Annotated in this window: 63 protein-coding genes, 1 tRNA gene, 2 pseudogenes and 1 riboswitch; of the genes and pseudogenes, 19 read left to right on the top strand and 47 right to left on the bottom strand. The window is 53.9% G+C overall.

All coding sequences use genetic code 11. The features are described 5' to 3' along the window. Positions 1-494 (bottom strand): annotated as a pseudogene (locus V6575_RS21375) (transposase); the annotation flags it as partial. Between the two features lie 91 nt (positions 495-585). On the opposite strand from V6575_RS21375, the gene V6575_RS21370 reads away from it, so the two are divergent. From V6575_RS21370 to V6575_RS21360, 3 genes are read left to right on the top strand one after another with little or no spacing between them, the layout of a single operon-like run. Then, positions 586-777 carry a hypothetical protein gene (locus V6575_RS21370; RefSeq protein WP_340277321.1) on the top strand — a complete coding sequence of 64 codons (192 nt, stop codon included), beginning with the start codon at positions 586-588 and terminating at the stop codon, positions 775-777. Continuing rightward, complete coding sequence (locus V6575_RS21365) at positions 774-2,189, top strand: type IV secretory system conjugative DNA transfer family protein (protein ID WP_340277319.1); 1,416 nt, start codon at positions 774-776, stop codon at positions 2,187-2,189. Before V6575_RS21370 ends, V6575_RS21365 begins: the two co-directional genes overlap by 4 nt. Continuing rightward, entirely contained in the window at positions 2,186-2,434 is a 249-nt protein-coding gene (locus V6575_RS21360) for a hypothetical protein (protein ID WP_340277318.1), read from the top strand. The genes V6575_RS21365 and V6575_RS21360 overlap by 4 nt, the downstream gene beginning before the upstream one ends. Here the strand turns inward: V6575_RS21360 and V6575_RS21355 are convergent. Next, positions 2,431-2,700: a hypothetical protein gene (locus V6575_RS21355; RefSeq protein WP_340277317.1), complete on the bottom strand. Its 270-nt coding sequence runs from the start codon at positions 2,698-2,700 to the stop codon at positions 2,431-2,433. The two genes, V6575_RS21360 and V6575_RS21355, sit on opposite strands and share 4 nt — an antisense overlap. Before the next feature lie 52 nt (positions 2,701-2,752). On the opposite strand from V6575_RS21355, the gene V6575_RS21350 reads away from it, so the two are divergent. The 5 genes and pseudogenes from V6575_RS21350 to V6575_RS23370 all read left to right on the top strand — a co-directional run. Then, positions 2,753-3,217, top strand: coding sequence for a hypothetical protein (locus V6575_RS21350; protein WP_340277315.1), 465 nt, complete (start codon positions 2,753-2,755; stop codon positions 3,215-3,217). A 12-nt stretch (positions 3,218-3,229) separates the two neighbouring features. Beyond that, positions 3,230-3,853: a hypothetical protein gene (locus tag V6575_RS21345; protein WP_340277313.1), complete on the top strand. Its 624-nt coding sequence runs from the start codon at positions 3,230-3,232 to the stop codon at positions 3,851-3,853. Positions 3,854-3,990: 137 nt separating this feature from the next. Next, entirely contained in the window at positions 3,991-4,302 is a 312-nt protein-coding gene (locus V6575_RS21340) for a hypothetical protein (protein ID WP_340277311.1), read from the top strand. Continuing rightward, the gene (locus tag V6575_RS21335) at positions 4,299-4,880 is read left to right on the top strand and encodes a recombinase family protein (RefSeq protein ID WP_340277310.1); all 582 of its coding nucleotides are present in this window, start codon (positions 4,299-4,301) and stop codon (positions 4,878-4,880) included. Before V6575_RS21340 ends, V6575_RS21335 begins: the two co-directional genes overlap by 4 nt. Continuing rightward, positions 4,840-5,328, top strand: a pseudogene (locus V6575_RS23370) (recombinase family protein); the annotation flags it as partial. The gene V6575_RS21335 and the pseudogene V6575_RS23370, both read left to right, overlap by 41 nt. A 500-nt stretch (positions 5,329-5,828) precedes the next feature. Here V6575_RS23370 and V6575_RS21330 read toward each other — a convergent pair. Together V6575_RS21330 and V6575_RS21325 are read right to left on the bottom strand one after the other, a co-directional pair. Then, positions 5,829-5,915, bottom strand: a tRNA-Leu gene (locus tag V6575_RS21330). 152 nt (positions 5,916-6,067) lie between these two features. Then, the gene (locus V6575_RS21325) at positions 6,068-6,346 is read right to left on the bottom strand and encodes a FliM/FliN family flagellar motor switch protein (protein WP_340277309.1); all 279 of its coding nucleotides are present in this window, start codon (positions 6,344-6,346) and stop codon (positions 6,068-6,070) included. Between the two features lie 98 nt (positions 6,347-6,444). On the opposite strand from V6575_RS21325, the gene lipB reads away from it, so the two are divergent. After that, positions 6,445-7,146: a lipoyl(octanoyl) transferase LipB gene (gene lipB / locus V6575_RS21320; RefSeq protein ID WP_340277308.1), complete on the top strand. Its 702-nt coding sequence runs from the start codon at positions 6,445-6,447 to the stop codon at positions 7,144-7,146. Between the two features lie 54 nt (positions 7,147-7,200). Here lipB and V6575_RS21315 read toward each other — a convergent pair whose 3' ends face one another. From V6575_RS21315 to V6575_RS21300, 4 genes are all read right to left on the bottom strand, one after another. Further along, the gene (locus V6575_RS21315; RefSeq protein ID WP_340277306.1) at positions 7,201-7,491 is read right to left on the bottom strand and encodes an acylphosphatase; all 291 of its coding nucleotides are present in this window, start codon (positions 7,489-7,491) and stop codon (positions 7,201-7,203) included. Then, positions 7,488-8,399: a DMT family transporter gene (locus tag V6575_RS21310; protein ID WP_340277304.1), complete on the bottom strand. Its 912-nt coding sequence runs from the start codon at positions 8,397-8,399 to the stop codon at positions 7,488-7,490. The genes V6575_RS21315 and V6575_RS21310 overlap by 4 nt, the downstream gene beginning before the upstream one ends. 77 nt (positions 8,400-8,476) lie before the next feature. Beyond that, a riboswitch (FMN riboswitch) is annotated at positions 8,477-8,625 on the bottom strand. A gap of 102 nt (positions 8,626-8,727) precedes the next feature. After that, positions 8,728-9,378 carry an HAD family hydrolase gene (locus V6575_RS21305; RefSeq protein ID WP_340277302.1) on the bottom strand — a complete coding sequence of 217 codons (651 nt, stop codon included), beginning with the start codon at positions 9,376-9,378 and terminating at the stop codon, positions 8,728-8,730. A 4-nt stretch (positions 9,379-9,382) separates the two neighbouring features. Next, complete coding sequence (locus tag V6575_RS21300; protein WP_340277300.1) at positions 9,383-11,395, bottom strand: acetyl-CoA carboxylase biotin carboxylase subunit; 2,013 nt, start codon at positions 11,393-11,395, stop codon at positions 9,383-9,385. A gap of 227 nt (positions 11,396-11,622) precedes the next feature. Between V6575_RS21300 and V6575_RS21295 the strand changes: the two genes are divergently transcribed. The 3 genes from V6575_RS21295 to V6575_RS21285 all read left to right on the top strand — a co-directional run bounded on the left by V6575_RS21295 (position 11,623) and on the right by V6575_RS21285 (position 13,006). Further along, positions 11,623-12,084, top strand: coding sequence for a hypothetical protein (locus tag V6575_RS21295; protein ID WP_340277298.1), 462 nt, complete (start codon positions 11,623-11,625; stop codon positions 12,082-12,084). Positions 12,085-12,208: 124 nt separating this feature from the next. Beyond that, positions 12,209-12,574, top strand: coding sequence for a dihydroneopterin aldolase (folB, locus tag V6575_RS21290; protein ID WP_340277297.1), 366 nt, complete (start codon positions 12,209-12,211; stop codon positions 12,572-12,574). Positions 12,575-12,691: 117 nt separating this feature from the next. Next, positions 12,692-13,006 carry a hypothetical protein gene (locus V6575_RS21285; protein WP_340277295.1) on the top strand — a complete coding sequence of 105 codons (315 nt, stop codon included), beginning with the start codon at positions 12,692-12,694 and terminating at the stop codon, positions 13,004-13,006. Between the two features lie 90 nt (positions 13,007-13,096). Here the strand turns inward: V6575_RS21285 and V6575_RS21280 are convergent, their stop codons facing one another. Next, positions 13,097-14,629, bottom strand: coding sequence for an acyl-CoA carboxylase subunit beta (locus tag V6575_RS21280; RefSeq protein ID WP_340277293.1), 1,533 nt, complete (start codon positions 14,627-14,629; stop codon positions 13,097-13,099). A gap of 228 nt (positions 14,630-14,857) precedes the next feature. Here V6575_RS21280 and V6575_RS21275 point away from each other — a divergent pair, with 228 nt between their 5' ends. The 5 genes from V6575_RS21275 to mgtE all read left to right on the top strand — a co-directional run bounded on the left by V6575_RS21275 (position 14,858) and on the right by mgtE (position 20,462). Beyond that, positions 14,858-16,282, top strand: a complete 1,425-nt coding sequence (locus tag V6575_RS21275) for a circularly permuted type 2 ATP-grasp protein (protein WP_422785616.1) — start codon at positions 14,858-14,860, stop codon at positions 16,280-16,282. Between the two features lie 2 nt (positions 16,283-16,284). Then, the gene (locus V6575_RS21270; RefSeq protein ID WP_340277291.1) at positions 16,285-17,235 is read left to right on the top strand and encodes an alpha-E domain-containing protein; all 951 of its coding nucleotides are present in this window, start codon (positions 16,285-16,287) and stop codon (positions 17,233-17,235) included. 62 nt (positions 17,236-17,297) lie between these two features. Beyond that, positions 17,298-18,113 (top strand): transglutaminase family protein, encoded by an 816-nt coding sequence (locus V6575_RS21265; RefSeq protein ID WP_340277289.1) that lies wholly within the window; start codon positions 17,298-17,300, stop codon positions 18,111-18,113. Between the two features lie 93 nt (positions 18,114-18,206). After that, positions 18,207-18,938, top strand: coding sequence for a proteasome-type protease (locus V6575_RS21260; protein WP_340277286.1), 732 nt, complete (start codon positions 18,207-18,209; stop codon positions 18,936-18,938). A gap of 108 nt (positions 18,939-19,046) precedes the next feature. Next, a complete protein-coding gene (gene mgtE / locus V6575_RS21255) occupies positions 19,047-20,462 on the top strand; it encodes a magnesium transporter (protein ID WP_340277284.1) in 1,416 nt (471 codons plus the stop codon). A gap of 7 nt (positions 20,463-20,469) precedes the next feature. On the opposite strand, the gene V6575_RS21250 is transcribed toward mgtE, so the two are convergent. After that, the gene (locus V6575_RS21250; protein WP_340277282.1) at positions 20,470-21,258 is read right to left on the bottom strand and encodes an ATP12 family chaperone protein; all 789 of its coding nucleotides are present in this window, start codon (positions 21,256-21,258) and stop codon (positions 20,470-20,472) included. Further along, positions 21,258-21,938, bottom strand: coding sequence for an HAD-IA family hydrolase (locus V6575_RS21245; RefSeq protein WP_340277280.1), 681 nt, complete (start codon positions 21,936-21,938; stop codon positions 21,258-21,260). The genes V6575_RS21250 and V6575_RS21245 overlap by 1 nt, the downstream gene beginning before the upstream one ends. Positions 21,939-22,162: 224 nt before the next feature. Between V6575_RS21245 and V6575_RS21240 the strand changes: the two genes are divergently transcribed. Both V6575_RS21240 and pncA read left to right on the top strand, forming a co-directional pair. After that, a complete protein-coding gene (locus tag V6575_RS21240) occupies positions 22,163-22,327 on the top strand; it encodes a hypothetical protein (protein WP_340277279.1) in 165 nt (54 codons plus the stop codon). Between the two features lie 138 nt (positions 22,328-22,465). Then, positions 22,466-23,188 (top strand): bifunctional nicotinamidase/pyrazinamidase, encoded by a 723-nt coding sequence (pncA, locus tag V6575_RS21235; protein ID WP_340277276.1) that lies wholly within the window; start codon positions 22,466-22,468, stop codon positions 23,186-23,188. Positions 23,189-23,314: 126 nt separating this feature from the next. Here the strand turns inward: pncA and V6575_RS21230 are convergent, their stop codons facing one another. The 36 genes from V6575_RS21230 to V6575_RS21055 all read right to left on the bottom strand — a co-directional run. Further along, positions 23,315-24,346, bottom strand: coding sequence for an RluA family pseudouridine synthase (locus tag V6575_RS21230; RefSeq protein WP_340277274.1), 1,032 nt, complete (start codon positions 24,344-24,346; stop codon positions 23,315-23,317). Positions 24,347-24,469: 123 nt separating this feature from the next. Beyond that, entirely contained in the window at positions 24,470-24,853 is a 384-nt protein-coding gene (gene crcB, locus V6575_RS21225; RefSeq protein WP_340277272.1) for a fluoride efflux transporter CrcB, read from the bottom strand. 36 nt (positions 24,854-24,889) lie between these two features. Further along, positions 24,890-25,678, bottom strand: coding sequence for a sterol desaturase family protein (locus V6575_RS21220; RefSeq protein ID WP_340277271.1), 789 nt, complete (start codon positions 25,676-25,678; stop codon positions 24,890-24,892). Between the two features lie 69 nt (positions 25,679-25,747). Further along, positions 25,748-26,530, bottom strand: a complete 783-nt coding sequence (locus tag V6575_RS21215; protein WP_340277268.1) for a sterol desaturase family protein — start codon at positions 26,528-26,530, stop codon at positions 25,748-25,750. Positions 26,531-26,535: 5 nt separating this feature from the next. After that, entirely contained in the window at positions 26,536-27,378 is an 843-nt protein-coding gene (locus V6575_RS21210) for a sterol desaturase family protein (RefSeq protein WP_340277266.1), read from the bottom strand. Between the two features lie 170 nt (positions 27,379-27,548). Next, positions 27,549-28,853, bottom strand: coding sequence for a replication-associated recombination protein A (locus V6575_RS21205; protein ID WP_340277264.1), 1,305 nt, complete (start codon positions 28,851-28,853; stop codon positions 27,549-27,551). Between the two features lie 17 nt (positions 28,854-28,870). Then, positions 28,871-30,325, bottom strand: coding sequence for a Do family serine endopeptidase (locus V6575_RS21200; protein ID WP_340277262.1), 1,455 nt, complete (start codon positions 30,323-30,325; stop codon positions 28,871-28,873). A 155-nt stretch (positions 30,326-30,480) separates the two neighbouring features. Next, positions 30,481-32,589 carry a methyl-accepting chemotaxis protein gene (locus V6575_RS21195; RefSeq protein WP_340277260.1) on the bottom strand — a complete coding sequence of 703 codons (2,109 nt, stop codon included), beginning with the start codon at positions 32,587-32,589 and terminating at the stop codon, positions 30,481-30,483. Between the two features lie 265 nt (positions 32,590-32,854). Continuing rightward, the gene (gene rplQ / locus V6575_RS21190; protein ID WP_340277258.1) at positions 32,855-33,280 is read right to left on the bottom strand and encodes a 50S ribosomal protein L17; all 426 of its coding nucleotides are present in this window, start codon (positions 33,278-33,280) and stop codon (positions 32,855-32,857) included. A 78-nt stretch (positions 33,281-33,358) separates the two neighbouring features. Then, entirely contained in the window at positions 33,359-34,381 is a 1,023-nt protein-coding gene (locus V6575_RS21185; RefSeq protein WP_340277257.1) for a DNA-directed RNA polymerase subunit alpha, read from the bottom strand. 91 nt (positions 34,382-34,472) lie between these two features. Then, positions 34,473-34,862 (bottom strand): 30S ribosomal protein S11, encoded by a 390-nt coding sequence (gene rpsK / locus V6575_RS21180; protein WP_340277255.1) that lies wholly within the window; start codon positions 34,860-34,862, stop codon positions 34,473-34,475. A gap of 68 nt (positions 34,863-34,930) precedes the next feature. Next, the gene (gene rpsM, locus V6575_RS21175) at positions 34,931-35,299 is read right to left on the bottom strand and encodes a 30S ribosomal protein S13 (RefSeq protein ID WP_340277254.1); all 369 of its coding nucleotides are present in this window, start codon (positions 35,297-35,299) and stop codon (positions 34,931-34,933) included. A 198-nt stretch (positions 35,300-35,497) separates the two neighbouring features. After that, the gene (locus tag V6575_RS21170; protein ID WP_340277253.1) at positions 35,498-36,094 is read right to left on the bottom strand and encodes an adenylate kinase; all 597 of its coding nucleotides are present in this window, start codon (positions 36,092-36,094) and stop codon (positions 35,498-35,500) included. Beyond that, positions 36,091-37,422 (bottom strand): preprotein translocase subunit SecY, encoded by a 1,332-nt coding sequence (gene secY / locus V6575_RS21165; protein WP_340277252.1) that lies wholly within the window; start codon positions 37,420-37,422, stop codon positions 36,091-36,093. Before secY ends, V6575_RS21170 begins: the two co-directional genes overlap by 4 nt. A 47-nt stretch (positions 37,423-37,469) precedes the next feature. Continuing rightward, positions 37,470-37,940, bottom strand: coding sequence for a 50S ribosomal protein L15 (rplO, locus tag V6575_RS21160; RefSeq protein ID WP_340277251.1), 471 nt, complete (start codon positions 37,938-37,940; stop codon positions 37,470-37,472). A 22-nt stretch (positions 37,941-37,962) separates the two neighbouring features. After that, positions 37,963-38,157, bottom strand: a complete 195-nt coding sequence (gene rpmD / locus V6575_RS21155; protein WP_340277250.1) for a 50S ribosomal protein L30 — start codon at positions 38,155-38,157, stop codon at positions 37,963-37,965. A gap of 42 nt (positions 38,158-38,199) precedes the next feature. After that, positions 38,200-38,763 carry a 30S ribosomal protein S5 gene (rpsE, locus tag V6575_RS21150; protein ID WP_340277249.1) on the bottom strand — a complete coding sequence of 188 codons (564 nt, stop codon included), beginning with the start codon at positions 38,761-38,763 and terminating at the stop codon, positions 38,200-38,202. Between the two features lie 41 nt (positions 38,764-38,804). Then, positions 38,805-39,167 (bottom strand): 50S ribosomal protein L18, encoded by a 363-nt coding sequence (rplR, locus tag V6575_RS21145; RefSeq protein ID WP_340277248.1) that lies wholly within the window; start codon positions 39,165-39,167, stop codon positions 38,805-38,807. A 12-nt stretch (positions 39,168-39,179) separates the two neighbouring features. Then, on the bottom strand, positions 39,180-39,713 hold the full coding sequence (gene rplF / locus V6575_RS21140) for a 50S ribosomal protein L6 (protein WP_340277246.1): 534 nt from the start codon (positions 39,711-39,713) through the stop codon (positions 39,180-39,182). A 44-nt stretch (positions 39,714-39,757) separates the two neighbouring features. Continuing rightward, positions 39,758-40,156, bottom strand: coding sequence for a 30S ribosomal protein S8 (gene rpsH / locus V6575_RS21135; RefSeq protein WP_340277245.1), 399 nt, complete (start codon positions 40,154-40,156; stop codon positions 39,758-39,760). Between the two features lie 12 nt (positions 40,157-40,168). Next, positions 40,169-40,474, bottom strand: a complete 306-nt coding sequence (rpsN, locus tag V6575_RS21130; RefSeq protein ID WP_340277244.1) for a 30S ribosomal protein S14 — start codon at positions 40,472-40,474, stop codon at positions 40,169-40,171. A gap of 32 nt (positions 40,475-40,506) precedes the next feature. Then, positions 40,507-41,064 (bottom strand): 50S ribosomal protein L5, encoded by a 558-nt coding sequence (gene rplE, locus V6575_RS21125; protein WP_340277243.1) that lies wholly within the window; start codon positions 41,062-41,064, stop codon positions 40,507-40,509. Beyond that, positions 41,057-41,374, bottom strand: a complete 318-nt coding sequence (rplX, locus tag V6575_RS21120; RefSeq protein WP_340277242.1) for a 50S ribosomal protein L24 — start codon at positions 41,372-41,374, stop codon at positions 41,057-41,059. Before rplX ends, rplE begins: the two co-directional genes overlap by 8 nt. Beyond that, on the bottom strand, positions 41,374-41,742 hold the full coding sequence (gene rplN, locus V6575_RS21115; protein ID WP_340277241.1) for a 50S ribosomal protein L14: 369 nt from the start codon (positions 41,740-41,742) through the stop codon (positions 41,374-41,376). The genes rplX and rplN overlap by 1 nt, the downstream gene beginning before the upstream one ends. Before the next feature lie 67 nt (positions 41,743-41,809). Further along, the gene (rpsQ, locus tag V6575_RS21110) at positions 41,810-42,037 is read right to left on the bottom strand and encodes a 30S ribosomal protein S17 (RefSeq protein WP_340277240.1); all 228 of its coding nucleotides are present in this window, start codon (positions 42,035-42,037) and stop codon (positions 41,810-41,812) included. Positions 42,038-42,047: 10 nt separating this feature from the next. Next, positions 42,048-42,248, bottom strand: a complete 201-nt coding sequence (rpmC, locus tag V6575_RS21105; RefSeq protein WP_340277239.1) for a 50S ribosomal protein L29 — start codon at positions 42,246-42,248, stop codon at positions 42,048-42,050. Positions 42,249-42,269: 21 nt separating this feature from the next. After that, complete coding sequence (gene rplP / locus V6575_RS21100; RefSeq protein WP_340277237.1) at positions 42,270-42,683, bottom strand: 50S ribosomal protein L16; 414 nt, start codon at positions 42,681-42,683, stop codon at positions 42,270-42,272. 44 nt (positions 42,684-42,727) lie between these two features. After that, on the bottom strand, positions 42,728-43,456 hold the full coding sequence (gene rpsC, locus V6575_RS21095; protein WP_340277235.1) for a 30S ribosomal protein S3: 729 nt from the start codon (positions 43,454-43,456) through the stop codon (positions 42,728-42,730). Further along, a complete protein-coding gene (rplV, locus tag V6575_RS21090; protein ID WP_340277234.1) occupies positions 43,456-43,836 on the bottom strand; it encodes a 50S ribosomal protein L22 in 381 nt (126 codons plus the stop codon). The genes rpsC and rplV overlap by 1 nt, the downstream gene beginning before the upstream one ends. A gap of 2 nt (positions 43,837-43,838) precedes the next feature. Further along, positions 43,839-44,117: a 30S ribosomal protein S19 gene (gene rpsS / locus V6575_RS21085; RefSeq protein WP_153768582.1), complete on the bottom strand. Its 279-nt coding sequence runs from the start codon at positions 44,115-44,117 to the stop codon at positions 43,839-43,841. Between the two features lie 12 nt (positions 44,118-44,129). After that, positions 44,130-44,963, bottom strand: a complete 834-nt coding sequence (rplB, locus tag V6575_RS21080; RefSeq protein ID WP_340277232.1) for a 50S ribosomal protein L2 — start codon at positions 44,961-44,963, stop codon at positions 44,130-44,132. A gap of 17 nt (positions 44,964-44,980) precedes the next feature. After that, the gene (locus tag V6575_RS21075; RefSeq protein ID WP_340277231.1) at positions 44,981-45,274 is read right to left on the bottom strand and encodes a 50S ribosomal protein L23; all 294 of its coding nucleotides are present in this window, start codon (positions 45,272-45,274) and stop codon (positions 44,981-44,983) included. After that, positions 45,271-45,891, bottom strand: coding sequence for a 50S ribosomal protein L4 (gene rplD, locus V6575_RS21070; RefSeq protein ID WP_340277230.1), 621 nt, complete (start codon positions 45,889-45,891; stop codon positions 45,271-45,273). Before rplD ends, V6575_RS21075 begins: the two co-directional genes overlap by 4 nt. Continuing rightward, on the bottom strand, positions 45,891-46,601 hold the full coding sequence (gene rplC, locus V6575_RS21065; protein WP_340277229.1) for a 50S ribosomal protein L3: 711 nt from the start codon (positions 46,599-46,601) through the stop codon (positions 45,891-45,893). The genes rplD and rplC overlap by 1 nt, the downstream gene beginning before the upstream one ends. Positions 46,602-46,624: 23 nt before the next feature. Then, positions 46,625-46,933, bottom strand: coding sequence for a 30S ribosomal protein S10 (rpsJ, locus tag V6575_RS21060; protein ID WP_006936455.1), 309 nt, complete (start codon positions 46,931-46,933; stop codon positions 46,625-46,627). Between the two features lie 67 nt (positions 46,934-47,000). After that, positions 47,001-47,123 (bottom strand): EF-Tu C-terminal domain-related protein (locus V6575_RS21055; RefSeq protein ID WP_479692206.1); only part of this gene is annotated, 123 nt, incomplete at its 5' end.

The raw sequence follows: 47,123 nt of genomic DNA, 5'->3' as shown, positions 1-47,123 counted from the left end.
ATCTCTCAGCAGCGCAGCGATCCGACGATAGCCGTATCGGCCATATTGCCGGGTCAGCTCGATCATGTCGGCCACCAACCGCTCTTCGTCTGGACGACCAACTGGTACCTTACGTTGTGTGGATCGGTGTTGTCTCAAAACGCGGCAAGCCCGGCGTTCTGAGACATTCAATTCACCGCGAACACGATCAATGCAAGCACGACGGCGAGCGGGGCTTAGAAGTTTCCCTTAGCGGCCTCCGCCAAAATTAACTTGTCCAAGGTCAAATCAGAAACGGCCCTGCGCAATCGCTCGTTTTCTTGCTGAAGGCGTTTCAGTTCCTTCAATTGATCTGTGCCCATTCCACCGTACTTCTTCTTCCAGCGGTAGAACGTTTGTTCAGTCACCCCGATCTGACGGATAGCATCCAGACGCGGCATCCCTTGCCCCGTCAGAACCTCAACCTGCCGTAACTTCGTAACAATCTCCTCCGGCTTTGGTCGCTTGTTGGTCATGTGTTTCCTCCGTTTTCCTAAACATAGCGGAGGACCACTTCAAAGGGGGAGGATCAGGGGGTTCTGGCGGATCGGACAAAATCCAGATTTTGTGTTCTTCCTCTTGCATGCCGGTATTTGTTTTGCAGCCGGAATTCTCGGCACGTTCAAAGCCCTGGTCGAGCTTGCCAGATATATGTCTGGGCGCCGCAAGTGGCGGATGTTCCGGTCCAAGGGCGCCATGCCCAAAGCCAATGACATGACCAACGTCGCGCAGTTACGGCGGAAGGGATTGATCAAATGAGCTTCCCCTTCCGGCGTTTACGAAACCAAAAGGTCATCGATCCAGAAGGCCGACGGCTTGTCGGTCTTACAATAGAGAGCGGAGAGCCGATCTTCGCTCCGGGCGGGCACAGCATGCTGATGTCCGCCAATGGCGGCGGCAAAACCACACGCGGCTGCATGCCTTGGCTGTTTTCCCTGATCTCCGGCGCTCGCAACAAAGCCACGCTCGTGCTCGATGGCAAGGACGGGGAAATGGCCGCGCAAATGGTCCCGATGCTGGCTGAGCTGGGCGTCAAGGTTGCCGTCATTGACGACATGGGTGTCCGGCCTGAACTGGAAGCGTGGCGAGTCACGCTCAACCCATTTGGTGCGCTGGTCTCAACTTATCAGCGCGATGCGAGGGACACGATATTCGCGGAGGAGAACATCACCCATGCGATCATTGAAGAACCAAACAATGACTCAAAAAACAAATACTTCCGGGCTTGGCCACGCAAACTGATTTCCTTTGCCAACAGCACCATGTTGAGCCGCGCCCCGGAAAATACCACGCCAGGTTCAATTTCCGTCATTCTGAATGATCCGGACATGCTGGAAAGCTTTGCCGGGATTGAAGCGGAAGAAGGCGAAGGCCAGGCAAAAGCGCAGGCCAAGGCCATTTTGGGCATGCGCCCACACGAACACTGGCCACAGCATCTGGAAGAAGCACAGCGTGCTATTGAGCTGTTTTCTGAGGGAACAAGACTGCATGAAGCCGGGCGCGGTGCGTCCGAGACACATGAGAGCCTTATTCGCGACAAGACGATGATTTTCCTTGTCGGGCCACAGGCCTACATGCCGCGCCTTGGCACCTATTACGCGCTGCACATCCTTGCCTTTACAGATGCTCTCTACCATGGCGCTGGCGGGCTTGAGGTTGTCGCAGATGAAATCACCAACTGCCCTGTCAAACCACTCATCTCCCAAATCACTACCCTCCGTGCGTTTGGGGGGGCCATTCACTCCGTAGCCCAGAGCCGCTCGGAATTTATCCGAAAGTTCGGCGAGCAGGAAACCCGCACTCTGGAAGAAAACGCCATAGTCAAACAGTGGTTCGGATTTTCGTCATTCGAAGAAGCCGAGCGTATCTCCAAGGCCATTGGAGAGCAGCATATGGTGTCTGAAGGCCTCAGTGGTTTTGAATCTGACCTGAATTCCCAAACCAGCCTCAATCTTGGAAAGCAACCCAACGTGTCTCCAGCAGAACTGATGGCGATGCCGCCGGAACACCAGCTGGTGCACATCAAAGGCGTCGGGTTCTTTTTGGCGCGGACGATTGGTCAAAACCAGATCGCTCCTTACTGCGACCTTGTCGCTGACAACCCGCTGGAGGGCGGACGCCTTGTGTCCAATAAAATCCTCACCCTTGCTCAGCCGACGGTGTCCCCATGATGAAACATGCTGTGCTTTTTATCTGGCTGATACCAGTCCTTGGAGGCTGGGCCACCGTCGCCTTCTTCGGCACTCCCCATCTGGTGGTGAGCTATCGCTTTCATGATAACGGCGACAGGCACAATCCGCTGGCCGCGCGTCACTACATCGACTGCACGTATCTCGGTTGGACGGGGCTGCAAAAAGTACCGGCGCGCAATGGACATTGTACGTGCTTCCGCTGGTTCAAGGCGGAGACACGCTAATGAAGACGCGTAAGGTAAGCCCGATCTTGAGGTTCATGGAGACGGCGCTTGAGATCAAGGCGCTCAGTCAGAAGAATGCGAACTTCTGCCTTCAGGCAGGTGAGCATGGTGTCCATGTCCGTCGCATTCCGCGCAAGCACATCATCAAAATGCGCCCGGTCATCGACAGCAAACACCGACCAAGGCTCGACGGCTTGCCAAAACGCTTCATAGCCAAGCGGTTCAAGCCAATCCTCAACATCCTGAATGTCTTCAAAAGCAATCACGGTAACACGTTACCACAAACTCGACTTACGTCGCAAATTCGGGAGTGAATTGATGAGTTTATCGACGACGGAAGCTGTTCGAGAAGTCTTTGTTGAGGCCACCCGCCAGTCGCTTGCCCGGTCTTTAAAGCAAGCGGAAGACTGGGATCGTTTCAACGCGATCATCGATGAGACGAACAAGCGGGTAAAGGCTGAAGAGAGCGACTACGCCCGAAATTATGCCGCGCGCCTGACGGATGCAAAAGAAGTCATTTTGCGCGAGGAGCACAGCGTTCGCCTTGATCAACCCTTGCCCCCCGGCGCGCACAAGACATCCGACAGGCAAGCTTTGCACCGCAAGGCCGATGCGCGTGTTCAGCGCGATCACAAGCTGAGGCTGGACACGATCCAGCGCGATGAACTCGATCAATACAAAGCGCTGAAGGAAGAGATCCGCATGCGAGACAGTCCAACCCACCAAGCACGGCAATCCTTCACACAGACCCACCACCGCAACGGTCCATCACGTGACAGATAAGGAGACAAACCCATGCCATCCGATGACAGACAACCCAGCACTCAATCCGCCCGCATTCAGGCTGCCCGTGAGACGTATTCCGGGCAAGGCCTTACCGAAAACCAGTTCCGCGAAGCCTGGGCGATCACAGGGGTCATTCACAATGAGATCCACAAAAGCGGCTCTTTCCGGGAAAAACTGACCGACTATTCCCATGCCTTTGCACGTGCGGAGAGATTCGACGCTTTGAAAGGCGAAAGCATCCTGCGCGATATTTATCAGGGCCGCTACAGCCAAAGCATGAACCAAACCTGCGAAGGACTGTTAGAGGTAGAGCAAACTTTGCCCGCTGACTCTGAAACGCGTGCCCTCCAGAAGGCTGACACCATCGGTGAGCGGATCAAGGACGGCCCGACACAGCCGTTCTACAAGGCTTACGACAATACATCATTGGAATTGGCCAAAGACCTCGGCGTAACGCAGTCGTATGCGAAATCGATGATGAAAGACGCCTTCCAGACCAAACACGGCAAAAGCCTCTATGAGGACGGCAAGGTCTTTGAGGAAGCCTATCACCGCCCGGTCAAAGAGGCGGAGATCGCAAGCCGCAAGGCTGAGAAGCTGCAAGAGCGCAGCCAGTCCTACAGTCGAAACTGAGCAAGCCGTCCAATAAGTAGCAAAACACGGATAGGACTAAAATCCTTGACATTTACTTGCCTTAGATAGTATGTTCTTCTTTTGTTCTTATCGACAAAAGTAAACAGAAGGAGACACGAAAGCAAAGGAAACGTAAAATGAACCGAAACACCTCCCCGCCAACAGAAGCCCAGAATGACGGCCAGTCAGAGCAAATGGCGATCCACTTCAACTGGGAAGACTGGCTTCCCTATCTGGAAACTGACGAGATCAGTGAAGCTGACAAACGCCAATGCATAGAAGCACTCTGGGCGATCATTCACACCTTCATCGACCTTAGAATTTCCATAACTTCAGGCTCTGCCAAGTCTGAAAAAGATATTGATTTAACTGCACTTTTTCGCGGAGATTTGGTACAATCAAGTGAAGTCCCCGACAAAGAAAACGAACACAAAAAGGAGGAGGCATGACAAACGCACCACCCATACAACTTCCATCCAAAGCCATTATTTATTGCCGTGTCTCTTCAAAGGGACAGGCCGATGACGGCCATGGCCTTGAGGGTCAGGAAACCCGTTGCCGTCAGTATGCACAAAGCAAAGGCTATGAGATTGTTGCCGTCTTTCCCGACACAATCTCGGGCGGCGGGAACTTCATGCAGCGCCCCGGCATGGTGGCCTTGCTCAGCTTTCTGGATGCCCAGCCCGGTGAAGCCTTCACCGTCATCTTCGATGACCTGAAACGCTTTGCACGCGACACCCGTTTCCATCTTGATCTGCGCGAAGCCTTCCGCAAACGCGGTGCCCGGATCGAATGCCTGAACTTCAAGTTCGATGACACGCCGGAAGGCGAGTTCATAGAAACCATCATCGCCGCACAAGGGGCTTTGGAGCGTAAGCAGAACAGCCGCCAAGTAGCGCAGAAGATGAAAGCCCGCATGCAAAGCGGCTATTGGATCCATCTTGCCCCGGTCGGCTATCAGCAAGACCGTGAAGGGACGCGGCAAGATGCTGTTCCCGCAAGAGCCCTTTGCTTCCATCATTCGTGAAGGCTTTGAAGGATATGCAACGGGGCGTTTTAGAACTCCAGCAGAGATCGGACGCTTCTTTGAGAGCTTTCCTGACTTCCCGCGCAACAAGAAGGGCATCATCACCCAGCAGCGAATTGCCGACATTCTCAGCAGCCCGATTTACACCGGATATATCTGCTCCGAGACTTACGGCATTCAATGGTTGAAGGGCCATCATGAGGGGCTGTTCTCGCTGGATACCTTCGACAAGGTACAAACACTGCGCAAGGGAAAGGCGCATGCACCTGCCCGCAAGAATATCGGCGATGAGTTCGCCTTGCGTGGGTTTGTGACCTGTGGCTGCTGCGGCGTGCCGCTGCGCTCATCCATCACCAGGGGCAATGGCGGTCACTATCCATACTACCTGTGCCAGACAAAAGGCTGTGAGGCTTACGGGAAGTCCACACCGCGCGACAAGGTCGAAGCGGAAGTCGGTGCGTTGATCAAACAGCTTCAGCCAACCACGGGCCTCATGACGCTTGCAACGGCCATGTTCCGCTACGCGTGGAACGCGAGGCGTGAGCAAGCAAAAGAAATTCTGCGGTCAGGACAGGAGCAACTGTCGGCGATTGAAAAGCAAGTTGAAGGTCTTTTGGAAAGAATCATTGGCGCCAGCAACGCGGCCGTGATCTCTGCCTATGAAAACAAGATTGCAGACCTTGAGCATCAAAAGCTCATTTTAAGCGAAAAACTGGCCAATCGGGCCGGACCAGATACGTCCTTCGAGGAAAAACTAGAACCAGTCCTGCTATTCCTCGCAAACCCTTGGAAACTCTGGGAAAGTGGCCATACCACCTTACGCCGGCCCATACTCAAACTGGCCTTTGCAGACCGGATCGAGTATGTGAGAAATGAAGTACCTAGAACCCCCAAATTATCCATGCCGTTCAAGGCGTTAGGGGGTATTTCTGACCATGAAGTCAGTTATGGTGCGGTCGAGAAGACTCGAACTTCCACCCGTGTTACCGGACAGCGACCTCAACGCTGCGCGTCTACCAATTCCGCCACGACCGCTTGGTAGTATGTCTCACTGTCTCTCAACAGCGAGGAGCCCCATGTAGCAAAAGGGATTCTGCTGTGCAAGGGCGCTTTTCAGTTTATTTCACAAGGCCGTGGAAAAGCCCCGCCATGACATCAAAGGTTCAAGCCGCACCGGCACCAATGGCTCAGGAAGCCCGATCCAAAGGCCCGTCTGTACGCATCGGCCGGTCCTCGGGGCCACGCAACAGAACTTCCGTGATCGATATGCCGATCCGTTCTCCCAGCAAGACAACCTGCCCCATCGCCACGAGGGTCTTGTTTGCATAGACTTTCACATCATCATCTTCCGTCACATCCAGATCAAAGACAGCGCCACGCCCCATGCGCAACAACTGGTGGATCGGCATTTCTGAAGATCCCAGAACGACGGAAATATCGACATTGATTTCATCGAAGGTGGCCATCAGAAAGTTCCGCCTGTATGTGGAGATGTGCTACGCACGACATGGTATAGTCATACCACGCCTTTCCATTCGAAAAAATCAGCAAAAGCCTCAAGCCAATGCCAACTCCACAAAGAGACAGCCTCAGCCCTGATTTTCACCCAATCAAGGACGCTCCACCAGTAGAATGGGTCATCTCTGAAGCTCCGGTGGACTATGAAACCGCTCTTTTGGAGATGGAAGGGCATGTGGCGCGAATCGCATCTGGAGAGGCAAATGAGCGGGTCTGGCTGCTGGAGCACCCTCCCCTCTATACGGCAGGCACCAGCGCCGACGATTCGGACCTCATCTCACCGGACCGTTTCCCCGTCCACAAGACAGGCCGTGGTGGCCAACACACTTATCACGGCCCTGGTCAGCGCGTGGCCTATGTCATGCTTGACCTGACACGCAGGCGGCAGGACATCAGAGCGTTTGTTGCTGCGCTGGAAGCCTGGATCATTGGCAGCTTGTGGCACTATCACATTCGCGGCGAGCGACGCGAAGACCGGGTTGGCGTCTGGGTGCAACGTCCTGACCGCGGGCTCAACGTAGAAGACAAAATCGCTGCCATAGGCATTCGCGTACGCAAATGGGTGACCTTCCACGGCATCAGCTTCAACGTGGAACCGGACCTAGAGCATTTCTCCGGCATCATTCCCTGCGGCATTCAACAGCACGGCGTCACCAGCCTGGTGGATCTTGGCATTCCGGTTACCATGCCGGAAAATGACAGCGTCCTGCGGGCAGAATTTGAAAAGATCTTCGGCCCAACAATCTGATTGGGGCGTCGGGAGCTCCGTTTAGCCTATAAAACCCAATTCGCACGTCACATTTCAGTAAGTAGAGCGCCTCAAAAAACCAGCACTTTCAGGCGGATCGCACGGGCTTGCCAGAATATCAGTTACCTTTGCCAACACCGGGCCTTTCTCGCTCAGGGCGACCATTTCATCAACCCTGCCAGCAAGGCCGTGATAAACCGCCTCAACGCAGCCATCATGGCGATTACGGATCCAGCCATGCAATCCCAGCCGCTCGGCTTTGCTTGCACACCACGAGCGATATCCCACACCCTGAACACGCCCTAGGACTGTCACATAGACACTCTTGAAGCCCGTATGGGTCACGCTTCCCCCTTGATGCTGGACCCAAGCCGGTCTGTTCTGCCGCGCTCGTCATGCATGACATAAAGTGACGCCCCGACGATAATCAGTGCACCAATCCAGAAAGGGCCGCTTGGAGCATAGTGAAAGGCCAGCCAGCCAAACAGAACATTCAACGGCAACTTCAGATGATCGAATGGCTGAATATAGGCTGCATCAACTCGCGAATAGGCCAGCGTCAAACAATAATTGGCTAGCACCGTGAAAAAGCCTGCAGCCGCGATGGCCAGGATTCCAAGGCCCTGAGGCAGGACAAATCCATCAGCAACCGCAAGCCCCAGATTCACCGGTGTGAGAAGCAAGAGCAGATAAACCGTTACCGTCTCTGCCGGTTCAGACGCCGTCAGTTTTTTCGTCAACAAGGAAGCACCTGCCCAAAAGGCAGCAGCGCACAACGGCAAAAGAGTCGCCATCTGAAAACCATCAGACCACGGTTCCAGAATAACCATAGCTCCGGCAAAGCCGAAAACCGTTGCCGCCCAGCGCGCGAACCCGACCTCTTCGCGGAGCAGAATACGCGCGCCAACGACAACAAAAAAGGGCGATGTCATGACAAGGGCAATGGCCTGCCAGATCGGCACGGACGCAAGCCCTGCCCCCCAAAGCTGAACCCCCACAACGGCAAAGACAATCCGCATAGCATGGAGCCCGGGACGGGACGTCGCCAATCCGCCAAGCCCGCGACGAACAAGCCAGGGAAGCGCGCAGGCAAGCGCTGCCAAATATTGCCAGAACACAACAGAAGGCGATGGCATTCCGAGCTTCATGGTCGCTGTCTGGATCGCCACATTAACCGCTGCAAAGGAACCACCTGCCAACACCATTAAACCGGCGGCGATCAGTGGAACATGCAATCCACTCTTTCCCGTCATCCTGTCATCCTCTTTTGGAAAACGCACACAGGACGACGACCAATGCCTGCCCTGGCTAAACAGCCGGGCACCGCATCATTCGTTCTCTCACATCCGGACTATAACCGTCGGCTTCGGCCTCTCACCGAAATCTGCTGACCCTTTGACACACAGCCAAAGGCGCTCGCGGGCTCCGGGTTTCCCCGATACCGCCGGTGGGGAATTACACCCCGCCCCGAGAACATTTCACTCTCACTGAAAGATCATTTAGCGCTTTGCTGCTGCTGGCGCAAGACAGGCCACAACAGCTCCCCCGACATAGCAACCAGTCTGACCTCCCAGCTTTGCCTTAAAGACCCAACGCAACTCCGAGCGCGGCAGGCGTATCAACCACGGCCACAGGCTTTTCGCCTTCAAGCTCTTCCTGGCTGCCATAGCCCCATAATACACCGAAGCAATCAACGCCATTTTCTTTGGCACCAATCAGATCGTGCTTCCGATCGCCGATCATGGCGCAATTAGCGGCAAGCAAGCCTTCTTCCGCAAGAATATGAGCGATCAGCTCGGCTTTGGCAGACCGAGTTCCATCCAGTTCCGAGCCATAAACCTTTCCAAAGTGTTGCATCAGACCGAAATGCTCGACGATTTTTCCCGCATAGGCATGAGGCTTGGAAGTGGCAACGAACAATTTGCAACCACTTGCCACCAGATCGACAAGCAACCTGTCGATCCCGTCAATCAGGGTGTTTTCATAAAGCCCTGTGACGGTGAACCGCTCTCGATAAAAGGCCACGGCCTGATCCTGAATCGCCCGATCCTGTGTCTTTAAAAGTACTTCGAAACTGTCCCACAAAGGCGGTCCGATACACCAGCGTAGGTCCTCAGAGACCGGCACGTCCGCCCCCATACGCTCCAAAGCATACTGAATGGATCGGGTAATCCCCTCAAAGGGATCCGTCAGGGTTCCATCCAGATCAAAGAGAACAGTCTGATACGCCATGATGTCAGGAAAATTCCATGATGACGGCATCGACCGCAAGGCTGTCGCCCGCAACCGCCTTGACGGCATTGACCGTGCAATCGCGTTCCGCACGCAGAACATTTTCCATCTTCATGGCCTCAACGACCGCAAGTTGCTCGCCTGCCTTCACTTCCTGACCTTCCTCCACCGCAATGGAAACAACCAGACCCGGCATCGGGCAAAGCAGCAAGTTTGAAGTATCAGGCGGCAACTTCTCAGGCATCAAGGCATCAAGTTCGGCAATTCGTGGGGTCATGACCTTGGCGATGACCGAAAAGCCCTGCCAGTCGAGACGGTAGCCGCCCAAGACCGAACGAACCTGAACAGTCATCTTGCGGCGTCCAACAGTGCCGGTCCACAAAGTGTCACCCGGCGCCCAATCTGAGACAACCGAAACAATGGCCCCGCCGTCCACGGCAACATCAATCTCAATAGGAGTTGCCGGATAGCCGGCTGCCAGACGAACCGGCACATAGGCCTTGTCCAGCTTAACAACCCAGTCTTCCCTGATCTCCCCGGAATGCGCCCGCAACCGCCCGGGCAAGCGATCAAGGCGCCCACGGTTGAGCGCCCCCATGGAAAGGGCAACAGCGCTCAAGAGGCACAAGCTATCGCTATCAGGCTCGGCAGGTTCAAAACCATCTGGATATTCATCGGCAATAAAGCTGGTGGACAGCTCTCCTGAACGCCAGCGCGGGTGCTTCATCAAGGCGGTCAGAAACGGCACATTGTGCTGAATGCCATCGACATAGAACGCATCCAACGCTGAGCTCATGGCCTCAATGGCTTGTGCTCTGGTCGGCGCATGTGTGATCAGTTTGGCAATCATCGGATCATAGAACATCGAGATCTCTGAGCCTTCGACCACACCCGTGTCATTACGGATCGTGATCCCGTTTTCACAGCCTTCCTCAGGCGGTGTATAGCGCACCAGACGGCCAATCGACGGCAGGAAATTACGGTAAGGATCTTCTGCATAGATCCGGCTTTCCACAGACCAGCCATTCAGCTTTACAGCGTCCTGTGTCAGCTCAAGCTTTTCGCCTGCAGCAACCCGGATCATCTGCTCAACCAGATCAACGCCGGTGATCAGCTCGGTCACAGGGTGCTCAACCTGAAGGCGCGTGTTCATCTCCAGAAAGAAGAAGCTCTTGTCCTGTCCGGCAACAAACTCAACCGTACCAGCGCTATCGTAATCAACCGCCTTGGCCAGCGCGACCGCCTGCTCACCCATTTTGCGGCGCGTTTCTTCATCCAGAAGCGGAGACGGTGCTTCTTCAATGACTTTCTGATTACGGCGCTGAATTGAACATTCACGTTCCCCCAGATAGATCGCATTGCCGTGCTTATCGCCAATTACCTGAATTTCAATATGACGGGGATTCTCGATGAATTTCTCGATGAAAACCCGATCGTCCCCGAACGAAGAAGCAGCCTCGGATTTTGACCGCACGTAGCCGTCCCGAATTTCTTCCGCATTCCAGGCAATCCGCATGCCCTTTCCGCCGCCGCCAGCAGATGCCTTGATCATTACCGGATAACCGACTTCACCGGCAATCTCGACCGCATGATCGGCAGACTGAATCACACCGACATAGCCCGGCACAGTGCTTACATTGGCAGCATTAGCGAACTTCTTGGATTCAATTTTATCGCCCATGGCCTCAATGGCCCGCTTGTTCGGACCGATGAAGACAATGCCCTCATTCTCAAGCATTTCAGGGAAGCTGGCCCGCTCGGAGAGAAAGCCATAGCCGGGGTGGACTGCTTCTGCACCCGTCTGCTTACAGGCAGCAATAATCTTTTCCGGGATCAGGTAAGACTCTGAAGCTGTTGCCGGTCCAATGTGAACTGCTTCATCAGCCATTTCCACATGCAAGGCATCGCGATCAGCATCGGAAAAGACCGCGACCGTCTTGATGCCCATGCGCTGTGCGGTCTTGATGACCCGACAAGCAATTTCGCCCCGGTTGGCAATCAGAATTTTCGAGAACATGCAATCTCCACCCAGCTGTTTTTATGGGTGTGTTGTAGGCGTCGAATTAGCGCGGCGCAATATGCCCAAAGGATGACGCTTCCAGATCAATTTTAAAAAAAGCCCCACAAACAGGACCAAGGAAACAACCTCTAGAAATGACAAGCCAGGTAAGCGCGACATAGTTGAGTATAGTTATTTTTAACAATTTTATGAATAGATGAAAAACAACAATCTGGGGGAACTCAATGATAAAAACACTATCACTAACCATTCTATCAACTTTGATATGGGTTGCACCGGCTGCCGCCATAAAGCACGGCAAATGGAACAATGAGAAAATCCAAGGCTTTGAAAAATATTGGACTGACGCTGCAGATGGTTCCCGCTTTACCATCTGGTGTCATAAAAAGAGAAAATACTCAGGAACAGTGGTCGACATAGATATCGACGGCAAAAACGCGCCTCCCAGCAAAGAAATAAGCATTGTCATCGACCGTAAGCTGCTAAATATGACTGCGGATGAGGGCGGCTATGTTCAGACAGATTGTGCAACCTGCGCCGACGGCTATAAGGTTCTATGGAATCGGCTTCGATCTGGAAGCAGTCTGGCTGTCAAGTTCAAGGACAATCGCTACGCAGCCTTCTCCTTAAAGGGAGCACGGGAAATCCTGTCAAAAGATACCTGCCCAGCGGATTTCTATAAATAAGAAACTGCTCTTGAAAAAATCTCAAACCGAAAACTCTATCTGGCTTTTACAACGGACAGCCCCTAAACCGGCTGCTCTGCTCTTGAATACAATGCGCCCAGCGCCCTTTAAGGACCCACACCAGATGGATGCCATTCACCTCGAAGACCTGTCTTTCTTCGCCTATCATGGCCTTTATGATGAAGAGGCGCGCCTTGGGCAACGCTTTCATGTTGACCTGACCTGCTGGCTCGACCTTTCTGCTGCGGGTGAGAGCGACGAATACGAGCAGACAGTCTGCTACGCGACATTGGTAAAGGCCGTTGAAGACACTGTAACCAACACCCGCTTCAAATTGATCGAACGCTTGGCAACAGCCGTCTGTACTGCCGTCTTTGAAACTGATCCACGCATTCAGAAAACCAAAGTGCGCATCCACAAGCCTGGAGCGCCGCTCCCGATCCCGACCGGAAAAGTCAGCGTCGAAATGACTCGCGAGCGTCCGGAATAAACCACTCGTTTCTATGATTTTAGCGTTCAGCCCCAGCGCAATATGTAAGCGCCTGTCACCATGCTGCCGCAATGGTGTATTTAACTTGATAAAATCAAAGTTTTAGGGAAGAAACGCATGGGCACTTTGGCACGAAAGAACGGCATGTTGGTCGCCATTACATTAGGACTTCTTGGAACAATTGGTTCAGCAGAAGCACGACCAGACCTGCGCAAGATAAGCTGTGCGAAAGCACAGGACATGGTGAAACGTAATGGCGACGTAGTTTTCACGACCGGCACCCACACCTATTCCCTGTTTGTGTCGAATTCCAGCTACTGCGACGCTGGCCAGATGCTCTTCACCCAATACGGGCCGACCAAGGACAACAAAAAATGTCCGGTCGCTTATGAATGCCGTGAGCCCTTGTTCGGACGTAGCAGCTTTCGCTAGCGAACAGCGAACGAAAACAATTCACCGATAACAAAACGGCCCCGTTTAGGGGCCGTTTTTCGTTTTGATCAGCCAACCACAGGCTAGCTGCTAAAGCGGGATGTTGTCGTGCTTCTTCCAAGGGTTTTCCTGCACCTTGGACCGCAGCATGGCCAGAGCACGTGACACACGGCGACGTGTCGAATGAGGCCGGATCACCTCATCAATATAGCCACGTTCTGCCGCGACAAATGGATTGGCGAACCTGTCCTCATAGTCCTTTGTCCGCTCGGCAATCTTGTCCTTGTCACCCAGTTCTGAACGATACAGAATTTCGACAGCCCCCTTGGCCCCCATGACTGCGATTTCGGCAGTTGGCCATGCATAGTTGATGTCTCCTCGAATGTGCTTTGAACTCATCACATCATAAGCCCCGCCATAGGCCTTACGTGTAATCACTGTGATTTTCGGCACTGTGGCTTCCGCGTAGGCAAATAGCAGCTTTGCGCCATGCTTGATCAATCCGCCATATTCCTGCGCAGTGCCGGGCAAGAACCCTGGCACGTCAACAAACGTAACCAACGGAATGTTGAAGCAATCACAGAACCTGACAAACCGCGCAGCCTTCCGGCTTGCATCGCTGTCCAGAACCCCGGCAAGCACCATTGGCTGATTGGCAACGACCCCGACAGTCCGGCCTTCGATACGGCCAAGGCCCGTAACGATATTGCCCGCAAAGGATGCCTGAATCTCGAAGAAATCGCCCTCATCGACCGTTTTAAGGATCAGCTCCTTGATATCATAAGGCTTGTTCGGATTTTCCGGGATCAACGTATCAAGGCTTGTGTCGCTCTGGTCTGCATCGTCATAGAAATCGATCTCAGGCAGCTCAGCCGTGTTGTTCATCGGCAAGAAATCAATCAAGCGACGCATCTGATCAAGCGCCTGCACATCGTTTTCAAAAGCACCGTCAGCGATTGAGGACTTGGTCGTGTGCACCGATGCACCGCCCAGCTCCTCTGCTGTGACCGTCTCATTGGTCACTGTCTTCACAACATCAGGACCAGTCACGAACATGTAAGACGTGTCGCGAACCATGAAAATGAAATCGGTCATCGCAGGCGAATAAACGTCGCCCCCGGCGCAAGGCCCCATGATCAGTGAAATCTGCGGGATAACTCCCGATGCCAGAACGTTGCGCTGGAACACTTCTCCATAGCCGCCCAGCGCCGCAACGCCTTCCTGAATACGCGCGCCACCAGCGTCAAACAGACCGATAATCGGAGCACGGTTCTGAAGAGCCATGTCTTGAATTTTGATAATCTTCTGCGCATGGGTTTCAGACAGGGAACCACCGAAGACAGTAAAGTCTTTTGAAAAGACATAAACTGTACGGCCATTGACTGTGCCCCAGCCCGTCACGACTCCATCGCCAGGAATATGCTGTTCATCCATCCCGAATTCCGTGCAGCGATGTTGCTTGAACATGTCGAACTCCTCAAAGGAGCCTTCGTCCAAAAGCAGATCAATCCGCTCACGAGCTGTCAATTTGCCCTTTTTATGCTGAGCTTCAATACGACGCTCGCCGCCACCAAGACGCGCAGTTTCCCGGCGGCCTTCTAATTCGGCAAGGATTTCATTCATAGTATTCTCCGAAACGCAGTGAACCTGACACGGTCGTAACACGTGGCTTGATGCTCGCAAAGTCAGCAGATGGGACAAGATCATCCCCCATAGGCTTTTCCGTTGCGCAGCTCAGTCTTTTCACCTTTGCCTATTTCACAGGCAGTATCGCCCTGAGATTGTGCTTGGAGATAGAGAGCTAATCTGCAAACCTTGCCCAACAAGGCAGCAGCGATGAATGGGGAGGCAATGACAAAAGAGCGGTCGTTTTACAACGAGATGCAGGACGAAGCCGGCGTACCAAGAGCTGCTTATGCAGAGCTGGCAAAGTGGCTGGAAGACAAACCGCCAAACTTCCTGAAGCAAAAGAGCCGGGAAGCAGAAACCATCTTTCGTCGGCTCGGCATTACCTTCGCCGTTTATGGCGCACAGGAATCCACAGAGCGACTGATCCCCTTTGATCCAATCCCGCGGATCCTGTCGGCCAGTGAATGGCGTCGTTTGTCATCAGGTATAGATCAGCGGGTCCGCGCCCTGAACGCCTTTCTACATGACATATACCACCGCCAGGAAATCATTCGCGCAGGCCGCATTCCAGCTGACCTTATTTTACAGAACGAAGCCTTCTTGCCGGAAATGGTCGGTTTCACGCCTGCCCGCAAAGTTTATGCTCACATCATCGGCACAGATCTTGTCCGGGTCGCTGAGAATGAATTCTACGTATTGGAAGACAACACGCGCACCCCGTCCGGTGTCTCCTATATGCTGGAAAATCGCGAAACCATGATGCGGATGCTTCCGGATCTGTTTCAAAGCCACCGCGTTGCCCCGGTCGAGCAATATCCTGAAATGCTCCGCCAAACCCTTGAGAGCGTTAGCCCGGATCCGTCAAAGTCCAACCAGACAATCGTTGTCCTGACACCAGGCATCTACAATTCGGCCTATTTCGAGCATGCCTTTCTTGCTGATTCCATGGGCGTTGAACTGGTCGAAGGCCGCGATCTGTTCGTAGATGAAGGTAAAGTCTTCATGCGAACAACCCGCCAGCCAAAGCAGGTGGATGTCATATACCGCCGAATTGATGATGCATTTCTGGACCCCCTGACCTTCAATCCAGACACAATGCTGGGCGTCCCAGGCCTCTTTGACGCCTATCGCGCAGGTAATGTCACCATCTGCAATGCGCCCGGAACAGGAATTGCTGACGACAAGGCGATTTATGCCTATGTCCCTGAAATCATAGAATTCTACACAGGCCAAAAGCCGATCTTGAACAATGTGCCTACCTGGAATTGCTCTCGCGAAGACGATCTGGCCTATGTCCTGGACAATCTGGAAGAAATCGTCGTCAAGGAAGTCCACGGCTCTGGAGGCTATGGAATGTTGATTGGACCGACAGCATCCAAAAGGCAGATCTCCGATTTCCGAAAAGTCCTGAAGTCCAATCCGACCAATTACATAGCCCAACCGACACTGGCTCTCTCGGCCTGCCCAACGCATGTTGCCTCAGGTGTTGCACCCCGACACGTCGATCTAAGACCCTACGTCTTGATCGGAGACCGAGTACGCATCACTCCTGGTGGATTAACCCGCGTTGCGTTGAAAAACGGCTCTCTGGTCGTCAATTCAAGCCAGGGCGGAGGCACCAAGGACACTTGGGTGCTGGAGGACTGAACATGCTAGGAAGAACTGCCTCCTCCCTGTTTTGGATGTCGCGCTACCTTGAGCGTGCCCAGAACACGGCCAAACTTCTGGAAGTCGCCAATCGCGCCGCCATGGTGCCCAACACAGGCCACAGCGGCCTTGACGAATGGCGTATTGCATTGCTGACGTCAGGGACGGAATTAGGCTATCGGGCCAAAATGGATGAAATCACCGCACGCGGTGTGATCAACTATATGGTTTTCGACAAGCAGAACACGTCAAGCGTCAGGACGTGCCTGGAAACGGCGCGCAACAATGCCCGTGCAGTCAGAACCGGTATCACGTCTGAACTCTGGGAAGCGCTCAACACCACTTGGATCGAATTCGCGGAGGTCAATCCGCAATCGATCACTCAGGACAAGTTGCCCGAATTCCTGTCCTGGATAAGCCAGCGTTCTCATTTGTTCCGCGGTGCCCTGCTGAACACGATCCTGCGCGACGATGGCTATTTTTTCAGCCAGCTCGGCCATTTCGTCGAAAGAGCTGACAACACAGCCCGAATTCTAAACACCCAATATTGGGTCCTGCTCCCGGACAATGACGTGATCGGCGACGGATCCATGGAGCGCACTCAGTGGACAGGAATCTTGCGGGCACTTTCAGGCCTTAGAAGCTATAGGTTTGCCTACCCCGACGCCAAGCTGAAGGCTCTCAACATTGCAGAGTTCCTGATCCTCAGGAAGGAAATGCCACGTTCGCTTGCCCATTGCTATGATTGGATCGACGAGACGACCGATGATCTGGCCCAATTCTATGGAGAACGCCAACAAAGCATCAAGTTAGCAGCTTCCATATGGAAGGAACTAAGAGAGCAGGATATGCGCGACATCTATCAAAACGGGCTGCACGATTTCCTGACCGACTTTATCGGCAAGAACAACGCCTTCGCTGACCAGCTCTCACGTGACTATAATTTCGCCTGACCCGTTGGAACCCTGGCCTTTGGGTCTTGAAAATGACTTTCCTCTCGCACCCGGTGTGAAAAATGCGTCTGACCGTTCGACACAAAACACGCTACCGTTACGACACCCCTCTGGCCAATTCGATGCAGCAATTGCGTCTTATCCCCCCAGAGAGCAATGGCCAACGCGTGCTCGATTGGTCTCTCGACGCCCCTGGCATGGACCGGGCAACGATCTATACAGATGCCTTTGGCAACGTCGTGCACATGGTATCAATGCAAGACGTTGTTGAAGACGTTGAAGTCATTGCAAGCGGCACCGTTGAAACAGAAAATACCTTGGGCGTAATCGCCAATGAACGCGGCGCTGCCCCTCCAAGGATCTACACTCGTTTCACGCAGGTGACACAGCCAAACCAGGCGATCCGAAAGCTTGGATCCCTGATAAATCCGGACGACAAGATTGCAGGGTGCCACGAGTTGATGCATGCCGTTCGAAACAAGGTCACATATAAATCGGGCGTCACCGAAACACATGCAACGGCTTCTTCTGCACTCGCCAATGGCGAAGGTGTCTGCCAGGACCATGCCCATGTCTTTATTGCAGCAGCGCGTTCCGCTGGAATCCCTGCGCGGTACATATCCGGTTATCTCTTGATCCAGGATGAAGACAACTCTGACGCCCACCACGCATGGGCTGAGGTCTACATTGAGGATCTTGGGTGGCTCGCTTTTGATATTTCCAATGGTATATGTCCCACAGAGCATTATATCCGCTTGACCACGGGCTTGGATTCGCGCTCCGCTGCTCCGATCAGAGGCATTCGGTTCGGCGGGACAGCCGAGAACATGAATGTCGAAGTGGAAGTGCTACAGGCAGCAGGCCAGCAACAACAGTAGATCCCCCAGGAAAAGTGGATCCGTGCGCCTGCAATCTGAGTGAACGCGAGACAATCACGAGCCGATGAATTCGGCCGGGACAAGAGACCTAGAATGACATATTGCGTTGGATTGAAGCTCGATCGAGGGCTTGTGTTCGCATCGGATACCCGCACCAATGCAGGGCTGGATAACATATCCACCTTCAAGAAACTGCAGGTTTGGGAGGCCCCTGGCGACCGGGTGATCACCCTCCTGTCTTCCGGCAACCTGGCCATTACCCAGGCCGTTATTTCCCTTCTCAACGAGCAAATCCGAAGTTCTGCAGATACGAGCCGAACCTTGATGACCGTTGAGACCATGTTTCAGGCAGCACGCCTGATTGGCAGCGCAGTGCGTGAAGTTCGGAAAATCGACGGCGAAGCTCTGGAGGCCAACGCAGATAATTTCTCTGTCACCTTCATCTTGGGCGGACAGATCAAGGGCGAGGAACCACGTCTGTTTCAAGTCTATTCGGCTGGAAACTTCATAGAAGTCGGAGAAGACACACCCTATTTGCAAATCGGTGAACACAAATACGGCAAGCCGATCCTTGACCGGGTAACCCGGACCGACATGCGCCTGGGGGAAGCAGCCAAACTGGTTCTCTTGTCCTTCGACAGCACCCTTCGCTCCAACTTGTCCGTTGGCATGCCGATGGATCTGCTTCTCTACAATGCTGACAGCTTTACTGCGGATCGTCAGCTTCGTATCGAGAAAGATGATCCTTATTTCCAAAAGCTCTCGCAAGACTGGTCAGATGCCTTGCGCGATTCCTTTGCAAGTATGGATGAATTGGAGGTGTAGGGTTTGTCCCTGAGCCCTTTCTCACTCATTTCAAAAAACACCGGGCCTTGTTAGCTGTTCGTCATGGCACTGCCTTAAAAGACGGCAAACAATAAGGGGATGCAGCGCATGAGCGGCACAGATTTGGCAGAGCGTCTGACATGGGAACGCGAACCTGCCAGCGAGCCACTTGAGGCAAACGACGAAACCCTGCGGATGGTTCGTCAGATGATCAAAGCCGGAGAGCGCGCTTCTCTGGTTGAGTTACTCAAGCGCTGGGACCCGGTTGACAGCATGCAGCTGCTTGTGCGCCTGCGCCTGAAGCAGGCACGCAAACTTTTCCAGTGGCTCCCCGCCAATCCATCAATAAAGGTGATCGCCGAGCTGCGGACCGAATTCCGCTCGCTCCTGATGGAAGAAGCCACTCTGGAGCAGTTCCGCGATATTCTTGCTGGGCTTGACCCTGAAGATGCAACGGAAATGCTGAATGATTTTCCCGATGACATGGCCGAAGAGCTGGCCAGCCGTCTACCGGATGTGGAAGAGATTTCCTCGCGCCAATCCTATGCGGACGACAGTGCAGGCCGGATCATGGCGCGTAAGTTCGTGGCACTGCCGGAGACCCTGACCATAGATGAAGCCGTCACTCAGATCCGGGCAGACGCACATCGAATTCGCAAGGTCTTCACAGTCTATGTTCTGGATGACCAGCATCATCTGACAGGAACGGTAGAGCTGGGCAAGCTCCTGCTGGCGCCACAAGGCGCAACGCTGTGCGACATCATGAACAAGGATTTCCTGACGGTGTCCGCCGACATGGACCAAGAGGAAGTCCTCAGGCTGGCCCGCAAGCGCGATATGCGCACTGTTCCTGTGGTGGACAGCGAAGGCCATCTGATTGGCCGCGTAACACCAAAACAATTGACACGCATTGCGTCTGAGGAAGCGTCTGAAGACATGTTGCTGATGAGCGGTGTGTCCTCCGAAGCCAAGGCTGATGATACGATCTTTCGTATTGTGCGTGGCCGCCTGCCCTGGCTGCTGGCTGGTCTGATCGGAGCCAGTATCGCGGCCACCGTCGTTGGCTCCTTTGAGGAACAACTTGCCAAAGCCGCAATTCTGGCAGCCTTCATCCCTGTAACCATGTCAATGGCCGGAAATGCTGGTCTGCAAGCCTCAGCCGTTGCTCTTCAGGGGCTTGCTTCGGGAACACTTTGGTCAGGTGAGATCGGTTACCGACTTTTCAAAGAACTGCTGGCCGCGCTCTTCAATGGTCTCGTCGCAGGTATAATCCTGGCCGGACTGACAGTGGCGGCCTCTCTTATCGTGCCCATCAGTCATCCAATTCACTTGGCGATTGCCACCTCCCTGTCGCTTCTATGTGTGACCACGATTGCAGCAATGGTCGGCGCGACGATACCCATCGCACTCGACAAGTTGGGCATAGATCCCGCCATGGCCACCGGGGTCTTTATCACCTCCTCCAACGACGTTCTGGGCGTGCTGGTGTTCTTCTTTATGGCCACAACGTTTTATCTGGGGTGACGTAGCTTTACACTTGCGCCGCATCATTCATCCCAAGGATCAGGGCTGCCGCGTCAAATTCGGTGCGTTTATAGGTCCGAACCTGGGTCGCCTGTTCGTCCTGTCCCCAGCGCTCAACGTTAAAATCCTCTTCAACATGAGCGGCCAGCCAAGCCTCTTCGACGCTGAGGTGCCCATCTGACAGGGCCAAAGCCAGAACTGCCGATCCGGCAAGGGATGTGGCCGTGTGAAGCGCTGCGAGCCCCAGCGGGGTGAAGCTGTCGAGACGCGCGCGATAGGCCTTGAGAAGAGCCTCTGGCTGTTCCTGGTGAATGATACCAGCGATCCGCACGAAACGGCCGCCGAACATTGCTTCAGCCCATGACAAAACAGGATCCCAAAGTTCGCGTTGACGCGCAACCAGTGTCTCAGGTTCATCAGCCCGGTAACACAGCGCATCGGTGCCGCAGAACCGGGTGATTTCATCAGACACTTCGGCGAACCGCTTGGCCACCGCATCTTGCGCCGAGTTGGCAATGCGTGTCAGCGGCATGACGGCAGGGTTGATCACCTCGACCTGCGCGTTCCACTCATCAGCCACCGCCTGAGCCACAGCATGATGCGTCAGTACCAGCATGGTCCTGCTCGGCGTTTTCACCGGGCGACCATCCAGATGGATGGCAAAACCGCCTTCCACTGTCGCTGGTACTGCTTCCTTGTAGAAACGCTTGGGCAATTCCCGCTTGGAGAGTTCCCGCGCGCGCTGCTCTGGGTCTTTTGCAGCGTCTTGTTCCAAGGCTTGAAGATAGTCGCGCATCAGGTTGTTTCCTCATCAAAACCAAGGAGGCCATCCAGCACTCCGTAAAGATCATCAAAATGCTGGATCACGGCATGTGCACCGCCTGCGGTCAGGCGATCTCGCTCGTGATAGCCCCAACTGACACCAACCCCATGAACGCCGCCAGCACGGGCCATTTCCATATCGAAACTGGTATCGCCAATCAGCACAGTCCGATGCGGCTCAGCACCAGTTTCGGACAATGCCCGGTGAACCATGTCCGGATGGGGTTTTGACGGTGATGTATCTGCCGTTTGAATTGTGACAAAGCGACCATGAAGGTCATGCACATCAAGCATGTGATCGACACCGCGCCGCGCCTTGCCTGTGGCAATACCAAGCAGCACGTCCTCACGCTTTGACAGAAGATCGAGCACCTCGCGTGTACCCGGATAAAGCGGATCAAGATCCAAACCTTTTCCGCGCCGCTCCCGCTTCGAGGTCCGATAGGCATCCGCCATGGTCTGAACGTGATGGGCATTTTCATCGCCCACCAACGTCGAGAACGCCTCTTCAAGAGACAAACCAACGATCGACAAGGCCGTAGAGCGATCCGGCATTGGCAATCCAACCGCCTCATAGCCGACCTGAAGCCCGTGAAAAATGGTGTTCTGACTGTCCACCAGCGTGCCATCACAATCGAAAATTACGAGATACATGAAAGAAAGCGCCTCTGTTTTTCAAGCACCGCATGTGGCTGTTTTTCAGGGGCAGGTCAAGAGGTTGTCAGGCCCGAACCGCATTGTAAGGAAGACTGCTTGAATAAGCGTGGCCAGTTGGCCGAACAGGCCATTGAATTGTAAGCCCGATCAACCTCGACTCTTACCTCTCCGTCCACTATTGGAACAGGCAGTCCTTCAAACGGCATGAACCGGAGCCTTCATTGACCAAAGTCATCTTGATCTTTCTGCTGGTCCTTGCCGTCATTCAAGTCATCAAGCCACTCGGCTGGCCGGGCCTGAAGAAACGCTCAGACGCCTGGAAACTTGCCATAGGTGGCCTTTTCCTCATTGTCTTCTCAGTGGGGCTGATCGCGCTTTTCGAGTAAAGAAGGTAAAAGCTCCAATTCGATCTCTTTTGCCTAAAGATTGACAGAAACCGCCCAAAAAACGCGCTTGAGCACCACGGCACAGTCTCCTAGCTTTATTGTTAGCATGCTAACGTTAAAACAAGTGAGGTGCTTTAAATGTTGATGTCCCGCAGATCGCTTCTCAAGACAATTGGCAGCGCTGCTGCCGTCTCATCCCTTGTCCCGTTGTCGAGCGCATTGGCATCTGGTGCAATCAAGCCGACCAAGAAATCGGTCTTGCTCGTGATTGATGTGCAGAACTGTTTTCTGCCCACCGGAACACTGCCAGTCAGTGATGGTGACCAGGTGATCCCGGTCATCAATGCGCTCAGCAAGAAATTCCAGAACGTCGTGATGACGCAGGACTGGCACCCCGCTGGTCACTCTTCCTTCGCCTCCAGCCACGATGGCAAGGCCCCGTTTGAGACCGTCGAAATGGACTACGGTACGCAGGTTCTGTGGCCGGATCATTGTATTCAGGGCACGAAAGACGCAGAGCTCGCCGCCGGGCTGGATATTCCTCATGCACAGCTGATCATCCGCAAGGGCTGGAACAGCGCTGTCGACAGCTACTCGGCCTTCCGCGAAGCCGACAAGAAAACCATGACGGGTCTAACAGGGTACTTTAGGGAGCGCGGAATTTCAGACGTCTACGTCTGCGGTCTGGCAACGGACTTCTGTGTTGCCTGGTCAGCCATCGACGCGACAATATCCGATTTCAATGTCTCCGCTATTGAAGACGCCTCTCGCGGTATCGACCTGAACGGCTCCGTAGCCAAGGCCTGGATCGACATGAAGAATGCTGGCATTGCACGCATTCAGTCGAGCGATTTTGCATGAGCATTGCAAACACATAAAAAGAAAGCAGGCCAATGGCCTGCTTTCGAAACGAAGTTCATACATCAGATCAAGCAATTGAATCATCGTGTCATGCGTTAATGACAAGAGACTCTGAATAAACGACAATCAGCGTTTGCGGGCAGTGTTGAGTTCCGCTTCATCCGGATCATCAGCTTCCGGATCATAATCAGACGCATTGAAACCCAGAAGGTTCCAGGTCTGCTGCATATGCGGCGGCAGAGGGGCGGAAACATCAATGATCCCGGTCCCTGATGGATGCGGGATGCGGATCCGGCGCGCCAGAAGATGCAGACGGTTCTGAATACCGCCAGGCAGCTCCCAGTTCTCAATGTTGAAATACTTGTCGTCGCCGATGATCGGATGCCCCAAATGAGCCGCATGAGCCCTGAGCTGATGGGTCCGGCCTGTGATTGGCTTCATGGTCACCCAGGACAGCTTCTGCGCAGATTGCTCAAACACCGAGTAGAGTGAAACCGCATGCTGCGCATCGTCTTGCCCGTGCTTGACAACGCGCATCCGTTCTTCTTCATCATCTCTTGCAAGATAGGTCGAGATACGTCCCTGCTTGGGCTTTGGAACGCCCGCCAGCATCGCCCAATAGACTTTCTGGGTGTTGCGATGGCGGAACGCCTTGGTCATCTCCTGTGCGGCTTTCCGGGTCTTTGCGACCAGAATGATCCCGGAGGTTTCGCGGTCAAGCCGGTGTACCAGACGGGGCTTGTCGCCCTTTTGGTCCGTGAAAGCATCCAGCATGCCGTCCAGATGACGCGTCAGGCCGGAGCCGCCCTGCACGGCAAGGCCAGCGGGCTTGTTCAGCACCATCACATGGCTGTCTTCGAACAGCATCATCTCTTCAATCGCCTGGCGATCATCTTCGATCAGCTTGGTCGACCTTGGGCGGGCATTGTTTTTATCATCCGCATGCACTTCAACGCCCATGGGCGGAATGCGGACAATCTGGCCAGTGGCGATCCGGGTCGAGCATTCAATCCGCTTACCATCCACCCGGACCTGCCCAGTCCGTACCAGCTTTTGCAGTCGGCCAAATCCAAGCCCTGGGAAATGGGCCTTGAACCAACGGTCAAGGCGCATGCCGGCTTCATCAGCGGTCACTTTTCTTTGTTCAATCGCGGCCATTTGGATCTCTTTGCGCACGTGTCTGACGCGCGTCTTTTTTTAAGGCCAGCCCAACGCCAGCGTAAACTTGCCCCGCGTATAGGCGCAAACGCACATTTTTGGAAGCCCTGCCCGCAGAACGGTTCAGGATGCCAGTTGGCGCATCACATAAAGACCGGCGAAGACAGCAGCCAGCGACAGACAGACAGACAGGCCAACATACAACACGGCAGCCCCGGTATCACCTCGCTCCCACATCACCGCCGTATCAAGCGAGAACGCGGAAAACGTCGTGAAGCCGCCCAAAATTCCCGTGGCTACAAAATACCGCACACTTTGCATACCCGCCACTTCATGCCGTGTCAGCCAGCCGATGAAAATTCCCATGACCAGCGAGCCAATGACATTGACCGCAAAGGTACCATAGGGAAATCCTGTACCGAACAGGCGCAAGGTCAAAATACCAACCAAATGCCGACCACCAGCGCCAAGGCCGCCGCCCAACATCACGAGAAGAAGGTGTTTCATAGCGTGTCCTGAAGTGAGATCCGCAGAATCTGATGTCTATTCGCCAGCCGCAGGTGCTTTGCTGTCCTCAGCTTCACCCATCTTTTCAAACACCTTCACCTGCTGATCGTATTTCGGATCAATTGTGCCGCAGACCCGATCCCAGAAAGAGAAGAAGTTCGCATAATTATAGCGAAAGCGGGAATGATGCTGATCATGAAAGGTCACACACACCATGGGAGATGGCAGACGTGACATCGGCGAAGCATAAAATTCAAAACCGGAATGACCAATCGTGCCGTTGAAGTGATCCCACAGCCGGTGAACGATCAGCACAACAGCCGGGATTGGCAGAACAAACACCGCCAGCAAGTAATAGCTCTGCATGACAAAAGCGTCGACCAGATCATCCGCATAGGTGCTCCAGACCGTCGGAGCAACAGCCCGATGATGCTCTGCATGGAACCGGTAAAACAACTTCGTGTGCATCAACCTGTGCCCCCAGTAAAACCAGGTATCATAGGCAACTATGGACACGACAAACATCAGGATCGCAGACCACCATGTCAGGGGAAGTGGCGCCACAAGCGTCCACCCCTTATAGGATGCGAACACACCACCAGCGATGCAGCCGGCCGTAACCGTCAGTGAAAACACACTCTGTCGGATTTCCTTCCACATCCGCTTTTCACCGCGGCGATTTGGCTGGATTCTGCGTTCCGGATGGCGGTTCTGGATTTGAACCAGCACCCAGCCGGTCGCGAAATAGAGGAACACATTGACGCCATAGGCCACTGCCCAGAACGGCAGAAATTCAAGCACGACCTCAATAAACTGCTGAAACATGTCTTACCTTGTCGCCAATTACCGAATTGGCATCTATCGCATTAAACCCATACGCCACCCGAAGAGGGTCTAGGCAGCGCTCTTATCGACCCTGGCCGCCTTGGTGTCCGGAACTTCGCCGGTCACCTCCATTTCCTCGACAAGCGCATCATAGTTTGGATGAACAGTGCCCATAGCACGATCCCAGAACGAGAAAAAGTTGCCATAGTTATAGTGGAACTGGGAATGATGCAGATCATGGAAGGTCGTGCAAATCAACGGAAAGGGCGCACGCGAGGACCGCGATGCAAAATACTCAAAGCCTGAATGCCCGATCATGCCTGAGATCTGATCAAATAACCGCAGAGCAAAAATCGATAACGCCGGAACCGGCAAGACAAACCAGGCGATGAAATAGAAGCCGTGTTCAATCAGGGTATCCACCGTGGTCGAGCTGTCATTGCTCCAGACGGTCGGGGCGACAGATTTGTGGTGCGGAACGTGGAACTTGTAAAACGCTGGCAAATGCAGGATCCGGTGCCCCCAGTAGAACCAGGCGTCAAACAGCACAAAGCACACCGCAAACATCAACGGGAATGACCACCAGGACAGCGGCAAGGGCGCGACCAGCGTCCAGCCCTGGGTTTGCGCAAAATAACCGGCAGACAGCAGAACAGACGACGTGGCCAAAGCGTGCATCGATGCACGAATTTCCGTCCACATACGCTTCGCACCGTCCCTATGCTTTTGAATTCGCCGATCCGGATGCCGGTTGTTGATCCATGTGACCGACAGACCGGTCGCAAAATAGACAAGGATCATGACCGCATAGATCACGGCGAAAACGATCAGATAGTCGACGATGAGCTGCATCTGGTTCAATCCTTGCCCGATGCCCCCGCAGCAGCTTTGCCGCCACTTCGTTGGGTGGCGTAAAGCTCTTCGAAACCCAGTACCTTGTCATCATAGGTCGGATGGATTGTGCCGCAGAACCGATCCCAGAAAGAAAAGTAGTTGGCGTAGTTATAGACGAAATGTTGGTGGTGCTGGTCGTGGTAGAGCGTGCACAGCAACGGCCAGGGACGTCGAGCCGTCGGACTGGCAAAATGCTCGAACCCGCAATGACCAAGCAGCGCAGTCACCTGATCAAAAATCCGGTGCGCAATAAAGACCACAGCAGGCATCGGAACGACAAAAAGCACCAAGGCATAATAGCTGTGGGCGAACAGAGTATCCACGGTGGAGCCTGCATCGTTCGACCAGACGGTCGGTGTGATGTTCAGATGATGCGGCTTGTGGAACTTGTAGAACGCCTTGGTGTGAAGGATCCTGTGCCCCCAATAGAACCAGGCATCATGCAAGACGAGGGACAGCCCGAAGAACAGCGGCGCCGACCACCATGAAAGCTCAAAAGGCGTTACGGTCCAGCCCCGATACTGGGCATAGAGACCAATGGCAAGGCACACGCTGGTCACCATCACCTGCACCATGGACGACTTGATGTCGTCCACCATCCGATGGTCGGCCTGCCGTTTCTGGATACGGCGCTCCGGATACCGCTTGTTCACCGCCATGGTGATCAAGCCGACAGTGAACAGGATCGCAAGGCTCCCCAGATAAAGAACCGCAATCAGAAAAGTAAATTCCAAAAAACCGTTCAGAAAACTGTTTTCGACCAGAACCATCAGCAGGACGACCTCACGAGATACATAAAGAACCAACAGGCAGGACCAGATCTCACGCCTGCTGGAGTTTGTTTGGCAAACTCAAACATAGTTGCAGTGCAATGAAAAGCTTACGGAGAAAAATAGTCAGCTTTTAAGCTGCGTCATGAAAGCTGACGAAACTTTTAGCTCCAGGCACCTACGGCCAAAGGCTCTATTGTTTCAGATTATCCGCGTTCCCTGCGTAAGCGGGACCAATACTCCAGCCGCTTGCGAAGCTCGCGTTCGAACCCGCGCTCTGGCGGATCATAAAAGGTCTGGCGTCCCATGTCTTCAGGAAAATAGTCCTGCCCGGAAAAGCCGTCCGGCGCATCATGATCGTATTGATAGCCGTCGCCATAGCCCTCGTTCTTCATCAGCTTGGTCGGAGCGTTGAGGATATGCTTGGGCGGCAGCAGGGACCCATTCGCCTTGGCACTGCGCACAGCGGCCTTATAGGCCACATAAACCCCATTCGATTTCGGCGCACTGGCCAGATAGACCACAGACTGAGCAAGTGCGAGCTCACCTTCCGGAGAACCAAGCATCTGATAGGCGTCGCGCGCAGCATTGGCCTGCACCAAAGCATTGGGATCAGCCAGACCAATATCCTCGACAGCCATGCGGATCAGTCGCCGAGCCAGATAGAGCGGATCCTCCCCGCCATCCAGCATCCGGCAAAACCAATAGAGCGCAGCATCAGGGTCAGAGCCCCTAACAGATTTGTGCAGGGCAGAGATCAAATTGTAGTGGCCGTCTTGCCCCTTGTCATAGATCGGGGCGCGTCGCTGTACGATCTGCTGCAGGCGCTCTGCGTCAAACACCTCGCCATCGCCAGCAGCACGCCAAACATCTTCCAACAAGGTCAGTGCGGACCGGCCATCCCCGTCCGCCATCCGCAACAAGACGCCCTTGGCCTCTTCATCCAGCGGCAGCGGCTTGTCTTCCAGGGCTTCCGCTCGGTTGAGGAGTTTACGCAGGGCTTCCTGGTGTAACGAATGAAATGTCATCACATGGGAACGCGACAACAGAGCGGCGTTGAGTTCAAAAGACGGATTTTCTGTCGTCGCCCCCACAAGCGTAATGGTTCCATCTTCCATGACAGGCAGGAAGCTGTCCTGCTGCGCCCGGTTAAAGCGATGGATCTCATCAACAAACAAAAGCGTCGACTTGCCCGACAGTCTCCGGACACGGGCAATCTCGAACACCTTCTTCAGCTCGGCAACGCCTGAAAAGATCGCCGAGATTTGTTCAAAGGCCAGGTCCGTTTCATTTGCCAGCAGACGTGCAATTGTGGTTTTGCCTGTGCCCGGTGGGCCCCAGAAGATCAGAGACCCGAGCGTTCGGGTCTTGAGCATCCGCGCAAGAGAACCCTCTGGCCCAAGGAGATGCTCCTGGCCAACAACATCTTCCAGTCTTTCAGGCCGCATCCGATCAGCCAATGGCCGGGGACCGGATGCGGCAAGCCCTGAGGCCTCAAACAAATCACTCATGACAGCTTTATAAGCGTTTAGCTGCGCAGCTCGATACGGGAAACTTTCCCATCCCGCTCAATCTCCATCCGCCACACCCTGGGTGGGATCTTTGTGACGCCTTCCAGCATCCTCGTAGACGTGATTTTATCGCCATTGATCGAACGCACAATATCGCCGACCTTCATACCGACCCGCGCAGCTGTGCTCCCCCGAGCAATCGCCCCAATGGCTACGCCCTCGAAGGTTCCCTCAAGCCTAAGCTCTTCAGCAACCGCTGGAGACAGATTCATGATCGTCGCCCCTTCAAAAGGCGAATACTCGGTCAAGACACGACTGTCCCGATCCGTTGTTTCCGGTGCAGGCGCCAGGGAAATATCGATCAACCTTTGCTCACCGCCACGAAGGATCGTGAAACGCGCACTCTCTCCAAGTTTCTTGGTCGCAAAGCGATAGCCAAAACTGTCAGGATCCAGCACTTCCTTGCCATCAATGGCCACAACAAGATCGCTGACCTTCAAACCGGCATCTTCAGCAGGTGAACCGGGGAAAATATTTGTCACGATCACGCCGCGCGGACGATCAAGCGACAGGGCTTCCGCAATTTCTGCATTCACCAGCTGAACAGTTGCGCCAAGCCAGGGACGCTGAATCTTACCACCTTGACCGGAAGCCGTCGCCACGAATTCCGCCATATGTGCCGGGATGGCAAACCCTATGCCGTTGGATCCGCCAGAACGCGAGAAAATCGCAGTATTCACACCAACCAGATTACCGTTCATATCCACGAGTGCGCCGCCGGAGTTCCCCGGATTAATTGCGGCATCTGTTTGGATGAAAAACTGGTAATCCGTCACGCCAACTTGTGTACGCGCAAGCGCTGAAACAATGCCCTGGGTGACAGTTTGGCCAACACCGAATGGATTACCAATTGCCAGAACGATATCGCCTACCTCAAGACTGTCAGGTTCTGCGAAGGGCACAAAATCAAACGGGCCATCGCCCTTTATCTTCAGTACGGCAAGATCGGTCCGCTCATCCTTCAAAATGATCTCGGCATCATACTCACGTCGGTCGCTCAACGCCACGCGGACTTCATCCGCATCCTTGATGACATGATGGTTTGTGATCACTGTGCCGTCTTTGGAAATGATCACCCCTGAACCAAGCGATGATTGCACGCGCTGCTTCGGCTTGGTGTCTCCCTGCCCAGGGTTTCCAAAAAAGCGGCGGAAAAATGGATCATCGAAAAACGGCGATCTTCGCTGCTGCTGCTCAACCTTTCGGCTGGCATAGACGTTCACCACTGCCGGCGCCACATCCTTGACGATAGGCGCGAAGGAAAGCTTCACTTCCCCTGCAGATCTGGGAACAAGACGCAGCTCGGCAGCCGAATTGTCCTGAGCGTGCAAAGACCCAGCCGAAACCGTAACGAGCGCAATCAAGAATGCCGATACAAACCCAAACCCGGGTCTGGCCAATTTCAATCCCATGTCTCTTCCTCTTTCAAAGGCCGAATCCGACCGAACGACCAGATCGATACATGGCAGATAGGGAGAGACTGAGGCAATGCAAACAAAGAAGCAGGCAAGAATCAAAACGGCCGCAGGGATGTCCCTGCGGCCGCATAAATCAGCTACCGTCTGAATTACGCAGAGCGGACCTGAGCAAGAAAGCTCTTCACTTCCGCGTCGAGATGGTTCGTCTGCTCAGTCAAATCTTCTGCAGATGCCACAAATGCGTTCGCCGCATCACTCGTTTGTTCAGTAATGCTGCTGACGTCCGTAATGTCTTCCGACACTTTAGATGTTCCGACGGCTGCGCGTTGCGTATTTTCAGCAATACCGCGTGTTGCGAAGCTTTGCTCAGTCACCGCAGCAGACACATTCGTCACAGATTCGGTGATCTCGCCAATTGTGTCCTGAATATCCCCGATCGCGGCAACAGCATCATCCGTTGCCTGACGAATAGCATCAATCTGGAGCTGAATTTCGCCAGTCGCCTTGCCTGTCTGAGAAGCAAGTTCCTTGACTTCAGAAGCAACGACCGCAAAGCCGCGCCCTGCATCACCTGCCCGTGCAGCCTCAATAGTCGCATTTAGGGCCAATAGATTAGTCTGGTCCGCAATGTCACTGATCAGGGTAATAACCTCACCAATACGGTTCGCTGCCTCGGCAAGAGAGCGCACTGTGCTGTTGGTTGAAGCGGCTCTTTCTGTTGCCGTCTGCGCAACAGCTGAAGAGCGTTCAATCAGGCCGGAAATCTCCTCAATTGAACTAGACAACTGATCAGAGGCAGAAGCAATCGATTGCACCTCTGCCATGGCCTCAGCAGAGACCTCAGCTGCCCGCACCGACTTCTCGCCAGAGCTAACAGTCATTTGGCGCATATCATCGGCCGACCCCTTCAAGCCCGCTGCTGAACGCGCCACATGATCGACAACCTTACCAACAGAAGCCTCAAATTCACTGGCAAGACCAGCCAGCATATTTTGACGCTGCTCAGCCTGCGATTTGGCCATCTCGGCATCTGCTTCTGTCCGCAGTCTCTGGTCTTCCAACGAATTCTCACGGATACGAAGAACTGCCCGGCCGATATCACCAATTTCATCACCGCGTTCAGCAGCTTTGATCTCGGTGGTCACATTTCCATCAGCAATGGATTCCAATCCAGAAACCAACGCAATCAAAGGACGGGTAATCGAACGAGAGAAAAACAGAGCAATGATCGCTGCAATACCAACCGTAATGAGCGTTGTGACGATCATGGAGTCGCGCATTTCCGTCACGCTCGCCATCGCTTCCGCAATCGAACGCTCTGTGACAATTGCCCAGGTAGATCCGTCAAAATTCAATGGTGAGGCAACCGTAATCCGATCAATCCCATCAGCACCTTTGACGATACCGGAAGCTGTGCTGCCACCAAGGGCCGCGCGCACAACATCAGATGAAGCCTCAGTCACCAACGCAGTTGGTTCGGCCGATAATGGCTGATTGGTAATCAGTCTTGAATTGTCGTCCACCAGGTAGACTTGGCCAGTGTCACCAAGACCATCACGACTATTCGTTACGGCCTCTAGATAATCCGTGCCAATACGGTAGACGATGACCCCGGCAAGTTCCTCGCCAGAAAAAGTTGTAATATACGCAGGCGCTGCCACAAACATGGACGCTACACCACCAGCCGGTTCATAGGCTTCAAAATCAGAATGAAACCGTGTCCCCTTCTCCGCAGTGATGGCTTCAGCAAAAACCTTCCCTAACCCTGTGTCCTTCAAAGGCCCATCTATAACGGACCCCAGAAAATCACGTGATTTGGTCACGCTATAAATCACCAGACCATCTTTGTTGATGGCGTAAATGTCATCGTATTCATTGTTTTTCCAGGAAGAGGAAAAGCTATTGTGAACCTCAGTATGCCGCCAAGCATACATTGTCTTGTTATCTGCGCCAGTCAGCTCGGCTCTTGCGGAGGAATTAGAGCCAGCCGGCTGGAAATACTCAGTCAACGCTGGGCGATCATTCTCCAGGCTAGACAAGGCCGTATTCATGTCCGTGAATGCAAGAGTTGCCGCAGCACCCGATGCACTGGTCGTGAGATCGCCCGCCAAACTGTCCAAACGCATGTCCAGCAGCGCTTGGCGAGCCTTACCAACCATAGCCAATTCGCCATTAGAGGCCTTTTCCAGGCCCGACCGTGCATTGACGTAACCACCAACGCCTACAGCCATACAAGCTGCAAATGTCACGCCGATCATTAAAGCCGGGACTACCACTGACAACTTCAGAATACGATTCTTCGTTTTAGAAGGAGTTTTAACATCAGAAATCATTATGCCCCCCTTAGAGCATCAGCAAAAAACTGACTGTGAGTCTTACCTAGGGATGTTAAAAATCCGATAATTGAATATGTAAACAACGATAAACTTCGCTTAAAAACAGTAACTTACGTAGGGACCAACTTCATTTAGGCATAAAAAAAGGCGGGCAAAGCCCGCCTCTTAAAATAGCATTGAAAGCAGTTTACGCAGCGTCTTCAGACGCCTGCTCAGCTTCGTGGCGAGCACGATCAGCTGCCCCGCGTGCTGTAACATCACGGTCAACGAGTTCAATCACTGCCAGCGGCGCATTGTCGCCATAACGGTAACCAGCTTTTAGAACACGGCTATATCCGCCACTGCGTTCCTTGTAACGCTCACCGAGCGTATCAAAAAGCTTACGAACCATAGCAACGTCGCGAATCTGCGAAATTGCCTGACGACGTGCATGCAGATCGCCGCGTTTGCCAAGCGTGATCAGCTTGTCAATGATTGGCTGCATTTCTTTGGCCTTCGGCAAAGTCGTCACGATCTGTTCGTGATTGATCAGCGAAGCTGCCATGTTAGCGAACATAGCCTTACGATGGCTAGAAGTCCGGTTGAGCTTGCGGCCGGAATTACCGTGGCGCATGGCCCTCTCCTTCTATTTTCAGATATACAACGCCTTTGCGTCGTTATCCGGTTGAGTGTGAAGAGACGGGAACGTCTCTTAATACTGATGGTCTTCGTAACGCTTCGCGAGATCTTCGATGTTCTCAGGCGGCCAATTGGCAACCTCCATACCGAGGTGCAGACCCATCTGGGCAAGAACTTCCTTGATTTCGTTCAACGATTTGCGGCCGAAGTTCGGCGTGCGCAGCATTTCCGCTTCGGACTTCTGTATCAGATCGCCAATATATACAATATTGTCGTTCTTGAGACAGTTTGCCGAACGGACAGACAGTTCCAGCTCGTCAACCTTCTTGAGAAGGGCCGGGTTGAACGCGAGTTCCGGGACAGTATCCTCGGCGACTTCGCGCTGTGGCTCTTCAAAGTTCACGAAGATAGACAGCTGATCCTGAAGGATGCGCGCAGCGAATGCGACTGCGTCATCCGGCTTCACCGAACCGTCGGTTTCAACGGTCAGTGTGAGCTTGTCATAATCAAGAACCTGACCCTCGCGGGTGTTCTCCACCTTGTAAGAAACCTTCTTAACAGGTGAATACAGGCTATCGACCGGGATCAAGCCAATTGGTGCATCTTCCGGACGGTTGCGATCAGAAGCCGCATAGCCCTTGCCGATGTTGACAGTGAATTCCATACGGATTTCAGCGCCTTCGTCGAGCGTGCAAAGAACCAGTTCAGGGTTCAATACTTCGACATCGCCGACAGTCTGGATGTCACCGGCAGTTACGCTACCTGGACCCTGTTTGCGCACGACCATCCGCTTAGGACCTTCGCCATCCATACGGATCGCGATTTCCTTGATGTTCAAGACGATGTCAGTGACATCCTCCCGAACACCTGGGATGGATGAGAATTCATGCAGAACGCCATCGATCTGAACCGCAGTCACCGCCGCACCCTGAAGGGACGACAAAAGAATGCGGCGTAGAGCATTGCCGAGTGTCAAGCCATAACCGCGCTCAAGCGGTTCCGCAACAACCGTTGCAAGGAAACGCGGATCATCGCCCGGCTTCACTTCCAGCTTGGTTGGCTTGATCAGTTCCTGCCAGTTTTTTTGAATGGTCACGTTTTTGCCCCTTCGGCTTTCCCGCCTGGGTTCGCAAGAACCCTAAGCTATGCCTTGCCATTGGAGAAACAGATACCTAAGACGATATGTCTTAGACGCGGCGGCGCTTGCGCGGACGGCAACCGTTATGCGGGATCTTGGTCACGTCGCGGATCGATGTGATCAGGAAACCAGCAGCCTGAAGCGCACGAAGAGCAGATTCACGTCCTGAACCAGGACCGCGAACTTCAACTTCAAGAGTCCGCATACCATGTTCGGAGGCCTTCTTGGCAGCATCTTCAGCAGCAACCTGCGCCGCATAAGGCGTAGACTTACGTGATCCCTTAAAACCAAGCGTTCCGGCAGACGACCAAGAGATGGTGTTGCCCTGTGCATCGGTGATGGTGATCATCGTGTTGTTAAACGTGGAATTCACATGTGCAACGCCCGAAGAAATATTCTTGCGCTCACGGCGACGCACGCGCGTCGTTTCCTTAGCCATTCTTTAGTCCTTAGTTTGATATCGCCACTGCCGTAACACCGGCAGCTCCACCCGCAATCGCGGAAAAATTACTTCTTCTTGCCTGCGATGGCTTTTGCAGGACCCTTACGGGTACGTGCATTCGTATGTGTACGCTGACCGCGAACAGGAAGGCCACGACGATGACGCAGGCCGCGGTAGCAGCCAAGGTCCATCAGACGCTTGATGTTCATTGCGGTGTCACGACGCAGATCGCCTTCAACCATATAGTCACTGTCGATAGCTTCGCGGATCGCCAGAACCTGAGCATCCGAAAGCTGATTCACACGAGTTTCAGCCGGAATACCGCACTTTTCGACAATCTCCTGCGCGAATTTCGCGCCGATGCCGTGAATATACTGAAGCGCAATTACAGCGCGCTTGTTCGTTGGGATGTTAACGCCAGCAATACGTGCCACGTGTCTCTCCATCTTATGCAGTCTTTAGACCGCGTTAATTATTATTCCCCGCGTCCGGTGGAGCCCGGCCCATGCGAAGCACTCATTATGCCAACAGCGCTAAAGTCACCCAAAACACCAAGCACACAACGTGCCGGTTCCATCATAAATGGAATCGGCACGAAATTCATTGAAGCTAGAGCGCGTCCTTTAACGGCTCTAAACCTTTTCGTCAAGTTTAGAAAGAATTGCTTCTATCGCAGAAGAAACTTCAACGATTGATTGCATTCCATCCACGACTGTCAAAAGACCTGTTTTTTCGTAATATGGAATGACCACGGCCGTATCGTTGTTATAAGCCTGAAGCCGATCCTTGAATACCTCAGGATCGTCATCCTTTCGAACTGGTTGACCTGCAGCCTTGGCTTCTTCAGCACGATTAATGATACGGCTAACCAGCTTGGACTGGTCCACACGTAATTCAATCACAGCATCAAGAGCAAGACCACTGTCGGACAGCATCTGAGACAGAGCATCAGCTTGGGCAAGCGTGCGCGGAAAACCATCGAGAATAAACCCGTTCTTGGCGTCCGGCTCTGCAATCCGATCTCGAATGATACCGACAACAATATCATCAGAAACCAAACCGCCAGCTTCCATAACTTCTTTAGCCTTCAACCCAACCGGGGTTTTGGCTGCAACTGCTGCACGGAGCATATCACCTGTCGCCAGCTGCGGAATGTTATGCTCGGCAACAAGCTTGTTTGCCTGCGTCCCCTTCCCCGCACCTGGCGGTCCGACCAGAATCAGTCTCATCTACGCTTCCCCCTGAGCTTTGCTTTTTTCACCAGACCTTCATACTGGTGAGCGAGCAAATGGCCCTGGATCTGGGAAACCGTATCCATGGTGACACTAACTACGATCAACAGTGATGTCCCCCCGAAGTAGAATGGAACGCCCGTCGCCGAAATTAGGAATTCGGGTAATAGACAGACAAGCGTAATGTAGATAGCGCCCGCAACAGTGATCCGAGTCAGCACATAATCAATGTACTGGGCCGTACGTTCACCAGGCCGGATTCCCGGAAGGAAGCCGCCATGCTTTTTAAGGTTATCTGCCGTATCCGTCGGATTGAAAACAATCGCGGTATAGAAGAAGCAGAAGAACACAATCATCGAAGCATAGAAGAGCATATACAGCGGCTGACCGTGGCCAAGCAGAGCTGTAATGGTGGTGACCCACTCATTCGTACCATTGGATGAGAATCCAGCAATGGTTGCCGGAACCAGCAGCAAAGATGATGCAAAGATTGGAGGAATAACGCCAGCCGTATTCAACTTCAAAGGCAGGAACGAGGTATTGCCCTCGAACATACGATTGCCCTGTTGCCGCTTTGGATACTGGATCAAAAGACGACGCTGAGCACGTTCCATGAACACTATCACGCCAATAACAACGACAGCTAGTATGATCACAAGCAGGATAATCCAGGTCGCCAAAGCACCTTGACGGCCAAGCTCAAGCGTGGAAACCACAGCTGTCGGAAGGCCTGCTACAATCCCTGCGAAAATGATCAAGGAAATACCGTTGCCGATACCGCGCGAAGTAATCTGTTCACCAAGCCACATCAGGAACATGGTGCCACCGACAAGCGTCAAAACAGTTGACGCGCGGAAGAACCAACCCGGATCGGATACGACATTGGTCGCACCTTCAAGACCAACAGCGATGCCATAGGCCTGGAATGCAGCAAGAACCACTGTTCCGTAGCGGGTGTATTGGTTGATGACTTTACGGCCCTGCTCACCATCCTTCTTCATCTGCTCGAGCGACGGCACGACCGTCGTCATCAACTGCATGATGATGGAAGCTGAGATGTACGGCATAATCCCCAGTGCGAAGATGGCCATACGCTGGACCGCTCCGCCGGAGAACATATTGAACATGCCAATAATGCCGGATTGCGCCTGGTTAAAGGCCAAAGCAAACGCGTCAGGATTGATACCCGGCAGCGGAATGTATGTCCCCAGACGATAGACCAAAAGCGCCCCTAGCGTGAACCAGATGCGCTTTTTGAGTTCATCAGCCTTTGAAAAAGCTGAGAAATTTAAATTTGAGGCCAGTTGTTCGGCGGCGGATGCCATGCCCTACTCCGGTCAGTCTATTACCGACAAATGGGAAAAGCCCAGGCCTATTCGGCCTGAGCTCCCAGAACGACAACCTTGCCGCCAACTTTCTCTACCGCTGCTTTTGCGGCCTTAGAGGCACCAGCGACTTCGAATGTGACTGCAGATTTCAATTCACCATCACTAAGAAGGCGAACCCCATCCCTGATACGCTTCACGATACCAGCAGCTTTAAGTGTTTCCACTGTAACAGCCACTTTTGGATCGAGTTTGCCAGCTTCAATGGCTTCCTGAACACGGGCCAAGGAAACAATATTCAAATCCTTGGCAAAAATGTTCGTGAAACCACGCTTAGGCAGACGACGATGGAGCGGCATCTGCCCGCCCTCAAAGCCCTTGATAGCGACGCCAGAGCGGGACTTCTGCCCCTTGACGCCACGACCGCCGGTCTTGCCCTTGCCGGAACCGATGCCGCGACCAACGCGGGTACGGCTCGGAGTAGAACCGGGATTGTCCCTGAGTTCGTTGAGCTTCATGTTATATCTCCTGATCCCGTTATTACGCGTCTTCTACAACGCGAACGAGATGCTGGACCTTGTTGATCATGCCACGCACCTGAGGAGTGTCCTTCAGTGTGGAGCGGCGGTGCATCTTGTTCAGACCCAAACCGATGAGCGTAGCGCGCTGATCCTGAGGACGGCGTAGCGGGCTACCAGTTTGTTCGACCGTAACGGTCTTGTCGGTGTTCGCCATGGAACTAACCCTTATTCAACTTGGGAGCCGGAGCTACCGAGATCAAGCCTCGGCAGCAGCCGGAGCCGCATCTTCGTTATCACGACGGCGCGACTGCAGCACCGAGACCTTAAGTCCACGGCGTGCCGCGACCGAACGCGGGCTGTCTTCCTTGGTCAGTGCATCAAACGTTGCACGGACCATGTTGTAAGGGTTCGATGAGCCAAGTGACTTGGCAACAACGTCCTGAACACCAAGGGTCTCAAACACTGCACGCATCGGACCACCAGCGATGATACCTGTACCAGCCGGAGCTGCACGAAGGATCACCTTACCGGAACCGTGACGGCCTTCCACATCGTGGTGGAGCGTCCGACCTTCACGGAGAGGCACACGAATCATTGTGCGCTTAGCCGCTTCAGTCGCCTTACGGATAGCCTCGGGCACTTCACGTGCTTTACCGTGGCCAAAGCCGACACGACCCTTTTGATCACCGACCACGACCAGCGCAGCGAAGCCGAAACGACGGCCACCCTTGACCACCTTTGCGACACGGTTGATGTGCACGAGCTTGTCGACGAATTCGCTGTCTCGCTCGTCGCGATCGCGATTATCCTGTCTCGCCATTTTATAAGTCTTCCGTTCTTAAGAGCGCCAACGGGCGCTGGTCAGAATTCAAGTCCACCTTCGCGGGCTGCATCAGCAAGCGCTTTAACACGCCCATGATACTGATACCCACCTCGGTCGAACACGACCTGCTTGACGCCAGCGGCCACTGCACGCTCTGCGACAAGCTTGCCAACTGCAGCAGCTGCTGCGGTGTCGGCGCCCGTCTTGAGGGAGCCCTTCAGATCGGTTTCGATCGTCGAGGCAGAAACTAATGTGTTTCCCATTCCGTCATCGATGATCTGAGCATAGATCTGCTTCGATGAGCGAAAAATAGAAAGGCGCGGACGTCCGTTCGCCACCTTCTTGAGAGAACGACGCACGCGATCGCGGCGGCGTTCGAAAGCAATTTTGCTGTTCGCCATGATCCAGGTCCGTTACTTCTTCTTGCCTTCTTTGCGGACGATAAACTCGTCAGCATAACGAACACCTTTACCCTTATAGGGCTCAGGCGGGCGGAAATCGCGGATTTCAGCCGCGACCTGACCGACGGATTGTTTGTCGATCCCGGAGATAAGAATCTCCGTAGGCTTAGGGCACTTGATCTCGATTCCTTCCGGAATCGAATAGATAACGTCGTGCGAGAAACCCAGCGCCAGCTGAAGATTCTTGCCCTGAATCTGGGCACGATAACCAACACCCGTGATGTCGAGCTTCTTTTGGAAGCCGTCGCTCACACCAGTGATGATATTCTGCACCATAGTCCGGCTCATGCCCCACATGGAGCGAGCCGTCTTAGTGGTGCCGCGCGGATCCACTTGGATACCGCCATCCGTCATCTCGGCCAGAACGTAGTCGTTAAGTACGAAAGAGAGTTCACCCTTCGGACCTTTGACTGCAACCGTCTGACCGTTGATCGTTGCCGTTACCCCGCTTGGCACGGGGACTGGCTTTTTGCCAATACGAGACATCTGACCAACCTTGTCACTGTTTTAAAGGTAAGACTGAAACCGCATCAGAAGACGCGGCACAGAACCTCACCGCCTACATTTTCATCACGCGCTTGATGATCACTCATGACGCCACGCGGTGTCGACAAAATCGACACGCCCAGGCCATTGGACACATGCGGGATATTTTTTACCGACGAGTAAACCCGACGGCCCGGCTTTGACACCCGTTCAATGGTCCGGATAACCGGTTCGCCATCGAAATATTTCAGTTCAACTTCGAGCTCGGAACGTCCGGTCTCGAATTCAACCATGGTGTACCCACGGATGTACCCTTCCTTGGCGAGCACATCAAGTACATGTGCGCGCAATTTGGAATTTGGTGAACTGACTTTGCTCTTACGACGCATCTGCGCATTGCGGATACGTGTGAGCAAATCCCCCAACGGATCAGTAATTGCCATGGGAGTTTCTCCTTACCAGCTCGACTTGACCAGGCCTGGGATTTTACCCAGAGAGCCCAGTTCACGAAGCGCAATACGTGACATCTTCAGCTTGCGGTAATATGCGCGCGGCCGACCTGTGATTTCGCAACGGTTACGAACACGGTTAGGCGCGGAATTCCGCGGTAACTTAGCAAGCTTAAGACGTGCGTTAAACTGATCCTCAGGGGACAGGCTGCTATCTTTAGCCATCGCCTTGAGGGCAGCGCGCTTCTCAGCGTACTTCTCAACAAGCACCTTACGACGCTTGTTTTTTTCGACTGCGCTTTTCTTCGCCATCGTAGTTCCTCGTTCCTTTCCCGTATCTCGGCTTATTTACCGAACGGGAAGTTGAACGCGCGCAGCAGTTCACGCGCTTCGTCATCGTTGTCAGCAGTTGTACAGACGATCACGTCCATACCCCAAATCTGGTCGACCTTATCATATTCGATTTCCGGGAACACGATATGTTCTTTAATACCCAGAGCATAGTTGCCCCGGCCATCAAAGCTTTTCGGGTTCAATCCCCGGAAATCGCGTACGCGTGGTAGCGCAACGGTGATCAGGCGATCAAGAAATTCGAACATCTGCTGGCGACGAAGTGTGACCTTTGTCCCCAACGGCATTTCTTCACGAACCTTAAAGGTCGCGATAGACTTCTTTGCCTTGGTGATAACCGGTTTCTGACCAGCGATCAGGGCAAGATCGTCCGCAGCAATACGTGCCTTCTTGGAATCAGCAACAGCTTCGCCAACACCAATGTTCAGAACGATTTTGTCGAGGCCAGGAATCTGCATGTGATTCTTGTACCCGAACTTTTCCTGCATAGTCTTACGCACTACTTCTTCGTAGTGTGTTTTCATCCGTGGCACAATGATTGTGTCAGCCATCGATCAGGTCTCCCGAACGCTTGGCCACACGGACCTTTTTGCCGTCTTCCTGGACCTTGAAACCAACCCGTGTCGCTTTGCCATCCTTAGGATCTGCAATCGCGATGTTGGAAAGATGGATCGGCGCTTCTTTAGCGATGATACCAGCTTCCTGAGTCTGGGTCTGCTTCTGATGACGACGAACCAGGTTCACGCCACGGACCAAAGCTTTGTTGTCAGACACGAGTATCTGAAGCACTTCACCGGTCTTGCCCTTGTCACGGCCGGTGAGCACGGCGACTGTGTCGCCCTTTTTAATTTTCGCAGCCATCAGAGCACCTCCGGCGCGAGAGATATGATTTTCATATGGTTCTTTGCACGGAGTTCGCGCGGTACCGGACCAAAGATACGGGTACCGACTGGCTCCTTGTTATTGTTGATCAGGACCGCCGCATTACCGTCGAACCGGATCACACTGCCGTCGGCGCGGCGAATATCTTTCGCCGTACGCACAACGACAGCCTTCATCACGTCGCCCTTTTTAACGCGACCCCGCGGAATAGCTTCCTTGACGCTGACGACAATGATGTCACCAACAGAAGCATATTTACGCTTGGAGCCGCCGAGCACTTTGATGCACATGACACGACGGGCGCCGGAATTATCCGCCACGTCGAGGTTTGTTTGCATCTGAATCATGACTGGCTGCCTTATTCTTTGTCTGGCGCACCTGCCACGGGCGCCTGATGCTCAACCAGGAGCGTGGTCAGATGACCACGGTCCAACGTTTGTTCTTTGAAATCGGAGAACACTCTTCAATCTGAATAGAGTCGCCAACCTGAAACTTATTTGCTTCATCATGCGCCCGATACTTCTTCGACCGGCGCACGGTCTTCTTCAACAGCGGGTGAGTGAAGCGACGCTCCACCTTAACCGTCACCGTCTTGTCGTTTGTATTGCTGACAACGGTGCCCTGCAAAATGCGCTTTGGCATGGGAGTCTCCTTAAGCGCTTGCCGACACGCGCTTTTCGCGCATGATCGTTTGGATACGAGCGATATCACGGCGAATTTGCCGAACACGCCCAGTGTTTTCGAGCTGACCAGTTGCTCTCTGAAAGCGCAAGTTGAACTGCTCTTTCTTGAGGCCTTCGAGTTCCGTGCGGAGCTCGTCGGTGGTCTTTGCTCTTACGTCAGTAGCCTTCATGGCTTCTTTCTCCTCGACCGCCTATTCGCCAATTCGTTGAATGAACCGGCATTTGATAGGCAGCTTGGCAGCCGCCAGACGCATAGCTTCACGCGCTACGTCTTCCGACACGCCGTCGATTTCGAACATGATCCGGCCTGGCTTGACGCGGCAAGCCCAGTAATCCGGAGCACCCTTACCCTTACCCATCCGGACTTCAGCCGGCTTGGAGGATACTGGGAGATCCGGGAAAATACGGATCCAAACACGACCGGCACGTTTCATGTGACGGGTCATGGCACGACGGGCAGCTTCAATCTGACGAGCGGTTACCCGCTCAGGCTCTACAGCCTTCAGACCATAGGCGCCGAAGTTGAGGTCAGTCCCCCCCTTCGACAAACCGTGGATGCGGCCCTTGTGCTGCTTGCGGAACTTAGTTCGCTTCGGTTGCAGCATCGTTCTCTCTCGTCCTTCGTGTTACGCGAGCAGCAGGCATCCGATTAGGATGCGCGCTCACGGCCCCGATCCCGGCGTCCACCGCGATCACCCTGGTTACTGTCCGAGCCAGACGTCGCACGGCGTTCTGACGCCATCGGGTCGTGCTCGAGGATTTCACCCTTGAAGATCCAAACCTTCACGCCGCAAACACCATAGGCGGTATGAGCGGATGCGACACCATAGTCGATGTCAGCACGTAGGGTGTGCAGTGGTACGCGACCTTCGCGGTACCATTCGATACGAGCGATTTCAGCTCCACCGAGACGGCCACCGCAATTGATCCGGATGCCCTGTGCGCCAAGACGCATTGCCGACTGAACGGAACGCTTCATGGCACGACGGAAAGCAACACGACGTTCCAGCTGTTGAGCGATCGAAGCGGCAACAAGTGTCGCGTCGATTTCCGGCTTGCGCACTTCAACTATGTTGAGATGAACTTCCGAATTCGTGATTTCGCTGATCTTCTTGCGAAGACGCTCGATGTCAGCACCCTTTTTGCCGATGACCACACCCGGACGACCGGAATGGATTGAAACACGGCACTTACGGTGCGGACGCTCGATGACGACCTTAGAAACAGCTGCCTGCTTCAATTCCTTCAAAAGGAATTCCCGGATACGAAAATCTTCATGAAGAAGATCGCCATATTCACCTTTGTTGGCGAACCAACGTGAATCCCAGGTGCGGTTGATCCCGAGGCGCATGCCGATCGGGTTTACTTTATGACCCATCAGGCAGTCTCCTCTTTTTCACGTACAACGATGGTCAGGTTCGAGAATGGCTTCTCGATCCGGCCAACACGGCCACGTGCACGAGGCTGGAACCGTTTGATGACAAAAGCTTTGCCAACGTGCGCTTCGGCAACCACAAGGTTGTCGATATCCAGTTCGTGGTTGTTTTCCGCATTTGCAATCGCAGACATCAAAGTTTTCTTGACGTCCTGAGCGATGCGCTTGCGAGAGAATGTCAGGTCTGCAATCGCAGAACCAACTTTCTTGCCGCGGATAGCAGCCGCAACGAGATTCAGCTTGCGCGGAGAAACGCGCAGCATGCGGGTCATTGCCCGGGCCTCATTGTCAGCGAGCGTCCGCTCACCCTTCGGCTTGCCCATGGTTACTTCCTCTTCGCCTTTTTGTCGGCGCCATGTCCGTAGTAGGTCCGGCTTGGTGAAAACTCACCAAACTTGTGACCAATCATTTCTTCCGAAACCGACACCGGGACATGCTTCTGTCCGTTGTAGACACCAAAAGTAAGACCAACGAACTGCGGCAGGATGGTCGAGCGGCGGCTCCAGGTCTTGATGACCTCGTTGCGCCCGCTCTCACGAACCTTGTCAGCCTTTTTCAGCAGATACCCGTCGACAAACGGACCTTTCCAGATCGAACGTGCCACGATCCTTGTCCTTTATTTCTTGCGCGCGTGGCGGCTGCGGACGATATACTTATCAGTCTGCTTGTTGCTCCGCGTGCGCTTGCCTTTGGTCGGCTTGCCCCAAGGGGTAACCGGATGACGACCACCGGATGTCCGGCCTTCACCACCGCCGTGCGGGTGATCAACCGGGTTCATGGCGACGCCGCGAGTATGCGGGGTCCGGCCGAGCCAACGAGAACGGCCTGCCTTGCCCAGATTAATGTTGCCGTGGTCCGGGTTTGAAACCGCACCTATAGACGCCATGCAGGTGCCCAGAACGCGGCGCTGTTCGCCCGAAGTCAGACGCAGGGTCGTGTAACCCTGATCACGACCAACAACCTGAACAAATGCCCCAGCGGAACGAGCAACCTGCGCACCCTTGCCTGGCTTAAGTTCAATGTTGTGAACGATAGTTCCAACCGGAATGGCTGAAAGTGGCATCGCATTGCCTGGCTTAACATCAACTGCTGCACCAGCAATCACTGTGTCACCAACAGCCAGACGCTGAGGCGCCAGGATGTAGCTCAGTTCACCGTCTTCATAACGGATCAACGCAATAAACGCGGTCCGGTTAGGATCGTATTCGAGCCGCTCGACCTTAGCAGGGATATCGAACTTGCGACGTTTGAAGTCAACAAGACGATAAGACCGCTTATGACCGCCACCGCGGTTCGGTGCTGTCAAACGACCGGTGTTGTTACGACCACCAGACTTGGAAAGGCCTTCAGTCAAAGTCTTGACTGGCTTGCCCTTCCAAAGATCTCTGCGATCTACCTGGACCAGCTGACGCCGTCCTGGCGATGTCGGGTTGAATGTCTTAAGTGCCATTTAACTGTCCTCGCCGCTTAGAGCCCGGTGGTCACGTCAATTGCGTGACCTTCCGCGAGCGTGATGACGGCTTTCTTGACGTCAGACTGGCGACCAATACGACCCTTGAAGCGCTTCACCTTGCCCTTGCGAACCAAGGTGTTCACTGCAGTGACCTTCACGCCGAAGAGCGCTTCGATAGCTGCCTTGATTTCAGGCTTCGTTGCATCGTTGGCCACATTGAAAACAACCTTGTTGTCTTCAGAAGCCATGGTCGCCTTCTCGGTGATCACCGGACCGACGATCTTGTCATAGTGAGGAAGATTGCTCATTTGAAGCGCTCCTCTAGTGCGGACACTGCTGCTTTCGTCAACACCAAGGTATGAGCTCGCATAATGTCGTACACGTTAATCCCCTGGATCGGCAGCACATCCACATTCGGAATGTTGCGAGCAGCCAGAGAGAAGTTCATGTCAAGCTCGGAGCCGTCGATGATCAGAGCGCTAGCCAGACCCAGATTTGCAAACTGAGCCTTAAGCGCCTTGGTCTTGGATTCGGCAGCTTTCGCATCTTCGACAACCACAATGCTGTCTGACTTCGCCTTGGCGGAGAGGACATGCTTGAGGCCTAGGACACGAACCTTTTTTGGCAATTCATGGGCATGGTCGCGAACGACCGGCCCGAATGCTTTACCACCGCCGCGAAACTGCGGGGCTTTACGGTTACCGTGACGTGCACCGCCCGAACCCTTCTGGCGAACGAATTTCTTCGTCGTACCAGAAACTTCCGAACGTGCTAGCACTTTGTGAGTGCCAGCCTGGCGCTTGGCAAGCTGCCAACGCACCACACGGTGGATCAAATCAGTGCGTGGATCGAGACCAAAGATCTCGTCCGACACCGTGATCGAACCGGCCGACCCACCTTCGAGGGTTTTGACCTGGAGTTCCATCACTCGCTCTCCTTCCCGGCGGCTACAGCAGCTTCAGGAGCACGAAATGCACCTGGTACCGGAACACCTTCCGGAAGCGCCTTCTTGATCGAGTCGCGAATCTGGATCCAACCGCCTTTAGCGCCTGGAACAGAACCTTCGACCATGATCACGCCGCGTTCAACATCAGTGCGCACAACCTTGAGGTTCTGCGTGGTCACGCGGACATCGCCCATGTGACCGGCCATCTTTTTGCCCTTGAACACGCGTCCAGGATCCTGACACTGACCCGTAGCACCGTGCGAACGGTGGGAGACCGAGTTACCATGAGATGCACGACCACCACCGAAGTTGTGACGCTTCATCGCACCGGCAAAACCCTTACCGATCGAATTGCCGGTAACGTCAACAAACTGACCTTCAACATAATGATCAGCGGTGATTTCCGCGCCAATGTCGATCAGGTTCTCAGACGAAACGCGAAACTCAACGAGCTTGCGCTTCGGCTCCACCTTGGCAACCGCGAAATGTCCGCGAAGTGCCTTAACCGTGTTCTTGACCTTAGCCAGACCAGCGCCAACTTGAAGCGCAGTATAGCCATTTTTTTCTTCAGTCCGGTGGGCAACCACCTGGCAGTTTTCCAACCGCAGGACTGTAACTGGTACATGCTCACCCGCATCATTGTAGATGCGCGTCATGCCCATTTTCTGAGCGATCACACCAGAACGCATAAACGTGTTCCCTTCGATCCGCTTTAAAGCTTGATCTCGACGTCAACACCAGCTGCTAGGTCGAGCTTCATAAGAGCATCAACCGTCTGGGGCGTCGGATCAACGATATCGAGCAAACGTTTGTGAGTACGCATCTCGAACTGATCGCGGCTTTTCTTATCGATATGCGGTCCGCGAAGTACTGTGTACTTCTCGATCCGCGTCGGCAGCGGTACGGGTCCCCGTACCTGTGCTCCAGTCCGCTTTGCCGTATTCACGATTTCCTTTGTGGAAGCATCGAGAATGCGGTGGTCAAATGCCTTAAGGCGGATCCGGATATTCTGACCGTTCATTTCAGAGTTCCCGTTCAGACAGGCGGGCCTGCCATTTGTTAAAAGAAACAGCAGGCCTTGCCGTCAATTACTCGACGATGGAAGCGACGACACCGGCGCCGACGGTACGACCGCCTTCGCGAATAGCGAAGCGCAGGCCTTCTTCCATGGCGATTGGTACGATCAATTCAACGACGACCGACACATTGTC

Source organism: Roseibium algae (genome assembly GCF_037783265.1).
GTDB classification, from domain to species: Bacteria; Pseudomonadota; Alphaproteobacteria; order Rhizobiales; family Stappiaceae; genus Roseibium; species Roseibium algae.
The sequence above is the reverse complement of the archived record's forward strand: the minus strand, read 5'-3'. Positions and strand labels throughout refer to the sequence as shown.

Excerpts from the sequence above, each read along its gene's own strand:
- V6575_RS21365 (WP_340277319.1), top strand. The coding sequence starts at position 774 with ATGAGCTTCCCCTTCCGGCGTTTACGAAACCAAAAGGTCATCGATCCA.
- V6575_RS21360 (WP_340277318.1), top strand. The coding sequence starts at position 2,186 with ATGATGAAACATGCTGTGCTTTTTATCTGGCTGATACCAGTCCTTGGA.
- V6575_RS21350 (WP_340277315.1), top strand. The coding sequence starts at position 2,753 with ATGAGTTTATCGACGACGGAAGCTGTTCGAGAAGTCTTTGTTGAGGCC.
- V6575_RS21345 (WP_340277313.1), top strand. The coding sequence starts at position 3,230 with ATGCCATCCGATGACAGACAACCCAGCACTCAATCCGCCCGCATTCAG.
- V6575_RS21340 (WP_340277311.1), top strand. The coding sequence starts at position 3,991 with ATGAACCGAAACACCTCCCCGCCAACAGAAGCCCAGAATGACGGCCAG.
- V6575_RS21335 (WP_340277310.1), top strand. The coding sequence starts at position 4,299 with ATGACAAACGCACCACCCATACAACTTCCATCCAAAGCCATTATTTAT.
- V6575_RS21325 (WP_340277309.1), bottom strand. The coding sequence starts at position 6,346 with ATGGCCACCTTCGATGAAATCAATGTCGATATTTCCGTCGTTCTGGGA.
- lipB (WP_340277308.1), top strand. The coding sequence starts at position 6,445 with ATGCCAACTCCACAAAGAGACAGCCTCAGCCCTGATTTTCACCCAATC.
- V6575_RS21310 (WP_340277304.1), bottom strand. The coding sequence starts at position 8,399 with ATGACGGGAAAGAGTGGATTGCATGTTCCACTGATCGCCGCCGGTTTA.
- V6575_RS21305 (WP_340277302.1), bottom strand. The coding sequence starts at position 9,378 with ATGGCGTATCAGACTGTTCTCTTTGATCTGGATGGAACCCTGACGGAT.
- V6575_RS21300 (WP_340277300.1), bottom strand. The coding sequence starts at position 11,395 with ATGTTCTCGAAAATTCTGATTGCCAACCGGGGCGAAATTGCTTGTCGG.
- V6575_RS21295 (WP_340277298.1), top strand. The coding sequence starts at position 11,623 with ATGATAAAAACACTATCACTAACCATTCTATCAACTTTGATATGGGTT.
- folB (WP_340277297.1), top strand. The coding sequence starts at position 12,209 with ATGGATGCCATTCACCTCGAAGACCTGTCTTTCTTCGCCTATCATGGC.
- V6575_RS21285 (WP_340277295.1), top strand. The coding sequence starts at position 12,692 with ATGGGCACTTTGGCACGAAAGAACGGCATGTTGGTCGCCATTACATTA.
- V6575_RS21280 (WP_340277293.1), bottom strand. The coding sequence starts at position 14,629 with ATGAATGAAATCCTTGCCGAATTAGAAGGCCGCCGGGAAACTGCGCGT.
- V6575_RS21275 (WP_422785616.1), top strand. The coding sequence starts at position 14,858 with ATGACAAAAGAGCGGTCGTTTTACAACGAGATGCAGGACGAAGCCGGC.
- V6575_RS21270 (WP_340277291.1), top strand. The coding sequence starts at position 16,285 with ATGCTAGGAAGAACTGCCTCCTCCCTGTTTTGGATGTCGCGCTACCTT.
- V6575_RS21265 (WP_340277289.1), top strand. The coding sequence starts at position 17,298 with ATGCGTCTGACCGTTCGACACAAAACACGCTACCGTTACGACACCCCT.
- V6575_RS21260 (WP_340277286.1), top strand. The coding sequence starts at position 18,207 with ATGACATATTGCGTTGGATTGAAGCTCGATCGAGGGCTTGTGTTCGCA.
- mgtE (WP_340277284.1), top strand. The coding sequence starts at position 19,047 with ATGAGCGGCACAGATTTGGCAGAGCGTCTGACATGGGAACGCGAACCT.
- V6575_RS21250 (WP_340277282.1), bottom strand. The coding sequence starts at position 21,258 with ATGCGCGACTATCTTCAAGCCTTGGAACAAGACGCTGCAAAAGACCCA.
- V6575_RS21245 (WP_340277280.1), bottom strand. The coding sequence starts at position 21,938 with ATGTATCTCGTAATTTTCGATTGTGATGGCACGCTGGTGGACAGTCAG.
- pncA (WP_340277276.1), top strand. The coding sequence starts at position 22,466 with ATGTTGATGTCCCGCAGATCGCTTCTCAAGACAATTGGCAGCGCTGCT.
- V6575_RS21230 (WP_340277274.1), bottom strand. The coding sequence starts at position 24,346 with ATGGCCGCGATTGAACAAAGAAAAGTGACCGCTGATGAAGCCGGCATG.
- crcB (WP_340277272.1), bottom strand. The coding sequence starts at position 24,853 with ATGAAACACCTTCTTCTCGTGATGTTGGGCGGCGGCCTTGGCGCTGGT.
- V6575_RS21220 (WP_340277271.1), bottom strand. The coding sequence starts at position 25,678 with ATGTTTCAGCAGTTTATTGAGGTCGTGCTTGAATTTCTGCCGTTCTGG.
- V6575_RS21215 (WP_340277268.1), bottom strand. The coding sequence starts at position 26,530 with ATGCAGCTCATCGTCGACTATCTGATCGTTTTCGCCGTGATCTATGCG.
- V6575_RS21205 (WP_340277264.1), bottom strand. The coding sequence starts at position 28,853 with ATGAGTGATTTGTTTGAGGCCTCAGGGCTTGCCGCATCCGGTCCCCGG.
- V6575_RS21200 (WP_340277262.1), bottom strand. The coding sequence starts at position 30,325 with ATGGGATTGAAATTGGCCAGACCCGGGTTTGGGTTTGTATCGGCATTC.
- V6575_RS21195 (WP_340277260.1), bottom strand. The coding sequence starts at position 32,589 with ATGATCGGCGTGACATTTGCAGCTTGTATGGCTGTAGGCGTTGGTGGT.
- rplQ (WP_340277258.1), bottom strand. The coding sequence starts at position 33,280 with ATGCGCCACGGTAATTCCGGCCGCAAGCTCAACCGGACTTCTAGCCAT.
- rpsK (WP_340277255.1), bottom strand. The coding sequence starts at position 34,862 with ATGGCTAAGGAAACGACGCGCGTGCGTCGCCGTGAGCGCAAGAATATT.
- V6575_RS21170 (WP_340277253.1), bottom strand. The coding sequence starts at position 36,094 with ATGAGACTGATTCTGGTCGGACCGCCAGGTGCGGGGAAGGGGACGCAG.
- secY (WP_340277252.1), bottom strand. The coding sequence starts at position 37,422 with ATGGCATCCGCCGCCGAACAACTGGCCTCAAATTTAAATTTCTCAGCT.
- rplO (WP_340277251.1), bottom strand. The coding sequence starts at position 37,940 with ATGAAGCTCAACGAACTCAGGGACAATCCCGGTTCTACTCCGAGCCGT.
- rpmD (WP_340277250.1), bottom strand. The coding sequence starts at position 38,157 with ATGGCGAACACCGACAAGACCGTTACGGTCGAACAAACTGGTAGCCCG.
- rpsE (WP_340277249.1), bottom strand. The coding sequence starts at position 38,763 with ATGGCGAGACAGGATAATCGCGATCGCGACGAGCGAGACAGCGAATTC.
- rplR (WP_340277248.1), bottom strand. The coding sequence starts at position 39,167 with ATGGCGAACAGCAAAATTGCTTTCGAACGCCGCCGCGATCGCGTGCGT.
- rplF (WP_340277246.1), bottom strand. The coding sequence starts at position 39,713 with ATGTCTCGTATTGGCAAAAAGCCAGTCCCCGTGCCAAGCGGGGTAACG.
- rpsH (WP_340277245.1), bottom strand. The coding sequence starts at position 40,156 with ATGGCAATTACTGATCCGTTGGGGGATTTGCTCACACGTATCCGCAAT.
- rpsN (WP_340277244.1), bottom strand. The coding sequence starts at position 40,474 with ATGGCGAAGAAAAGCGCAGTCGAAAAAAACAAGCGTCGTAAGGTGCTT.
- rplE (WP_340277243.1), bottom strand. The coding sequence starts at position 41,064 with ATGGCTGACACAATCATTGTGCCACGGATGAAAACACACTACGAAGAA.
- rplX (WP_340277242.1), bottom strand. The coding sequence starts at position 41,374 with ATGGCTGCGAAAATTAAAAAGGGCGACACAGTCGCCGTGCTCACCGGC.
- rplN (WP_340277241.1), bottom strand. The coding sequence starts at position 41,742 with ATGATTCAGATGCAAACAAACCTCGACGTGGCGGATAATTCCGGCGCC.
- rpsQ (WP_340277240.1), bottom strand. The coding sequence starts at position 42,037 with ATGCCAAAGCGCATTTTGCAGGGCACCGTTGTCAGCAATACAAACGAC.
- rpmC (WP_340277239.1), bottom strand. The coding sequence starts at position 42,248 with ATGAAGGCTACTGACGTAAGAGCAAAGACCACCGACGAGCTCCGCACG.
- rplP (WP_340277237.1), bottom strand. The coding sequence starts at position 42,683 with ATGCTGCAACCGAAGCGAACTAAGTTCCGCAAGCAGCACAAGGGCCGC.
- rpsC (WP_340277235.1), bottom strand. The coding sequence starts at position 43,456 with ATGGGTCATAAAGTAAACCCGATCGGCATGCGCCTCGGGATCAACCGC.
- rplV (WP_340277234.1), bottom strand. The coding sequence starts at position 43,836 with ATGGGCAAGCCGAAGGGTGAGCGGACGCTCGCTGACAATGAGGCCCGG.
- rplB (WP_340277232.1), bottom strand. The coding sequence starts at position 44,963 with ATGGCACTTAAGACATTCAACCCGACATCGCCAGGACGGCGTCAGCTG.
- V6575_RS21075 (WP_340277231.1), bottom strand. The coding sequence starts at position 45,274 with ATGAGCAATCTTCCTCACTATGACAAGATCGTCGGTCCGGTGATCACC.
- rplD (WP_340277230.1), bottom strand. The coding sequence starts at position 45,891 with ATGGAACTCCAGGTCAAAACCCTCGAAGGTGGGTCGGCCGGTTCGATC.
- rplC (WP_340277229.1), bottom strand. The coding sequence starts at position 46,601 with ATGCGTTCTGGTGTGATCGCTCAGAAAATGGGCATGACGCGCATCTAC.
- rpsJ (WP_006936455.1), bottom strand. The coding sequence starts at position 46,933 with ATGAACGGTCAGAATATCCGGATCCGCCTTAAGGCATTTGACCACCGC.